Origin of the sequence: Leucothrix arctica (assembly GCF_003172895.1) — a bacterium.
Lineage (GTDB): Bacteria > Pseudomonadota > Gammaproteobacteria > Thiotrichales > Thiotrichaceae > Leucothrix > Leucothrix arctica.
In genome coordinates, this window is the sequence record NZ_QGKL01000016.1 from 57,672 (window position 1) to 113,693 (window position 56,022).

At 44.6% G+C, this 56,022-nt stretch carries 37 protein-coding genes (1 of these 37 cut by a window edge); 16 read left to right on the forward strand and 21 right to left on the reverse strand.

Annotated features, from left to right (window positions below):
* Positions 1–1,071, reverse strand: partial view of a nitrite reductase large subunit NirB gene (gene nirB / locus DKT75_RS05520; RefSeq protein WP_109822431.1) — the 5' portion only. The gene continues 1,374 nt to the left of window position 1, outside the view; 1,071 of the gene's 2,445 nt are visible here — the first part of the coding sequence; its start codon is at positions 1,069–1,071; the stop codon falls past the left edge of the window.
* Between the two features lie 415 nt (positions 1,072–1,486).
* On the opposite strand from nirB, the gene DKT75_RS05525 reads away from it, so the two are divergent.
* Positions 1,487–2,833 carry a DUF1800 domain-containing protein gene (locus DKT75_RS05525; RefSeq protein WP_109822432.1) on the forward strand — a complete coding sequence of 449 codons (1,347 nt, stop codon included), beginning with the start codon at positions 1,487–1,489 and terminating at the stop codon, positions 2,831–2,833.
* 10 nt (positions 2,834–2,843) lie between these two features.
* A complete protein-coding gene (locus DKT75_RS05530; RefSeq protein WP_109822433.1) occupies positions 2,844–3,989 on the forward strand; it encodes a DUF1501 domain-containing protein in 1,146 nt (381 codons plus the stop codon).
* Between the two features lie 73 nt (positions 3,990–4,062).
* Here DKT75_RS05530 and DKT75_RS05535 read toward each other — a convergent pair whose 3' ends face one another.
* Together DKT75_RS05535 and DKT75_RS05540 are read right to left on the reverse strand one after the other, a co-directional pair.
* Positions 4,063–5,217 carry a DesA family fatty acid desaturase gene (locus DKT75_RS05535; RefSeq protein ID WP_109822434.1) on the reverse strand — a complete coding sequence of 385 codons (1,155 nt, stop codon included), beginning with the start codon at positions 5,215–5,217 and terminating at the stop codon, positions 4,063–4,065.
* Positions 5,218–5,405: 188 nt separating this feature from the next.
* Entirely contained in the window at positions 5,406–5,858 is a 453-nt protein-coding gene (locus DKT75_RS05540) for an ankyrin repeat domain-containing protein (RefSeq protein WP_158278798.1), read from the reverse strand.
* Between the two features lie 380 nt (positions 5,859–6,238).
* Here DKT75_RS05540 and DKT75_RS05545 point away from each other — a divergent pair, with 380 nt between their 5' ends.
* Complete coding sequence (locus tag DKT75_RS05545; protein ID WP_109822436.1) at positions 6,239–7,294, forward strand: thioredoxin family protein; 1,056 nt, start codon at positions 6,239–6,241, stop codon at positions 7,292–7,294.
* 2 nt (positions 7,295–7,296) lie between these two features.
* Here DKT75_RS05545 and DKT75_RS05550 read toward each other — a convergent pair whose 3' ends face one another.
* Entirely contained in the window at positions 7,297–9,063 is a 1,767-nt protein-coding gene (locus DKT75_RS05550) for a hypothetical protein (protein WP_109822437.1), read from the reverse strand.
* 188 nt (positions 9,064–9,251) lie between these two features.
* Between DKT75_RS05550 and DKT75_RS05555 the strand changes: the two genes are divergently transcribed.
* Together DKT75_RS05555 and DKT75_RS05560 are read left to right on the forward strand one after the other, a co-directional pair.
* Positions 9,252–10,193 (forward strand): carbohydrate kinase family protein, encoded by a 942-nt coding sequence (locus DKT75_RS05555; protein ID WP_109822438.1) that lies wholly within the window; start codon positions 9,252–9,254, stop codon positions 10,191–10,193.
* 24 nt (positions 10,194–10,217) lie between these two features.
* The gene (locus DKT75_RS05560) at positions 10,218–11,429 is read left to right on the forward strand and encodes an ROK family transcriptional regulator (protein WP_158278799.1); all 1,212 of its coding nucleotides are present in this window, start codon (positions 10,218–10,220) and stop codon (positions 11,427–11,429) included.
* 32 nt (positions 11,430–11,461) lie between these two features.
* Here the strand turns inward: DKT75_RS05560 and DKT75_RS05565 are convergent, their stop codons facing one another.
* Together DKT75_RS05565 and DKT75_RS05570 are read right to left on the reverse strand one after the other, a co-directional pair.
* Positions 11,462–13,570: a molybdopterin-containing oxidoreductase family protein gene (locus DKT75_RS05565; RefSeq protein ID WP_245923099.1), complete on the reverse strand. Its 2,109-nt coding sequence runs from the start codon at positions 13,568–13,570 to the stop codon at positions 11,462–11,464.
* 94 nt (positions 13,571–13,664) lie between these two features.
* Positions 13,665–14,081: a CoA-binding protein gene (locus DKT75_RS05570; protein ID WP_211665192.1), complete on the reverse strand. Its 417-nt coding sequence runs from the start codon at positions 14,079–14,081 to the stop codon at positions 13,665–13,667.
* 258 nt (positions 14,082–14,339) lie between these two features.
* Between DKT75_RS05570 and glk the strand changes: the two genes are divergently transcribed.
* The 5 genes from glk to DKT75_RS05595 are packed head-to-tail and all read left to right on the forward strand — an operon-like array spanning position 14,340 to position 19,333.
* The gene (glk, locus tag DKT75_RS05575; protein ID WP_109822441.1) at positions 14,340–15,326 is read left to right on the forward strand and encodes a glucokinase; all 987 of its coding nucleotides are present in this window, start codon (positions 14,340–14,342) and stop codon (positions 15,324–15,326) included.
* A 51-nt stretch (positions 15,327–15,377) separates the two neighbouring features.
* Positions 15,378–16,010: a paraquat-inducible protein A gene (locus DKT75_RS05580; RefSeq protein ID WP_109822442.1), complete on the forward strand. Its 633-nt coding sequence runs from the start codon at positions 15,378–15,380 to the stop codon at positions 16,008–16,010.
* Entirely contained in the window at positions 16,007–16,654 is a 648-nt protein-coding gene (locus DKT75_RS05585; RefSeq protein WP_109822443.1) for a paraquat-inducible protein A, read from the forward strand. The genes DKT75_RS05580 and DKT75_RS05585 overlap by 4 nt, the downstream gene beginning before the upstream one ends.
* The gene (locus tag DKT75_RS05590; protein WP_109822444.1) at positions 16,647–18,740 is read left to right on the forward strand and encodes a PqiB family protein; all 2,094 of its coding nucleotides are present in this window, start codon (positions 16,647–16,649) and stop codon (positions 18,738–18,740) included. The genes DKT75_RS05585 and DKT75_RS05590 overlap by 8 nt, the downstream gene beginning before the upstream one ends.
* A 2-nt stretch (positions 18,741–18,742) precedes the next feature.
* The gene (locus tag DKT75_RS05595) at positions 18,743–19,333 is read left to right on the forward strand and encodes a PqiC family protein (RefSeq protein ID WP_109822445.1); all 591 of its coding nucleotides are present in this window, start codon (positions 18,743–18,745) and stop codon (positions 19,331–19,333) included.
* 19 nt (positions 19,334–19,352) lie between these two features.
* Here the strand turns inward: DKT75_RS05595 and DKT75_RS05600 are convergent, their stop codons facing one another.
* The 7 genes from DKT75_RS05600 to DKT75_RS05630 all read right to left on the reverse strand — a co-directional run bounded on the left by DKT75_RS05600 (position 19,353) and on the right by DKT75_RS05630 (position 30,325).
* On the reverse strand, positions 19,353–24,344 hold the full coding sequence (locus DKT75_RS05600; RefSeq protein WP_109822446.1) for an isopeptide-forming domain-containing fimbrial protein: 4,992 nt from the start codon (positions 24,342–24,344) through the stop codon (positions 19,353–19,355).
* A gap of 52 nt (positions 24,345–24,396) precedes the next feature.
* Positions 24,397–25,482, reverse strand: coding sequence for a hypothetical protein (locus DKT75_RS05605; protein WP_158278800.1), 1,086 nt, complete (start codon positions 25,480–25,482; stop codon positions 24,397–24,399).
* A 51-nt stretch (positions 25,483–25,533) separates the two neighbouring features.
* Complete coding sequence (locus DKT75_RS05610) at positions 25,534–26,031, reverse strand: DUF11 domain-containing protein (RefSeq protein WP_109822448.1); 498 nt, start codon at positions 26,029–26,031, stop codon at positions 25,534–25,536.
* Between the two features lie 31 nt (positions 26,032–26,062).
* The gene (locus DKT75_RS05615) at positions 26,063–27,064 is read right to left on the reverse strand and encodes a hypothetical protein (RefSeq protein WP_109822449.1); all 1,002 of its coding nucleotides are present in this window, start codon (positions 27,062–27,064) and stop codon (positions 26,063–26,065) included.
* A 216-nt stretch (positions 27,065–27,280) separates the two neighbouring features.
* Positions 27,281–28,765: a PhnE/PtxC family ABC transporter permease gene (locus tag DKT75_RS05620; protein ID WP_109822450.1), complete on the reverse strand. Its 1,485-nt coding sequence runs from the start codon at positions 28,763–28,765 to the stop codon at positions 27,281–27,283.
* On the reverse strand, positions 28,758–29,408 hold the full coding sequence (locus DKT75_RS05625; RefSeq protein WP_158278801.1) for an ATP-binding cassette domain-containing protein: 651 nt from the start codon (positions 29,406–29,408) through the stop codon (positions 28,758–28,760). The genes DKT75_RS05620 and DKT75_RS05625 overlap by 8 nt, the downstream gene beginning before the upstream one ends.
* A 26-nt stretch (positions 29,409–29,434) precedes the next feature.
* Positions 29,435–30,325, reverse strand: coding sequence for a putative selenate ABC transporter substrate-binding protein (locus tag DKT75_RS05630; protein WP_109822452.1), 891 nt, complete (start codon positions 30,323–30,325; stop codon positions 29,435–29,437).
* A 51-nt stretch (positions 30,326–30,376) separates the two neighbouring features.
* Here DKT75_RS05630 and DKT75_RS05635 point away from each other — a divergent pair, with 51 nt between their 5' ends.
* A complete protein-coding gene (locus tag DKT75_RS05635) occupies positions 30,377–30,571 on the forward strand; it encodes a hypothetical protein (RefSeq protein ID WP_109822453.1) in 195 nt (64 codons plus the stop codon).
* Positions 30,572–30,583: 12 nt separating this feature from the next.
* On the opposite strand, the gene DKT75_RS05640 is transcribed toward DKT75_RS05635, so the two are convergent.
* Together DKT75_RS05640 and DKT75_RS05645 are read right to left on the reverse strand one after the other, a co-directional pair.
* A complete protein-coding gene (locus DKT75_RS05640; protein ID WP_158278802.1) occupies positions 30,584–35,764 on the reverse strand; it encodes an SdrD B-like domain-containing protein in 5,181 nt (1,726 codons plus the stop codon).
* 183 nt (positions 35,765–35,947) lie between these two features.
* Positions 35,948–45,667 carry a GEVED domain-containing protein gene (locus tag DKT75_RS05645; protein ID WP_109822455.1) on the reverse strand — a complete coding sequence of 3,240 codons (9,720 nt, stop codon included), beginning with the start codon at positions 45,665–45,667 and terminating at the stop codon, positions 35,948–35,950.
* A gap of 252 nt (positions 45,668–45,919) precedes the next feature.
* On the opposite strand from DKT75_RS05645, the gene alkB reads away from it, so the two are divergent.
* Positions 45,920–46,573, forward strand: a complete 654-nt coding sequence (alkB, locus tag DKT75_RS05650; RefSeq protein WP_109822456.1) for a DNA oxidative demethylase AlkB — start codon at positions 45,920–45,922, stop codon at positions 46,571–46,573.
* A 17-nt stretch (positions 46,574–46,590) separates the two neighbouring features.
* Here alkB and DKT75_RS05655 read toward each other — a convergent pair whose 3' ends face one another.
* The 5 genes from DKT75_RS05655 to DKT75_RS05675 all read right to left on the reverse strand — a co-directional run bounded on the left by DKT75_RS05655 (position 46,591) and on the right by DKT75_RS05675 (position 51,763).
* On the reverse strand, positions 46,591–47,595 hold the full coding sequence (locus DKT75_RS05655) for an alpha/beta hydrolase (RefSeq protein ID WP_109822457.1): 1,005 nt from the start codon (positions 47,593–47,595) through the stop codon (positions 46,591–46,593).
* Between the two features lie 220 nt (positions 47,596–47,815).
* Complete coding sequence (locus DKT75_RS05660) at positions 47,816–48,679, reverse strand: alpha/beta hydrolase (RefSeq protein ID WP_109822458.1); 864 nt, start codon at positions 48,677–48,679, stop codon at positions 47,816–47,818.
* 114 nt (positions 48,680–48,793) lie between these two features.
* The gene (locus DKT75_RS05665; RefSeq protein ID WP_109822459.1) at positions 48,794–50,056 is read right to left on the reverse strand and encodes an ATP-binding protein; all 1,263 of its coding nucleotides are present in this window, start codon (positions 50,054–50,056) and stop codon (positions 48,794–48,796) included.
* A 185-nt stretch (positions 50,057–50,241) separates the two neighbouring features.
* Positions 50,242–50,751, reverse strand: coding sequence for a M48 metallopeptidase family protein (locus DKT75_RS05670; RefSeq protein WP_109822460.1), 510 nt, complete (start codon positions 50,749–50,751; stop codon positions 50,242–50,244).
* Positions 50,744–51,763, reverse strand: coding sequence for an adenosine deaminase (locus DKT75_RS05675; protein ID WP_109822461.1), 1,020 nt, complete (start codon positions 51,761–51,763; stop codon positions 50,744–50,746). The genes DKT75_RS05670 and DKT75_RS05675 overlap by 8 nt, the downstream gene beginning before the upstream one ends.
* 184 nt (positions 51,764–51,947) lie before the next feature.
* Here DKT75_RS05675 and DKT75_RS05680 point away from each other — a divergent pair, with 184 nt between their 5' ends.
* The 4 genes from DKT75_RS05680 to DKT75_RS05695 all read left to right on the forward strand — a co-directional run bounded on the left by DKT75_RS05680 (position 51,948) and on the right by DKT75_RS05695 (position 55,498).
* On the forward strand, positions 51,948–53,168 hold the full coding sequence (locus DKT75_RS05680) for a glycosyltransferase family 4 protein (protein ID WP_109822462.1): 1,221 nt from the start codon (positions 51,948–51,950) through the stop codon (positions 53,166–53,168).
* Positions 53,113–53,643, forward strand: coding sequence for a phosphatase PAP2 family protein (locus DKT75_RS05685; RefSeq protein WP_109822463.1), 531 nt, complete (start codon positions 53,113–53,115; stop codon positions 53,641–53,643). The genes DKT75_RS05680 and DKT75_RS05685 overlap by 56 nt, the downstream gene beginning before the upstream one ends.
* Before the next feature lie 85 nt (positions 53,644–53,728).
* Positions 53,729–54,508, forward strand: coding sequence for a GNAT family N-acetyltransferase (locus DKT75_RS05690; protein WP_109822464.1), 780 nt, complete (start codon positions 53,729–53,731; stop codon positions 54,506–54,508).
* 78 nt (positions 54,509–54,586) lie between these two features.
* Complete coding sequence (locus tag DKT75_RS05695; protein ID WP_109822465.1) at positions 54,587–55,498, forward strand: DMT family transporter; 912 nt, start codon at positions 54,587–54,589, stop codon at positions 55,496–55,498.
* A gap of 238 nt (positions 55,499–55,736) precedes the next feature.
* Here the strand turns inward: DKT75_RS05695 and DKT75_RS05700 are convergent.
* Positions 55,737–56,022: integrase core domain-containing protein (locus DKT75_RS05700; RefSeq protein ID WP_146201323.1), on the reverse strand; the 286-nt coding region annotated here is incomplete at its 5' end.

The following is a 56,022-nucleotide window of genomic DNA, read 5'->3' on the forward strand; positions in this document are numbered from 1 at the left end:
TAGGACTACTTTCTTGTAGACACCCGCTGATACATCTTGGAAAACAATCTCTTCTGAGTTGTCGTTACCAACGAAGTCACCGGCTGAAAATAAGTCGATACCCGTTACTTTCAGTTTTGTTGAAGTAACTGTACCTAGGTAACGCGCAATTCCCATCTCTGCAAGGTGATTAGCACATACTTTAGCCTGGTCCCAAAGAGGTGCTACAAGTCCGTAAGCGATACCACGATGCTGCGCACACTCACCGACTGCATATATTTTAGGGTCATACGTTTGCATGGTGTCATCAACAATAAGACCACGCTCACAATGTAAACCTGCTGATTGGGCGAGTGCGATGCTTGGTTTGATACCAACTGCCATCACTAGTAGGTCTGCTTTTACTTCTGTGTCGTCATTGAAGCGTAAGCCTGTCACACGCTCGCCACCTAATACTTCAGCACTGCTGTGCTCCATTAGGAAGTTCATGCCACGCTCTTCTAGTGACTTACGCAGCATCGTTGCAGCAGGTGTATCTAACTGACGATCCATTAGGCTTGCACCAAGGTGAACAACTGAAACAGTCATTCCCTGCTTCATTAATCCATTTGCTGCTTCAAGTCCAAGCAGACCACCACCGATGACAACTGCATGCTCATACTTTTTAGTCGCCGCCATCATGGTGTTAACGTCTTTGATGTCACGGAAGCCGATGACACCTTCTTTGTTCGCACCCGGAATTGGTAACATGAATGGCGTTGAGCCTGTTGCGATGATCAACCGATCGTAAGGCACGCTCATGCCGCAATCCGTTGTCACTACCTGCTCTTTACGCTGAATTTTGGTAACTTTTTTGTCTGTGTGTAGTGTGATGTTGTTATCTTCATACCACTGAAGATCATTCAACATAATCTCATCGACTGTTTTTTCACTTGCCAGTACTGGCGACAGCATGATTCGGTTGTAGTTACCGTAAGGCTCTTCACCAAAGACTGTTATGTTGTAACGATCTGCGTCGAGCTTTAGTAACTCTTCAAGCGTTCGCACACCAGCCATTCCGTTTCCGATCAAGACCAAATTCTGTTTAAGCATTAACTCATCTCCCTAAAAAGCAAAAAGCCCTGAACTGTCCAAATATTACTCAGACGATTCAGGGCTTCTTTACCCGGATTAATACTGCGCAGCGACACGCAAAATGTAATGTATGTATTGCGATTCCCATCGCCGTTGACGGGAGCAATAACTGTTATATAACAATAAGCAAAAGTTGTGCCATAAACAGTAATGACTTTTTTATCAACAACTTAAGTTTATTCTGGTTGTTTTTTATGATTATTAATTGATATTTTGCTCACCATTGGTGCGGGTAATTGACGTTGGTTAACCATATGTAAGGAGACACGTAATAAGATATGACCAATAATAAGCTTCAATAGCGCGCTGCTGTACACGCTAATAAGTCTATAAATAATGAATAAACAATTACTATTCTGAATGGTATTTACCTATGGCTACACTCACATTCGAGCAAAGCAAACACCTCGTTGAAAGGTCTGGCATTGGGGCAGAGTTGGAGATGATTGAAATATTATCTCAGATGACTAAACCGCAAGCAATCGACTACCTGTTAAATATGCCTACGGATTATTTAGTGCCACTACCTCGATTCTCATCTTTTGATGAGGTGAGAAAAGTACGAAATGAAAAAGGCCCTGACAGTCGCTTTAAAGCTAATAAAATGGTCAGAAAAGAGCGCGGTATCCTGCAAAGGTGGGCGATTAGCCAACTTCTAGAAAACCCAACAGCACTTCAAGAGCGTATGACGTGGTTTTGGCACAACCACTTTACAAGCTCCATTGTCAGATCCTCTAGAACGATTGACTTAATGAAAAATCAAACGCTGCTAATGAGAGAGCAGGCACTAGGAAACTATGCTGATTTACTAAAACGGATTAGCTTTGACCCACTTATGCTGGTCTACCTTGATGGGCAGAGTAATAAAAAAGGCAAACCAAACGAAAATTTTGCACGTGAGCTATTAGAATTATTTACACTTGGTGAAGGTAACTACACCGACCAAGACGTCAAAGAAGTGGCCAGGGCTTTTACTGGTTGGCGCTTGAATAAGAACAACAAAGCGGTACTTGGCAAAAGAAACTACGATAGCGGCCAGAAAGTTATTTTAGGCAAGCAAGGGCGTTTTGATAGTCACGATGTTTTAAATATCTTACTTAAGCATCCTAAAACAGCTGAGTTTGTCGCAACTAAACTGTGGTATGAGTTTGTCAGCACCGATACCCCAGAAACAGCAACAATAAAACGCTGGGCGCATACATTACGTAGTAATAACTATGAGATCAAACCACTGTTGAAAGATATTTTCTCTAGTGATGCTTTCTGGGATGGAAAGTACAAGGGTACGTTGATTAAGTCACCTATGGATATAATCATAGGGACGACCAGAACGCTCGACCTCGAAGATAAAAACCTTCCTGTTCAGTCGCTTCATGCGCAGCTAAAAAGGATGGGGCAAGAACTCTATAATCCACCTAATGTTAAAGGCTGGCCAGGTGGAGCTGCTTGGGTTGATGGAATTACATTGCCGGTAAGACAGCAATTTCTTAGACGCTTGACTCGTGGTAATAATAACAACCAAAAAGCGCCATCCCAAATGATGATGCAGGCTCAAGCTAAAAAAGCAAAAGAAATGCCTCCGACTGCAACGCCAACGCTACCTATTGAAATGTGGGAGGCTTGGTTATTACCCATCCCAGCCATCACACCCATCAAATCTAAACAACCACGTCAACGCCTACAAGCGTTGTTACTTGATCCTGCCTACCAACTGAAGTGAGGACACTATAATGAACAGAAGAGAATTCATTCAACTATCAAGCCTGCTTCCAACACTAGGCTTATCAAGCAATATTTTTGCTAAAGCAAATCAGGCGAAAGCTCCGATATTATTATTAGTCGAGCTGAAAGGCGCAAATGATGCACTCAATACCTTAGTACCTATTGATGATGATAACTACCGAAAACTGCGTCCTAAGCTTGCGTTAAAGACTACTGACACCATCGCTCTCAATGAGGGTTTTGCAATGCATAAAGCGTTACAACCTCTTATGAAGCATTGGAGTGCAGGCGAGATGGCCTGGCTTCATGGGCTTGGTTATAGTAACCCTAACCGCTCTCACTTCCGCTCAATAGAAATTTGGGAGTCAGGCAGTGACTCTGATGACTATGACACTGAAGGTTGGTTATCAAAACTCTATACAACAAGAACAGACCATCTGACTGGGGTTGTTATTGGTAGTGACGCCGGCCCTATGGCAGGAGAGACTCTAGACACACTCGTTATGGAAGATGCCAAAAGCTATGAAGCGCTCGCGAAACGCCTAAAAGCTGTTCGAGCAGAAACGTCTAACAATGCATTATCACGAATTTTGGACGTTCAAAATAACGTACAACAAAATGCCAAGTCAGTTATTCAAACATTAAATGGGGGGCAAAGCAGTAAAACAACGTTCCCTAAAAACAAGTTCGGAAAGCAGCTTGAGCAAGCAGCACACTTAGTGCGAAATGATCTAGGCGCTAGCATCTATAAAGTTGAACTAGGTGGATTTGACACTCACAGGGGACAACTAAAAACTCAAGACCGACTACTAAAACAACTCGCTCAAGGCCTTTCAGCTTTCGCAGAAGAAATGAAACAGCATGGTCAGTGGGATAACGTTGTTGTCATGACCTATTCGGAGTTTGGTCGACGTGCAGCAGAGAATAAAAGTGGCGGAACCGACCATGGTACTGCGGCGGCTCATTTTGTGATGGGTGGGCGTGTACGTGGTGGTTTTCATGGAAAAGCGCCAAGACTAGATCAACTAGATAATAACGGTGATCTAATTTATACGTCAGATTTCCGTTCGCTGTATAACACAGTTGCGACTCAATGGTTAAAGAGGCCATCGCCTTGGTCAAGCTTTGCACCCTTCTCGTTAATACATACCTAAATGGCATAAAAAAAGAGAGCTGAATATTACAGCTCTCTTTCTTCTAACAAACAACTAAAACGATCGGTAACACTTAAACCATCGAGTATCCGCGTAAGCGTTGGGCAAATACTTGCAGCGAGTGAATACCTGTTTCTTCAGCATCATGAACCCAAGCTTGAACTGACTCTAAACGAGCCTGTTGGTTTGAGGTCGTACGGCCCCATAACTCATGCAACTGCTCTTGTGCTTTATACACTGACTGCAGAGAAGGGCTTGTCGCTAACAGCTTTAACACTCGCTCTTTAGCGTCTGTTTCAAGCTCTACCGCACCACTCAATACTCGCTGAATAAGCGTTTGATCTGCTTTATCAAAAGCAACTAACTCAGTTTTAAGCACAGGATTAACCACTTGCTTACCAAAATTAGAAATAACCTGCATGCGGTTACCTAATACGGCGCTCATTGTTTCCAAATCTACACTTAACTTCTTACGGTTCACTCTAAGTCGTGGCGCTACTTTATTTACCTTGGCCATTTTTAGAATTTCCATTAAACGAATGTAAAACCAACCGATGTCGATTTCATACCATTTATTAGATAAGCGTGCAGATGAAGCAAATGCGTGATGATTGTTGTGCAGCTCTTCACCACCCACCAAAATACCAATCGGTGAGATATTGCGAGAAGCGTCACCAGTAGACCAATTACGGTAGCCCACAAAGTGCGCAACACCATTAATGACGCCAGCAGCCCAGAATGGAATCCATGCCATTTGAACAACCCATACCGCTAGACCAAACCAACCGAATAATAACAAATCAAGCACTAGCATAATTGAAATACCCGCTGCAGGGTGCTTTTTGTAAACGTTATTTTCTAGCCAGTCTTTGGGTGTACCACGACCGTATTTTTCTAATGTCTCTATGTTTTGTGCTTCTTTGCGGTACAAAAATAAGCCACCCCACAGCACTTTATTCAAACCGTGAATTTGTGGACTGTGCGGATCGTCTTCTGTTTCACACTTAGAGTGGTGTTTACGATGGATAGCCACCCACTCTAGCGTAACAATACCCGTCGTTAGCCATAGCCAAAAGCGGAAAAAGTGAAATAGAATTGGTCCAAGAGTAACGGAGTTATGTGCCTGTGAACGATGTAAAAAGACGGTCACTGAAACAATTGTTATATGCGTCAGACCTAATGTAATAAGCACAATGTGCCATAAACCAAGATCGGGAAAAAATCCCATGTTTCTCTCCTTAAATATCGGTGATATGTTTTTAGCAAATCAACATATCACTCCAAGCAAGGCTCTGCGATGAATACGAAAAACATTACTGATCTAGGCTGAATATCTACGAAATAAAAAACTATTTCATAGATGACTGAACATATTTGTTATTTTTACTGAAGCTTTTTGGTAGTCACTAAAACTGGCTATCGCTTATATCTACTTAAAAAATTCATCATTCTCACATTACCCATTACTTCAGCAATGTCAAAAACCGTCGCACCATCTGAGGTACGAAAGTTTACCGGCGCACCACTTGCCAACAAGTAATTTACAACGTGTTGATGTCCAAAGCGTACAGCATGATGCAACGGGATCCAGTTTTTGACGGTACGTGCATTCATATTGCCTCCCTTCGCTCTCAAATACTGAATGATGTGCAAGTGACCACGTGACGCTGCTTTATGCATCGCTGTCTCACGATCTGAGTTCATGTGATTAACATTTGCACCGTTGTCTAGCGCCGCTACAACTGATGGCATATGACCATATTCAGCGGAGAAAAGCAGTGCTTCTGATTGTTCTTGTTGATTGGCATGACTTGCAATTGGTGACAGTGCTAATACCATAGCCACCATCATCATTTTAATATAGGTCATTGTTTGCTCCTTGAAAGCATATTTAAAACAGAGCATTACGGGGGATTGAAAACTCTGTATGACACATTAGGCCGATAAGTATGCCAAATATGTCATCATCAAAAACATCTAACCATGACCAAGGGTACTGAATAGCACCTAATATGATGTTACCCCATATACATATCGCCGATCTTTGGTTAATTTTTGTTAGCTTAACACTACCTGAACAAAAATAAAGTAATAACTATTACGCTCATAAAATAAACACTATCGTTGACAGAACCTTACCAACAAAAACGCTGCTTATATATAATGTGTGTCCATATATAGGCAAAAAATAGCAATGCTATAATGTAATTTAGAATCCTTATGCCAGCGTCATAGAATGGAAAAATAATATGAAAACACCGCAATTACCGCTGCACCTATTATTAGGGTTGATCACAAGTCTACTAATGGTGGTCAGCCTTCCTAGTTACTCAGACTCCAAAACTACAGGAAAATTCCTTGGTGCTCAAAGTACTGTATATCCTAGTTGGTTTAAAAGTAGTTTTTTAGAGTTTGCAGACGACGTTGAAGAAGCTGCAGAAGAAGGAAAGCGACTCGCCATCATCTTTCACCAGGATGGCTGCCCTTATTGCAACTTACTGATTGAAAAAAATCTCTCTCAACAAGATATTAAAAAGTTGATGCAGACGAAGTTGGATGTGGTCGAGTTAAATATCTGGGGATCACGTGAGGTCGTTAGTGTCGCAGGCAAAACGTATGCTGAAAATGACTTCGCAAAAGCCTTAAATATTCAATATACACCCACTGTCTTGTTCTTTAACGAAGAGGGAAAAGTTGCCTTAAGGCTCAACGGCTATCGAGAGCCTTCTGAGTTTAAACGCGCCTTAGAGTACGTAACCGGCAAGCATGAAAAGACACAAAGCTACTCTCAATACATTGCCACTAACCGCATAACAAAATCAAACGAGACACTAAATACACAAGCGTTCTTTGATAAAGCACCCTATAACATAGCCCTACCAAAAGCAGGGTTTGATAAACCACTAGCCGTGTTTTTTGAACAAACTAACTGCCCTAATTGCGACAAGTTTCACACCGTGAACTTAGCTAAAAGTGACACACAAAGCATTGTTAAACAGTTTAAAAACGTCCAATTAGATATGTGGTCAGATACCCCCGTCACAACACCTAATGGCGAAACAATAACGGCTAGAAAGTGGGCTGAAAAGCTGAGTGTCACCTACGCTCCTTCCGTGGTCTTTTTTGGTAAAGACGGTCAAGAAGTCATACGACTAGAAGCGATGTTTAAAGCTTTCCACACCGCCTCTAGTTTTGATTACGTACTAAGCGAGGCTTATAAAACACAACCAAGCCTACAAAACTACATTACCGAGCGCGCTGAACACATCAGAGAGCAAGGTAATGACGTTAACCTTTGGGACTAATGTTACTCGCCAGTCTCGGCACTATGAACAGTCAACTGCGGGAATGGAATGCCCCAGTCATTTTCGGCGCATGCCCTGACACAGCTCTGCTGCAGCACTCGCTCTACTTTAAAGTAGGACGATGCTGCACGACTGTGCATGGTCGCGATGATTTGATAATCTAGCGACGAGCTATTCGCTACTTTAAAATCAACAGATACATCGACGATATGCTCACCTAAACCAGCCTGTGTTAGTCCCTCTTTTACAGCCTCCGCAAACTTATCGGGCACCATAGTAAGACATATATCAAGGTGTGAGTAGTCAATACCAAAGACAGTCAGTGCTGCATAACTATCCCCTTTCGTTAAGTTAAGTAGGCCCATTTCAAACACGGCTGCCGTCGGATAAGACAGGCGCATCCCACCTTTACACATGAACTCAACACTATCTGGTGTTTGCCTCATGACTTCGCCTGTTGAACCACTAGGGAGTATTAATAAGTCACCTTTTCTACACGGGAACCAGTTTTCTCCACGACCCGCAGGGCGAGACTTTAAGTTAACTAATTCGGACAAAGGTATGCGTAAAATACCGTGAATGTCAGGATTGATTAAAATGGACTGCACATTGATATGGTGTACTTCCCAAGGTATGCCGTTATAAACCACCAGCTCCTCTTCTCGTACTGTACCCAAATCTAGGAGTGTTTTTGCTTCAGTTATGTAGCCCGGTAAATAAGAGCGTACCGCTAAAACAAATCCAACAAAAATAATGATCATTAAGGCTAATAACAGCAGGTCGCCTCGAATGTATAACACCACCATGATCCCGATCACAATCAACAAAGTGGTTAAAAACTTATATAAATACGCAAAAATACGACGTCGAGTGGACTTACCTGATTGCGCCTTTTTTCGGATGAGCCATAACAAACCTCTCATGACCTGCCAGATAACAACCGACACAATGACCGCGATTAGTAGCGTCTTTCCACGACCATTAAAAAATGACTTAACGGAAGTAACAATCGTTTCATACCAAGCAGTGTTATTACCCAGCAGACTGTCCAACTGAACTTGGGCTAGCTCCATCTCCCTTAAGTTGTCTTTCTTTTTTGACTGCCAATCATCTAACGTTTTACTCAATAGCGGGACGATCAGCGTTGGAGGCTTGGCTGCTAAACGACTCTCAAGGATAGTGATAGCCTTACCAATCTCCTCCAAACGAAGTCGACGGTCTGCAATGATTGTTCTCAAGCGCTCTAGGTTTCGCGGTTTCTCCGTTAGACTTTTAAGACTCTCAATCACAGGCTGAGTGATTAGGACAAGCTCTTCTTTCCAGTCAAATGGCGTTTCCGTTAAACCGTAAGCCTCTAAACGAATACCGCCAATCGCCACCTGTTCAAATGAGGTTCTTAGATTTTTGATATCAAGCGCCACTTTATCAAGCTCCGCTTGAAAAGCCTCTTTCTCAGTCGGGCCAGCCGACTTGTATCGACTCTGCAATGCGGTCTGCTCTTTGAGCTTTTCAGAAAGTGCGAGCTGAGTACTTTCTAAGCTATCTAAAACGCTTTGTAGTTTCTTTTTATCCGCTTCAGCTTTGATCTCCTCTGGCGTTAACTCAGGAACGACCACTTCAGGAACAACTTCTGGCACAACAACTTCCGGAACATCAACTTCTGGAACATCAGACGTTCCAGCAGGTGTGGCGGTAACCGCAGCATCTTCTGCGTAAGTAAATGTCGCTACACAACAAAACAGTAGCAATATCGTTAAATATCTCATCATAAAACAGCTCGTATAATTATCACTTTAGTCTAACCTAATCAGGAAATATTACCCTTACAAATCATTTAACACTACCGATAAGTAATTCCAAATGATTTATTAATTGAAATATACCCTCACTTGCGCTAACTTTATAATCCCCTTGTACTTATTGGCCTTTTGGTCGCGCTCTTTTCGAGATAAATCTTATGTTTTTAGTCTGTGGCGAAGCCCTGTTTGATATTTTTGTTGATGGAAATGCTGAAATTAGCAGCACCCAGCTATCGTTAGATGCTGTCGCTGGTGGCTCTCCATTTAATGTTGCCATCGGTTTGGCACGACTTAAGCAACCTGTTGCCCTACTAAGCGGTGTGTCTGAAGACTTTCTTGGTCAGCGCTTAATGGCAGTACTAGAACGTGAAGGCGTGGCTACTGAACACATTGCCAGTAAAGCACTTCCAACAACTCTCAGCTTTATTCAAAAAGATGACGAAGGTGTTCCTGATTATGCATTTTATGGGAATGGCGCTGCTGATCGTGCAGTACTGCCACAGGATTTACCTGAAGACGCGACGTTCTCTGGTATTCATGTTGGTTCTTACTCAATCGTAACGCCTCCAACGTCAGAGTCACTATTGAGCCTGATTTGGAAACACTCGCGCAAATGCCTGATTTCACTAGATCCAAATGTACGCCTAAATGTAGAACCAAATAAAGACATCTGGCGTGAACGTGTAGCGTTGATTGCTAAGCATGCCGACTTATTAAAAATAAGTGATGAAGATTTTGGACATCTATACCCTGAGATTGCTTTTGAAGATAAAGTAACGGAATGGTTAGGCCTAGGCATCAGCTTAGTAGTACTCACTAAAGGTGGCGATGGCGCACAACTTTGGAGCCAAACAGATACTGCATCGGTTGCTACGCCTAAGATTGTTGTCGCTGACACCGTTGGTGCTGGTGATACCTTCCAAACATCATTAATTGATCAGTTACTGACTATGCGTGAAGCATCAAGCGATTGGTCAGCACAATTGAACGCACAAAAGCTGCAAGAGATTGGTAAATTTGCGGCAACTGCTGCGGCCATTACCTGTTCTCGACAAGGTGCTGACTTACCTAATCGTGAAGAAATACTTGCCGCGCAATAAAAGACTAGATAATAGGCAAGCATGATGAATGATAAACCGTTGAGAAGCCTGAGTCTTGGTGCAAACCAAACAGGCGGTCGTATCTATAATGAGCGATTGGTTTTATCGTTAGTCCGTCATCAAGATGGTTTGCCAAAAGCTGAAATAGCCAATCTAACCGGCCTTTCAGCGCAAACCATCTCAGTCATCATGCAACAGCTTGAGGCCGACCACCTCATTGTTAAAGGGCAACCCAAACGCGGCAAAGTTGGCCAACCACGGGTTCCTTTTTCATTAAACCCTGAAGGTGCTTACTCCATAGGCCTAAAAATTGGTCGCCACCGTAGCGAACTAGTGTTGATGGACTTTGTTGGCAATATAGTCAACAGACAAAACATCACTTATCAATACCCCGCAACGCATGAATTGTCGGCATTTGTGTCTATCACCACTCCAATCCTTATCAAATCACTGGATGAAAACCTACGTGATCGTGTTGTCGGTATTGGCATTGCCACGCCGTTTGAGTTATGGAACTGGGGTGCTGAAATAGGTGCACCTAAAGCCGTCATGGCTGCTTGGAAAGACTTCGACATTAAACAAGAAATGAGCACAGCAGCAGAGCTGCCTGCCTTCATGCTTAACGATGCAACGGCTGCCTGTGCAGCAGAACTCACCTTTGGTAACCCACAAAAATACGACAACTTCTTGTATATCCACATCGGTTATTTTATCGGTGGTGGCGTGGTATTGAACGGTAGTGTTTTTTCAGGGCCTAGCGGTAATGCTGGAGCGCTAGCGGCACTCCCTATTCGAGTGAAGGTGACCGACTCGACAGAGGAAAGCTACCAACTGGTGCGGGATACCTCAAAGATTAGCTTACAACGCATGCTCGAAGCAGCGGGTCAGGACGCGAGTATTATTTGGGATACTGAAGGTGACTGGTCAGTGCTGGGGGAAACTCTCGATATTTGGCTAAACCGTTTAGCAGAGGGCTTAGCCTTTGCTATTACCTCGGCAACTGCGATTATCGACTTCCCTGCTATTGTGATTGATGGTGACTTGCCCATTGATATTCGACAGCGTATTACCGCCTTAGTCACCCAAAAACTTCAATCAATCGACCACCAAGGCTTATCGCCTGTTACTGTGACTGAAGGTAGTCTAGCTAGAAACGCACGCCTTATTGGCGGTGCATCACTACCGTTACTTGCTAATTTCTCACGTGATCGTGACGTTGCATTTGGTGGTTTATAGCTCGACCAAACACAACGCCATTTCATATAACTTTAGCTTGAGTGACCCGCAGCAACTTCACATAACAACGACTTAAACGCAGGGAATCCGCTGATAGGATCAAGACTTGCGTCATCCGTTAGCTCGTTTACATTTGCATCATTCCAACCATGGAAGCAATGAACGACACCCACTTTCATGATATCAGTCACCTCTGCATAAAACTCGACTGCACCACGAGGTGAACTCACCATCACTGCGCAACCCTGTTCGATACCACGCGCGGCGGCATCCTCTGGATGAATCTGTACACGCGGTTTAGGGTCTAACGCCAACAAGCCTTCAATATTGTGCTGCTGTGAATGCGTAAAGGTTTTCTGACGGCCACCTGAGGTCAGCACTAGCGGAAACGCTTTAAATAATTCAGGACTTGAAATAGGACTTTCTTGCGGCTCTTTGTAGGTTGGCAGGCCATCATAGCCTTCGTCACGTAGCTCTAATGAGTCAAACTCAATCTTACCCGTAACTGTTTTAAAGCCGGTCATTCGCCATTGACGGTCTGCATCCATATAGCCTTCATCAACCAAGTCATCAATCACTGGGCTATAGACGATCACACCTTGTGGTTTCTCATAGGCTTCTTCACGAATTTCATCAGGCAGACCTGACGCCATTTCAGCCCATGATGCATCTAAGTCACCATTCCAAAACTCGTCAGCCATGCCGAGTTTTACACCTAACTCTAAGAACATTTGTGCGTCAGGCTTAGCCTCACCACGCGGAGGCAATGCTCGACGACGGTATTTCACTTCACCTTGATACGCACAGCCCGGATAAGCGATTAATGCACTACGCTCCAAACTAGTGGCCGCTGGCAACACGATATCGGCTTGCAAGGTTGCAGGGTTGTGGAAAAAGTCAGAGGCTGCAAAGAAATCTAATTCACCAAGCGCACGCTCCATACGTTTGGAGTTTGCCCACATAGCAGTGTTGATTCCCATCGCGACCAAAGCACGCATTTTTTGCGGTTTGCCTTCCAAGATGCAGTCTGGCATCAACATACTTTGTGCGGCTGGCCAGTACTTTGTCCAGATTGGGAAGGTTTCATCACCAATACGTGGCGGCAACTCATTCAGGCAAATATCAAATTTTTCAATCGGCTTAGGCAGTACTTTGTCGTTAAAGAAGCGATTACCCCCTTCTCTGTCAACCATACCCAAAACTGCGGACAACAAAATCATCGCGCGATGGTTTTGGAAGCCATTACTATGCTGCACGGTTGAGGTTGGTGACATTGCAATCTGTGATGGCAAGGCTGTCGAAAACATTTCCACAGCTGCACAAATATCTGCCGCATCAACGCCACAAATTTCCGCCACCGACTCTGGAGTGAAGTCTTTGACGTACTCTTTAAAGGCTTCTACACCACTACCCCACTCATCCAAAAAGGCCTGATCTTGCCAGTTATTTTTGAAGATCAAATGATGGAAGCAAAGTGCCAACGCGCCATCTGTGCCTGGGCGAATTTGTAAGTGGATATCCGCAAGCTCGGCCGTTTCAGTACGACGTGGGTCAACCACGATCATTTGGCGATTGCGTTTTTTCTTATTAAGGTGGTGATTTTCAAACGGTGGAATCGAACCAGAAGCATTGGTAGACCAAACCAATACGCACTTAGTTTTAGGAGACTCGATGGTAGATGTCGTTTTCATTTTATAACCATACGTCAGCTTTTCAGCGACCATGGTGGATGAGAAACAGCAGCCTGATTCTGTTAGATAATTTGGACTACCAAAGGCATGTGCCAAACGTTGCAATTGCGGACGTGCTTCTTTGGTATAACCTGCAAAAAACGCGGCAGCAGGTGCGCCATGCTTTTCTTTAGTTTCGTTGAGTTTATCAGCAATAGTAATTAACGCTTCGTCCCAACTAATGCGTTCGAACTCGCCAGAACCTCGTGGCCCAACTCGCTTAAGCGGGTAAAGCAAACGGTCTGGATGATACTGACGCTCAAGCTGCAACTGACCACGCGGACAGTTCTTTAGTCCTTTAACGCCTGTCGCAACACCTTCAGGGTTAATAGTTACCGTAAACGCACAGTTGGCGTCACATTCATAACAAGTTGTATGTTTTACCGTATCGGCTGCATGGCTAGTAGTCACGGGCTTGGCATCTCGTTCGATTATAATTAAACGAGATTCTACCCCAAGCATCAACTAACATATATCAAACTTAAACGCGTTGTGGGCTTATCAATTAACGCTCTATTTTCAATATGAAATATTCCATTTTAGGACAGCGATCCATCACCACTTTTAAACCTGCCGCTTCAGCCATTGCCGCTGCTTCTTCATTGATGACACCCAACTGCATCCATAGTGATTTCGCCCCGATTTTTATTGCTGACTCTGCAATAGGTACAATCGTTTCTGAGCGTCGAAAGCAATCCACCATATCTACTGCCACAGGTATATCTTCCAATGTGGCATAACACGTCTCACCTAAAACCTCTTTGTATTTAGGATTGACTGGAATAACCGTATACCCTTTTTCCATAAGAAATTTAGCGACTTGGTGACTCGCACGTTGTGGTTTATGAGAAATACCCACGACTGCGATTGTCTTGGTTTCCTGTAAAATTGATCTAATATTTTCGTCGCTGCTCATATTCATTACTCACTTTAAAAAGATTGGGTCAATATAAAACAATATACCAGCCTAATCACTGGTGACATGACTCATCAAAATTCGCAATGATAGATTTAGATTATTTTTAATGCATTTACATCCTATTATCTATACCTATAACAGCTAAAATAACCTTGCCGATACCTCAATTATTTTTACAACCCACATTAAGTAGTCATTAGGTAGGCGTAGTATTACACTCTGACCATACTTACTGACTTACTTTCTATAAGAACTCACACCATGAACAACACTGCTATCGTCGCTGATTTAGGTGGCACAAATATCCGTTTAGCGTTAGTCGATGACATTGGCGCAATGCCTCAACATATCCAAGAGCTTTCAGTGGGTGACTATGTTGGACTTATAGAATGTATAGAGCGCTACCTCACCTTAGTCCCTGCGAGTAACGTAACCAAGCTATCGATTGCGGTTGCAACACCTGTGTCGGGCGATAAAATCATGCTGACCAATCGTGACTGGGGTTTCAGTATTAGCCAAGTCGCTGATCATTTTAATCTTGAGCAAGTGAAAGTCGTTAATGACTTTACAGGCTTAGCGCTGTCCCTTCCTTTATTAAGCGCTGAAGACCTACAACAAGTCGGTGGAACTGAGCCTAGTGCTAATGGTGCAATAGCACTATTAGGTGCGGGTACAGGTCTGGGCGTTTCTGGTTTAATTCAGTCAGCAGCGGGTGTTTATCCTCTGTCTGGTGAAGGTGGCCATGTGACTCTAGGTGCAACAAACGCGCGCGAGTTAGCCATTTTTGCAGAATTTAATAAGCGTTACGGACACATGTCAGCAGAGCGTTTATTATCAGGAACGGGGATCGGTGAAGCTTACGAAGTCATCTGTCTAATTGATGGCGTAGAGGACTTAAACCTTAGCCCTGCAGAGATCAGCCAGCACGCGATTGCAAGAACTAACGCTCAGTGCGAAGAGTTAATGGCGCTATTTTGCCATTGGCTAGGGGTAGTTGCTGGAAACTTGGCGCTTTCACTCGGCAGTACAGGTGGGGTTTATATCGGTGGCGGTATTATACCCAAATTAGGCGATTATTTTATTCAATCGGGGTTCCGCAAAGCATTTGAGAGTAAGGGGCGATTTACCAACTACCTCAGCGAAATGCCTGTGTACGTTATTCAAGCTAAGCAACCCGCATTATTAGGGGCTAGTAATGCACTTGATCCGCGCTTCTCTAGTATAGGTATAACTCACTACCGAGCATAATCGACTGTACTAGACTACAATAAAATTAAACACTTACGATAACGAGTCACAATGCGAGATGACAATGGTGTTCTAGATTATCGCTCGGCAAGAGCTTGCCATGAGTGCGATCTTTTACAGCAAATACCTGAGTTAAAACACGGCGATGCCGCCCACTGCATACGTTGCGGGGCGACGCTTAAGCGATTCCATAAAAACTCACTGGATACGAGTCTGGCCTTTGCCATCACTGGCTTAATTCTGTTTTTAGTGGCTAACCTCTTTCCACTAGTCTCTTTGGAAGCGCTTGGCGTTTCACAGCACGGTAACCTTATTTCAGCAACATGGGCATTGTTTGATGCCCGCATGCCATTTTTGGGTGTGCTGATGCTGTTCACAACAATACTTTTTCCATTGTTTAGCTTGCTTGGCACCATCTATGTTCTGACCTCTATTCGTATGAGTCACCTGCCTCCTATCATTGCTCCGCTGTTTCGGTTTTTACGCAGCACTGAAGCATGGGGCATGTTAGAAATATTCTTACTGGCGCTGATTGTGGCATCGGTTAAGTTAATGGACATTACTGATGTTCATATTGGTATCTCACTGTATGCCTTTGTCTTGTTGATCGTTACGCTAACGATACTGAGCCTAACGCTCAACCCCGATGATGTTTGGGACCCACTAAAGAAGAAAGAGCCATGACGACTGCACGCGAGGCTGGACTTATCTCATGCCACTTTTGCCACAACTTAAATCGCATGCCAGTGATTGAAGAAACGGTCGAACACGATAAAGAGCAAGAAATGCTCTGCTACGTTTGTAATTCAGTCATTCATTCACGCATACCTAGTAGCCTAAATAAAACATGGGCGCTGGTGATTGCCGCCTTAATTCTCTACATTCCTGCTAATACACAAGCGATTATGACGGTGCAGCTTTGGGGTGATGGTCGCCCAGACACGATTATGTCTGGGGTGCTTAGTCTGCTACATGGTGGTATGTGGCCACTAGCATTGCTGATCTTTTTAGCGAGCGTATTTGTTCCGGTCGCTAAGTTAGCAACGCTTATTTACCTACTACTGAGCATAAAGTTTCGCTCACATTGGCGACCAAAAGAGCGCACGCAGTTGTATCGTATTACTGAGTTTATTGGTCGCTGGTCGATGATCGATATTTTTGTCATCGGCATATTGGTGGCACTCGTACAATTTGGCAATACTGCCACAGTGACGCCGGGTATCGGTGCGCTCTCCTTTGCAGCAGTGGTCATTTGTACCATGGTTGCTGCACATAGTTTTGACCCGCGCCTTATGTGGGACGCGATTGAGGAATCTGCTCATGAATGAGTACACATTACCGAGTGCTAACGTACAAACCAAAGCACGCTTTTCGCTGATTTGGTTAATACCATTAATAGCAGCACTTATCGGGTCATGGTTAGCCTATAAATACTACTCTGAGCGCGGCACAATGATCACCATATCCTTCGATGAAGCATCCGGTATAGTGGCACGTAAAACACCGGTCAAATACAAAGACGTCGAAGTGGGAATGGTACAAAAGGTCACCATATCGCCTGATCTTAAAACGGTTAATGCAGAAGTCGAAATCTATAGTGAAATGGAAGATAACCTTGGCCCTGATACACAGTTCTGGGTTGTTAGTCCACGCGTCACATTGCGCGGCATTAGTGGTCTCCAAACATTACTTTCTGGCGTTAACATCACCATGGCTCCCGGTCCTTTAGGTGAAGCTGAAGACGAATATATCGGGCTTAGCCAAGCGCCGAACATCAGTATTGAGAGCCCAGGACAAGCCTTTGAGTTAAATGCTGATCGTCTAGGCTCTGTCGATGTCGGCTCACCTGTCTACTTCCGTCAAGTGGAAGTCGGTGAAATCACAGGCTTCAGACTAAACTCAGAAAACCAAAAAGTCGACGTGGATATTTTCATCCATGCGCCGTATCATGAACAAATACGCACGAATACTCGATTCTGGAATGCCAGCGGCTTTGAGTTAAACGTGTCTACGAGTGGTGTTAGCGCACGTATGGAATCACTGTCTACTCTACTCATCGGTGGTGTCGCATTTGACACCAATTTCAAAGAGCCGGGCTACCCTATCAATGAAAAGGCGGCCTTTAAGCTTTACGACAACTTTAAGCGGGCGCATGAAGATACCTCTCCAGACAATAAGTTAATCTACACCATGTATTTTAAGGATACGCTTATTGGTTTGTCCGTTGCTTCACCCATTAATTTTCAAGGGGTGAAAATTGGTCAGGTTGAGGATATTACACTGCTTAAATCACCTGAAAACGACAACATAAGAAGCCAAGTGACTGCCGCATTATATGTGGACAAACTATCGACAAATGCTGGCCGCCTAGAAGCAGAGAAGCTTCTACAGTCACTTGTCGAACAAGGCTTACGCGCACAGTTAAGATCATCCAGTATTGTAACTGGGGCACAGTATATTGCGCTAACCATAGAAGAGCATCACTCGTCAAAAGTACAAACACTCGCGAGCTTAAATAAAGACTACGCTATTATTTTTCCAAGCATGCATGCTAAACAGTCGATCATGAGTTTTGACCCTTCTTCGGTAGTTGGCGAGTTAAACCAAACACTGAGAACGGCTAATTCATTATTAGGTTCTGACGACATTAAGCTAATGCTTAAGGGTCTTGCTTCAACCAGCGATAGCATCGGTACGATCACTGAGCAGCTAGCTCAACAAGGTATTTCTGGTGAAGTGATGGTGCTGCTTAAAGAAGCAAGCAAGACAGCGTCTAGTTTACAGCTAGCCTTAGGTGACGCACGTAAAACCATGGGCACGCTAGATATCGCCGCCCTCACCTTACAGAAAGATGCGAGTAAAGCCATGATAGACGCACGCGTCATGATGCAAAGCGCGGGTAAAGCGGCAACGTCACTGAGTGGCTCGGTTGGCATATTGCAAAAAGACACCAGCAAAGCTTTAATTGACGCTCGTACTTTGATGCAAACCGCTAACAAAGCAACTGGCTCAATTACTGGCAACATTGACACACTACAAAAAGACACCAGCAAAGCCATCATTGATGCGCGTACTTTGATGCAAACCGCTAACAAGGCAACTAGCTCAATTACTGGCAACATTGACGCACTCCAAAAAGATAGTAGCAAAGCAATGATTGATGCGCGTGTAATGATGCAGAAGGTTGGAAAGTCTGTAGAGGCATTACAAAAAGATACCTCGCTAACGTTGCGTGGTATAAACAAGGCAACTGGCACGGTTGAGCGCAGTATCAACGCGACACTGAGTGAAGACTCTGCCCTACAGTATCGCTTCCAACAGCTGATTAATGACCTTAGTGAAGCCGCTAGTTCGTTCTCTGTACTTGCTGATACCTTACAACGTAAACCTAACTCGTTATTATTAGGAAAGTAGTCATGACATCGTTAAAACTATTACCTCTACTGCTGGCTTCTACGCTCACACTAAGTGCTTGTAGTAGTTTAATTGGTGGAGATGAGACACGATTTTACTCCCTAAAAGCGGTTGCACTGAGTAGCGCTGAGAAAGCCCCTCAAGCAAACCCAAACTTACGCATTGGTATTGGCCCTGTTTCATTGACGAGGTTATTACGTCGCCCACAAATCGTTACGCGCAAGTCGGGTACTGAGATTGCGATGGCAGAAGAGCACCAATGGGGCGGGATACTCAAAGAAGATTTAACCATCGTTATGGCTGATAACTTTGCGGGGCTATTAGGTACTGAAAATATTGAGCAGTACCCTTGGAAGTTAGACTTCAAACCTAAGTACCATGTACGGATTGATATTGAACAATTGGATGGGCAATTAGGCGGCCAAGTCACGCTAAAAGCACGCTGGCGTTTAATGAGAGGTCGTGAAGAAATACGTGTTGTGAATAGCGTGCTCAGCGCCCCAGTGAAGGGCAAAGATTACAATGCTTATGTCGCCGCACAAAGTGATGTGCTTTACCAACTGAGCAAACTTATTGTTAAAGAGATGCGCTAAGCTCATCTCTTTATTTCTATTACTTCACACCCAATTTATGTAACAACGACTGGTCCAGCATATAGGTGAAACTAATGTATGGACCTTTGTGCGTGTAGTTCGCGTTAGCAAAATCGTCATCGTCAAAGCCATCAAAGTTATAACCCAACTCAAGCCGCGTATTATCAACCGGTGAGAAACCGAGCGAAACACCTGCGTAGTGACTCATCGTATTTGAGTCATGGTGATTCAAATAACCGACCTGTGCACCTGCATCCCAACTTTCACTAATGTCATAACGTATCGCACCTTGTAGCGTGTCTGTGACACCCCAGCTCTTATCTGTTTCAGACTGTGTCAGCTTAATACCGTGGTGGATACTAAACTCAAAGTCTTCCCAAATTAGGCGGTTATAGTGAAGATTGTTAATCAGCTTACGCGTGGTGCTTGTCACACCCGAATCAACCGACTTCTCATCGCTATAGCTAAGCTCATTAAGCAGCGTGAAGTCCCAATCTTTTGAGCGAAGCGCAAAGTTGAAACCAAACTCAATCTCACTGTCTTTATTACCATCAGTCTGTTTGTTGTCAATCCAACGGAACGTCTTAGACACCGCATAATGGTCATCTTGCTTACGCACAGCGTTATATTGCACAGACTTACGATCAGTCGTTTCACTGTCACGATACTCAACACGACCCGCAAAACTCCACTCGTCATTTGTCCAACCTGTGCCTAGCGAGATTGCATAGTAGTCATCTGTTGCGATTGTTAGCTCTGGGTCCACTGATGAGTAGTACTCCAAATCTAACGTTCTAGCTTTGTCAAAACCTACATCAAAGAACAAATTATCATTCACTTTCCAGTGCTGGCTTAAACCCAGTACTGCGTAATGCCTTGTTTTAGCATCCGTATCACCGTCTAACTTTTCTTGAACCACATTAGTACTAACGTTACCGCCATCCCAAGGTGTCATTTTTAAGCCGATACGCGTGTTATTGCCGTCAGAGGTACCGTTTTGAGAGTACTCTTGCTCAGCGAATAAGCTCACTTTTTCGTTTAGCTTATAGTCCGCACCTAATTTGATACGGTCAGGATTACTCTCTGACAACTCATCATCAAGTGACTTTTCTAAGCTTGTGTAAACCGATGCTTTACTGTTTTTAAAGGACTTACTCGCACCTGCTAATAAGCTCTTTGTACGCTCATCAACACCGTTATTGTCTTCTTTAATATGACGGTAACCGAGAGATACATTGCCATTTTCAAGCTTCTTGTTCCACTCAACGGTTGAGCGCAAACGGGTGTCTCTGTCCTCTAAGTCCAATAACTCGCTCACTTCCAATACCAACGATTGATCGTCAGTAATGTTGTAACGAGTACTCGCACCAATCTTACGTTCTCCAGCCGACGTATCCGACTGCTGATCTAGCCCAAACGCTTCATCTTGCTGCTGCGCATACACACTTGTCTGCCATTTATCTTTACGATACTCCGCTTCTGCGCGCCATGCATTAGCGTCCTCTTCCGTCTTTGAACGAGCGACTTCAGCGTTAAAGATTAAGTGCTTAGTTGCTTTAAACTCACCGTCTAATGCGATCAACTTGTCATCACTACCTTCTTGTAGATAGCTTAAACCAAGTTCGATTTTCTTATCTTTGCTGATATAACCAACACGTCCACCAGCCACTAATTCCTTATCACCCGTCTCATCTTCTGACTCGTAGTCAGCAACGATGTACATTGGGTTAAACTCATCGTCTGAGCTTGAAATTGGGAACTTAAAGAACAAGCTTCCATCTTCATAATCAATGTCGTAGTCCGTATAACGCTGCAACGATCGAGTGCTGACAACATCTTCAGGGTTGTCTATATCACGCACCTCTATCGAGATGCTTTCACTGTTAGATACTGGATCACGCGTTAGGTAGTACATACCTGACGTACCATCCCCACGAATGTCATCACGCTGATATTGTAGGCTCGTCTCACTAGCGAAAGCATTGTATTGGTAAGTGTCACCTTCATAAGATGCTTTCAAACCATGTAAAGTACGCTCGTAACGACCCAACTCTGTACGATCTAAATTGGTATCGTAATCACCAAACAAGGCAAAGAACTGCTGTTTCTCAAGTTTAAGGAACAACTTACTGCTACTCGGTGCCTGGTATTGTTGTGTCTGCTCGTCACCATAAAGTGTGTACCAAGCATCAGGATCTACCACACCATTTAACTGATCGCCTACTTCGCCATCTTCTTTATTGCTGTCATAAGCCACCGTTAATAGGTAGTCACCTTTGACGCGGCCTTTAGCAAAGAAACTGACTTCGCCTTCAGTGTAACGACCTTTCTCTTGATCAAGGTCAGACAAGGTCTGCATATTACCAGACAGTGTTTTGTAACCCAGTGTACCTTTGGCAAAACCAACCATTATCCAGTCACGCAACTCAGGTTGTAGCCATGCTCGAACACGACCATCTTCGTCATCACTCAGAGGCATATCAATAATGACTTCACCAGAGCGAGAGCTTGGTTCTAACTCGATTCTCACCAAGCCATCGTCACTGACAACATATTCATAGTTACCGTCTTTTGAGCTGTTTAACTCAGCAACTGCGCGGTCATCTTCAGACGTTTTATCCACTACCGTCCAGTGATCGTTACCCAAGCTAAAGAAACCGTGAGTACCGGGACGCGGTGTAAAGCCATCCTCATCTTCTAAGCGAATAGCGATAACAGGTCTGCTCTTACCATTCGCCACCAAGCTCGACTCTTCACGAACCAGCGTTGCTTTAATGCTCTTCTCAGTGAAGTGGATATGGTGAGAGGTACGCTTTAATTCTTTACCTGAACTATTCAATAAAATAGCCGTTAAAGTATTATTCTTTTGCTTAAGATCAACACCCTTCCAGCTCTTGATAGTGAATGTCTTTTCTTTATTTGTGTCAGTACCCTCCAAGTTAAGCGCACTCACTTCAGTCTCGTTGAGTAAGACTTTTATGCGCTGCTTGCTTGGGTACTTAACCGCAATTTTGATCGATGAAATAGAAGGTACATGACCTTCTGGTGGCCATAGTATTTCTAGCTCTGCTTTACTGTCGTTAGCAAACTTAGACTCAAAAATCGCAGTCGTGTACGTCGGTAACAGCTTTTCGATTTTCGCGATTTTCTTAGTTACAACAACGTTACGACCATTCTCTTTTGATGGTGCAATACGGAAGTCTGCTCGCCAAATATTACCTGACTGCATTTGCATAATACGTGCGTATGGCTTACCCGCATTTTGAGCAATCATTTTGCAAGGTTCAACAACCATGCCCTTAGGCAATGAGGTTTCATCTAGCTGAATAACGTGCGTACCCAAAGTAACGCCTTCCAAGTGCCAACGGCCTCGTGCATCGGTTAACACCGAGCGACCATTATCAAGATACAGCGAGACATTTTTTACAGGCTGTTGCTTAGTCGTATCTTCACAGCTTCCCGTGAATACACGTCCAATCAGAATACTTTTATCACGCATCAACTCATCAACAATCTCTACCGCTGCACGCGCAACATTAGAGGAAGCATCGTTGCTAATACCTTGTACGGTATTGATCGCTTCTCCTGAGACAGCACCTGCACCAATAATGGCTCGGTAGCTAATAGTCACTTCTTCACTAGCAGCAAGGTCACCTAGCGCGATGCTTAGGTTACGTCCATCGACCGTAATGTCGCTCTCTTCAACCGCGTCACCATTACTAAACTCAGCAGAGCCCGTCTGGTAACGGAAACCCACTGGCAATGTATCTTTTAAATAGGCACTGTTTAACTCATAAAGTACGTCATTATTTTGCGCAACCAGTGTGTAAGTCACCTCATCACCAATTGAAACAGTACTTTCGTCGACCGTTTTTTGTACGCTGAAACGTCCCTCAAAAGGATCAAGTGGAATATTTAGTTGTACCGCGCCCAACTCATCAACAATAATAAACGCTTCACCGCGAGAACCTGTCGTTACTTGACCCGATATATCGCCTAGCTGAGTAATTTGTGTCTGACTTTGTTGCGAAGGAAAACGATAGCCAACAGGTGGTGTCACTTCGAATTGATAACTACCGCTGAATACACGTGGGAAGCTGAATTCGCCATGTCCCATTGGAATGCTACGTGCAGACTGCGACAACACAACAGGCGAACCTGACACAACTGTATCTGGCCACTCGTCTGAGTCACCACTGTAAACACGTGCACCTTGGCCGCTTGAAGTATTAACGAGCCTAATGACTGCGCCATTAATTGGCTCACCGGTAATACTGTCGAAGACTAGATTGCTAGGATCAATGATACCTAAAGTATTGACGGTATCGGTACTGTCAGCAACGTCAGTATAGATTGCCCCGATTCGACTAAGCGTCTCGACACTTAGTTCACCGTTAAAGGAAGTAATGTTAGTCGACGCAACCATTGGCACAACACCAATAAAAACGCCACTACCCGGCTCACTTTCTGTCAGCAATAAGGTTTCTGTATCACCCGTGTTATCAATTTGTAGATCAATCGTTATCGTCTCTTGCACAGAACCATCTAAGTTTTGATCAAAATCTTCCACACGAATAATTAAAGACTCTCCAGCACTGAAGCTGAAAGTCTGAATAATATTTGTAGAGCCTTGAACACTCGTCTCAACGTCAGTCCAGTTAGTACCAGAGCTGTCAGTAGGACTGAATGAAGTGTTAGGTATATTGGTGCTATCACCACCCTCAAAAATAGAGAAAAACTCGATTTTTGCAGGCGTTCTTGCACTAGTTGTTAAAGAAACACTCGCTTCTTTTTCAATAGGAGAACCGCTACCAACGGTGTAACTCACCGAAACTGTATTGGTCAATGTTGTTTCAGGCTCAGTTGCCGCGTGAGCAGGCAGAGCTATAGTTCCAGCAAAAGCTAAAACAATCAGCAGGGGGAGCCAAAGGCTAGCCATGGCAGTAATGCTTTGGCTAGCTCGAGAACAAAGACCACCCAGCGCCGCTTGTACTTTTTGTAATAAGCGCATGGTTCGTTACCCGTCAGGTAGGGTTATGTCAGGAAAGTAATTCTGTTATGTATTACAGAATTTCAACTTGGAAAGTCACTTTCACTTCACCTGGAGCAGCAATTGTTCCAGCAGGTACCGTGATACCCGTTACTGTTACCGTGTCAGATGCATAAGTATTGACAGTTCCTGTCGCACCAACGACAGCGATAGATGAAGCAACAAATGCCACTTCACCATCAACAACAGCCGTCAATAAATCCGATGCTGTAACGCCTGTAGCCTCGCTATCAGAAGTATTCTGAATAGTGATTGTATACTCGATGATTGCACCAGGAATACGCTTAGGATTAACCGTTAGATTTAATGGGTCAGAAATAACCGCTGAAGTTTTCAGAACACTCAGCATTGGCGCATCAATCTCAAATGTCTGAATCGCACTATGCATCGCGTTACGGTCAGATGTATCCGTCGTTGTTGCAGCATCATCATCCGCTAGCACAACATCAATCGCATCTTCAGTATCAGCAGCCGCTGTTTCTACCATGATATCTCCAGCCGCATCGACTGCAGTTGCAAGGACATCAATTGTAGATGTGTGACCATCATCAACATCTGGACGGTTAGGCATAGAACATATCACTTCGATCAATGCTGTCTCATCAATACCTAGAGATACAATAGGAGCATCTGCTAAATTATGAGGACCTGTTAACGCTGTTGCAGGCACAGTCGTTGGTGTAATCGTGTATTGGCAAACTTCAGCCGCTTGCGGAGTAGCAGTTGCTGGAGCAGTACCAGCGTCAAACTCATCAGTAGTAAGGTGAGTCACTCCGATTTCGAAATCCTGCGCCAAGTTACCTTCATTCGTCAGTGTATAACTTAGCTTGTTACCCGTTGTTGAACGAGCAGAGCTAGGTCCAACAAGGATGTTAGTTGCGCTGTCGCCAGTCACATTCAAATCAACCTTGTTATCCACTGTGAAGTCAGCAACATCACTAACGATGTCAGACTGAGCCGCACCACCTACTGAGTAGCTAAGCGTTGCAGTATTCTCTACCACTGTTCCCGCTTCTGTACCGCCAGCAAAGCTGACTTGAGAGCCTAGTAAAACCGCTAGGCTAAATGAAATTTTTAAAATGTTATTATTGATGTTCATGGGGTTACCTTTACTCATTATTTTTTTTATATATTTGGGGGAGTTAAAAACTTATAGCAACTGCGCTTGAAAACTCACAGCCTTAGCTTCCGTTGGCTGGAGTGAACGGCGATACTCCCAACGAATATTTGTATAGTCTGACGCTTCTGCTGCACGAACCGTACCGTCTTTAAGTTTAACTTTCAAAGACTGCACACTACCCCAGCTAACGCCGTTATCAACTGAGTAAGTAATAACGCTGTTCTCACCCGTAGCTGTGCCACTTAGAAAACGCGTATTGTTTGGAATAGGATTACTAATAACTATTTTGTCAGAGGCTTTGTCGCCATTATTCTTAAACGTTGTCGTATATAAAATACGGTCGCCTGGAACAATTTCATCAGCAGCAACTGCTTTAAACTGTGACTTCCCATTAGCATCTACAACAGCCACCAACTCTTGAACATCTGAACTTAGTTCAATTGGCGGTGCTGCGGCCTGAGATACACTCATCGTTGATAAAAAGGCTGCTAAAGCACTTACATGGATAATTTTTTTGATTATTTTCATAACATTGTCTTCTATTAAAGTATTATTTTTATTATTCAATAATATACGTCAAGGTATATTCATGTACTGATGGTGCACTTATCGTTTCCGAAGAAAAGAAAGCTGTATTTAACAGATAGTCAAAATTAGCATTGTCACTATCTGAGTCGTCACTTAAATCGTTTCCGTTCATTTTCAATGAATTATTCTTGTAAGTCATTGATTCTGGAACAGCATCCTCAATAACGAAGTCATTTACAACACCACTACCACTGGCAACCACTCTGATCTGGTAAGTAACTTCCGAGCCTGGCATCGACAATTCGCCGCCATAAGGATCTTCAACACTGACTATCGTTTTGGCTACATCTAACTTAACCGTCGACACCGTGTAATGACTCGAATCTTGGTGTGTCGCATTGTCTTGAGCGATCACCGCTTCAATCCCATTATTGCCACCAGACACCAAGCTTTCGCCCACTTTTTTAGTATTCGCACCTACCGTTGCTGCGGTTGAAATCAAAGCAACATCACTTTGAGCCTCATCTTCAACCTCTGCAGGTATGTCACTAACGACATAAATAACTTCAGACTGATCGGGTGATAACGGTAAACCACCGCTACTTGGTAAATACAAAGTATCGTCTGACTGCCAACCTGCAACACCATTACTTTCAACCCAAAGGCCAGTGACCGTGGGTGTGAATTGCTCTTGCAGTCCAGCTTGAGTCGTTAACAAGAACGGCTCATCGCCATTGCCTGTATTTGTTAGCTGATAACTCAGTACCGCATTGGTCGCAGGCGTTGCCGTACCAATACCCTGAGGCTCTAACGCCGTCACATTGGTTTGAATCAACTCAGACACAGTAAACGCATGAGAGGCATTTTCAACATATCGCCCTTCAGGATCACTACCCACTTGGTAGCTCACTTCTACTTGATTCAATACAACTGTTCCTGCAGGTGTACCTGCAGCCCACACATTTGCCGTCATACTCAATAATGAGATGACAAGGACAAACCGTAGTCGTTGTAAAGTGTCGTAAGTCTTCATTGTAAACGTTGTTATTTTTATTAATTTATTACAAACAATATTACAACAGTGAACTGTAGTGCGCTGAACTTATAGACTACTGGCACACATCAAAAAGAATGCGTCCTAAAATAAATGATATGAGTGCTTTTTTCTCGGTTGAGACGACAAACCTGAACACCCGCTTTCTAAAAGCTCCTATTTATTGACACAAAAACATCAAGGTTAAGCAACCCTTCATCGGATACTCAGGTCAGTTTTGACTCTCAACCAAAATCTGACTCGACGAGAGACCATGTCGATAGCTAAATTTAGCAGTGCCGTAATAATAATTAACACCACCGCACGATCAATTCGAATCTCCTGAATCGCACTGTCAATGTAGAAGCCCAGCGTCGCCACACCCAAGATACCTAAGATCGCGGTTTCTCTAACAATCACTTCCCAACGATAGAATAAAAACGCCAAAAACTGCCCGTAAACACGCGGTAACACTTCATAGTTATAGCGGTTTAAACCAAAGCTCGCATCTTGCCGCATCACCAATTCATCGCTATAACGACCGACTAAGTGCCCTATGATCGCACCGTTATGCAAAGCCAGCGCAACAATGGCAGGAAGCATCGATGGCCCCCACATTAACAACAAAATATAAGCCAACAAGTACTCTGGCGTTGAGCGCATGATCACCAAAAAGAAGTGACCTACCGAGCGTGGAAAACGCCCAAAAAACTGCTTAGACACGAGAGGAAATAACAACAACGTACAAATAGCCGAAGCGACCAATGCAATCTGACTCAGCACTAGGGTATTCATAATCCCCGGCAATGCCTGTGTCATCAACAGGTCGCTCAACCATTGCCAGAAGCTAGCCAGAGACTCACCGTTTCGTATCGGCGCTGGGACAATGTCATGAGTGAAGAATCGACTGATATTCGTCATCGACAACTCAGTATCATTATTCACAATAAAGACTGAGGCGATCAAATAAAGGGGTAATAAACTAGGTCGCAACCAATAACGCATCGTCGCGATGAGCACATAAAACAGAATGAGCAACACCCAAACCTGACCGTACAACCCTTCCATAAACGACGTGCTTAAACTAAAACCAAGTGTGGGCAAACCAATGAAACCTAGAATCGCACTTGAGCGTAAACCACACTCCATGCGGTAAGCGGTATATGTTTTAAAGTGCTGATATAAGTCAGGTACTCGCGCATAGAAAAAGCTAGAGATATTACCTGTGCCATGAGCCAAAACATTTAATGCGCTCAGGTCGCCCTCTTCTAATATTTCAGCATAAATCTTAGCAAAGGTGGCGGTATACGGAATCGCTAATGCCAGTAAACCCGTCAACGGGTGCAAGCCAAAGAACTGCAAAAAGATCAACGCCCAAAATATTTCGTGCACCGAGCGCAGCAACGCGCACATGATACGCACCCATCGCCAATGAAATATTAACGCCAATGATAAGCCACAGACACTACCCAACGTGACGCCTAACAAGGCGAACGCAACAGTCTGCAATAAAGTAAAGCCAAGGTCGTCAAGTCCAACGGTGGATAAGTTGAGCAGACCAGAGAATAAGCGCCCCAGTTCAGTCCAAGGGTCGTAGGTCGTAATGCGTATGTCGGCAAACAATAAACACACGGCTGCAATAGCTACAAAACACCAGCTAAGTGTCCAACGCCGAGAGTGCTGAAAGCTAGGCTTAGTCACAGTAAAGCCGTGTTAGGTCGGCTGCAGATAGGTGCTCACTTGGCTCATCTAAAACAATTCGTCCACGGTGTAAACCAATCACTCTCGTACAATGTGACAAGGCTAATTGGGTATCATGTAGGGCAAACAAGGTTGTTGAAAAGTCTGTGGATAACATCTGTAAAAGTCTCCCAGCTTGCAGTTCATCTACCGCTGAAACCGGCTCATCAGCCAGTAACAACTCCCCGCCTTGGTACAGACTACGCGCCACGGCTGTACGTTGACGTTGGCCGCCAGACAGCTGTTTTACGACGTCAAAACACTTATCTTGGAGTTCGACTTTTTCTAGAATGGCATTAACTTCTTCAACACGTGACTTGAAAGGACGTATCAAATTAAGCAGGTTATAAAACCAAGAGTGTGCGCGAAGTCGCCCCATATACACATTATGGTAAACAGACAGACTTTCAACTAAACCTTCGTCTTGAGGAACAAGCGCGGTTATCTTAGGTAAGGTCTCGTAGATAAGCTTTAGCAGTGTCGATTTACCCGAACCACTACGCCCTATCAGAGCAATTTTTTCGCCTTTTTGAATCGTTAAATTAATGTCATGCAGAGCTACGTTACCTTGGTAACGCACCTCCGCATTGACTAACGACAGCAAAGGTTGAGTTTGCGTGTCGATAACGATCAGTCCACTAGACCCAATTCTTTTGCCGTATTTAAGATCGGCGCGAAGTCTTCATTCGTTGCAGCAATGAAGCTCTTACGAGGGAATGATGCTAGTAGCTTAGGATCATCCATTGCTAGTAGTGCTTGCTTTACTTTCTCAGTGAAACCTTCGCCCCACTTAGCATCAACATCACCACGAATAGTCCACTGGTAGTCCGGGTAAGCTGGTGTTTTCCAGATAGCAGATACTTTAGACGTATCAACTTTCTTTTCTTCAACCATCTTGTCCCATACTTTGAAGTTAACCGCGCCCACTTCGTACGCGCCGCTTTCTACTAATGTAACAGTACGAGAGTGGTTACCACTGAAGCCAACTGTCTTGAAGATTTCTTCAGGACCTTTACCCATGTTTTCACGGATGTTGAATTCAGGCATTAGACGACCTGAAGTAGAGCCCTTAGAACCAAACGTAAAAGTCTTACCTTCGATACCTTTTGGGAAGTCTTCTGACACTTTCAGACCAGTGCTGTGATGAGCGATGATGTAGCTGTGGAAGTTTGGATCTTCTTCACCCTGAGCAATCGCTTGAGCACCTGGTACAAGCAAACGAGCTTTAACACCTGACAGTCCACCGAACCACGCTAGTTGTACTTGGTCGTTACGGAAGCTTGTAACAGCAGCTGCGTAAGACTTAACAGGAACATATTTAACTGGCACTTCTAGCGTCTTTGACAAGTAGTCAGCCACTATACCAAAACGTGCTTTTAGAGCAGACTCATCCTGATCAGGAATTGCAGAGAAAACTAATGTCTTAGTTTCTTCAGCTTGTAGAGGGGTAACGATAACCGCTGACGCGATCGCGATGCTTACAACAGTGCGGTTAAATAGCGCACGAATTGATGTATACATAATATTTATCAGTTCCAGATTTGTCGTATGACTTAAAAAAGAGTGCATTCTGTGGCAAAAGAAACTTTTGCACAAGCAACACAACCTTACATAAACATTAAATCAATATCTTTCCCAGCTCTGAAACAAAAGAAAACCTCGTTTCTCTTAGATAAATTTAATTGGCCAGCATTGAGCATCTGTACTGGCCAAGCGATGGAAAATACAGCAACACGGAAGATGCTGCTGCATAATATCCAAATCTAGCTAGATAATTAGTTACTTATCTAAAACTACTTGATAACTGACTTGTCCGCTTGCACCGCCTGACAAACTTCCTGTCATTTTCCAATCGACTGCACTGCCACTAACAGTCGGCAAACACGTCATACCTGCTGGTGTGCTATCACAGTTAGCTGTTCCTACATCATAAGTAGTGTAAGCAGGCACTGAGTCGTTGACGACTAAGTCAGTAATAGGCCCTGTACCCTTATTTCTATAGGTGATTCGATACTTTAAGATATCACCAGGACTAGCATCATTACTCGACTCTGTTGCTGCAGTGTTTTTCGTAATATTTTGTACACTCTTCCTCAGCTCTAACGATGAAGAGACACCACTGGTATCCGTTGTAGGTAACGTCGACTGACCCGCAGTAGTAACATCAATAGCCGTTAACATTTGACTGCCACCACCACTATTATCAGAGAAGTTCGCGGTGATAGTGACACGGTGACGGTCTTGAGCGGCGACATTATTAGGTGCATACACTTTATTGATAATACAAATCTTATCACCCGCATTAACACCTAAATTAAACTCACCTAATACCACGTCGGCCTCTGTACCGTTTAAAGTACCGCTACAGTCAGTGTCTCGATAAAGTAAGTTAGACCAGCCTTGAGTCACATTGAGGTCACTATCGTGACTAAACACAACTGTTCCTGCGGTAGGCGTAGTAAATGTATGCGCATAAAAGATTACATTACCAGGCTGCACAGTCCCCGTATGATTTGGCTCTAAAACCGTACTCTGGATATCCGCAAAGTTAATACCAGTATATGTCGTAGCCGCACTCAAGGTGAAGGTCGTTGTGTCATTCGCTAGCGAGTAAGTTCCTCCTGTTGTACCCACTTCACCACCAATACTGACATAGCCACTTGCATTGCTTTCTGTCACAACCACTGTCGTTGCCGTTGCCGGAACATGCAACGTATAGCTACCATCAGTATTCGTTGTTGTCGTATCGTAAACCGTACCTGCGCCATCACTTGCGGTCATGGTGACACCACCAATACCAGGCTCATCACCTTCTTGTGATTGGTTACCGGACGTACCACCATTTAAACCATTGTCATGGAATACTGTCCCACTTACCGAAATACCCGCGAAGTCACCAAAGTCTTGGCGAGTAAGGTCAGTTTGATAAACAGTTATATTACGAGTGTTAGGTGTCGTTGAAATATGTTCATCTGGATCACCAGCCGCTGGTGGGCATGTTGCACTACCGAATGGTGTATCTGATGCATCGGACTCTATTAACTGATAACTCCCTGGAATCACATCTTCAAACTGATAGAAACCATTAGCATCTGTATCAAGACTTACACATCGTTCATTACCCTCATCATAAGGTGCGCCGTATAAAACGACCGTTACATTAGGAATACCTAATTCACTGTTTTCACGGATACCATTTTTATTACTATCGCTCCACACCGTTCCTGAAACGTTATATGTAGCTGGGTTTATACCCACATCAAGCGTGAAGTTTGAAAAGTCATCAAGAGTACTATCCGTTAAATTGGCCGTATTATCTGCCGTTGGCTCATGACCAGTTGGCACGCCTCCACCCGCAGTAGCAGCATCAGCACTCAGTGTAATCACACCACTTCGAATGCCATTGACAACCGATGTACCTACGGTGTAAGCATGCTGATCAACTGACTCATTTTCTTCTGTGTTAGGGTCAGTACTAGGTGTAGCAGGCGTCCAGTTCGCCATGGTTTTACCCAACTGAAACTCACTTGCAGGTATTTCAACGTAAAAGTCGCCCGTATCAACCTTTTGAAATAAGTAGCGGCCATTTTGCTCTGCACCTAAAGTCGTCGATTGAACAAGAGTCCCATCACTTTTGTACAAATTAACTACCGTGCCATTCGGTGCTGGGTAATCAATGGACGCATCATACTTACCATCGCCATCGACATCCGCAAACACCAAGTCACCCAATGAATAAGACGCCACTTGGACAGAAGCATAGCCTGATTGTAGAAACTGGTCAGCCGGTAAGCTGGCAGAATCAAACGTGAAAAAGTTAGTATATATATCACTGGGATAATTTATCGTCGATGTATCAACGTCTGTAGGGTCACCTGCTTGCAGGGTCACTGTCGCAATAACACCCTGTTTAACATCACCATTTTTAGCTAGGTCATAATTCGATATAAATTTGATGGCTGTCACACCTGCAAAGTCAGCCGGACAACCTGCTGTACCGAAGTCAGATTCTAAACACCAGTTGGATACATTGTTATCTGGATTAACAATAATCCCACTCGGTGTATCACTTGTGTAGTACCAAGTACCTAAAGCCAACTCACCAGAAGCAGGAGTGCTCCCATCAAGCCAAGAAACTGGTGGCTCCCCTATCAAACTATAAGAACCACTAAAGCTAGATGCAGGAACATTGTCATCACCACTATAAGGTAGCCGATCAATAATTACTGGTTTATCAATTTCAACAAGGTCTGAGAAGTTTGACCACTTTAACGTATAAACCTGATCATCATTACGATCATCCAACGCCGCATCGACTGTTTTAGTCACCTTCACATCACCCACCTGTAACAAACTAATGGTGTGAGTGTCATGTCGGAGTGACTGAGTAGTAAAGACGTCATCAGCCTGCACCAAAGACTCCAATATAACCGATGTACCGTCTGCTGCTAAAGCATCTGTATCTGTACAAAACACACGTGGATCAATGCTACTGTTAGCTGTGACCGTACCCAAATTCCAAACTAAACGGGTATAGCCACTTTCAGTATTTCCATCAATATCGGTGTTGTACTGAATCAGGTTGGGCGGTGTTGCACCACTTTGAGATGCTGTACATGTAGAGTTATAGCTAGCTTCTGGCGGCAATACGCTAAATATTTGTAAGTTTTCTGCGTCGACAGATGTTTCCAACTCTGTCAGCAAAGTAGTATTTACTTGCCAAACAACCTCATTCCCAGCAAGTGTACTCGCCGTACTTCCTGAGCTTGCCTCTGGTGATAAACTAAACGAGTCTAGCGCCAAACGCGCACGACTCATACTTATACGGTCACCACGGCTACTCGTATTTTCAGGTGAGGGTTCATAGTTTTGAGTGAGCCAACTGTCCCAAAGCTCATCAGATCGAGCTGTTGCAAAGTTCGCCATAACCGTGCCAGGAGGAATGATATCGCCATCATGAGGCCCCCCATTAAAGTTTTGACGCACCATTAATGGTACAACGAATGTAATATATTGTGTCGGAGTCATTCCTTCATTTGCGGCTATAGATGCATCTGATTGTCGAAGCCTAACTGCATTAATACTATCAATACCACCAGGCACTAAAGAAGCATCCGAATACCAACCGCTACTAGCACTACTATCGTCACAAACTGCTGCTTTCTGATTAGACCAATCACCTTCATAACGACCAGTGTCAGTATTGAAGTCAAAGCTACCATCATTATTATTATCAAGCGGGTCATCACCAGATACATTAATATAGGCGTACTCGACAATCATGTCATCAATAGAGACACTGCCCGTTGTCGTATTACGAGTACCTAGATATGCGTATGTACCCGCAGAGCCATTAGTATTACTTCGATCTGTTAACTGGTAGGTCGTATTATCAAATACATCACACATACCAATATTCGTCAGGGCCAGTGTGCCATTATTACGAAATAAGATCCTAGTCGCCGCTGAAGAGCCATTTTCAAGTTCGGCATCACCCGCACCGGCGCTACTACTCGCCCAAGTAATACCATTAATAGCATTATCGTTAATTGTCTTCGCCATGTACTTCGTAAAACTACCTGAAGCAGTAATCTCAAATAACGTTGAGCCCAACTGATTATTACTTCGCTCACCATCAATCAACTCACCGTTATAACCTGGTTCAAAACCATCACCGAAGTTACTAGTATTAGAGTCACTGGTTGGATCAAAATCAGTTAACAAACTGGTCAACCACAATGCTCCATTGAAGTCATCATCAACGCCATCGGCTGCATCAATTGTCCGCATCGGAATAAATACTCTCATGCGGTGATCTGTCGCATAATAAGGGCCTGCAGATAAGTCATTTCCACGGGTATCCTCAGTTGGCCAATGCGTCCCTGAAAGATCTGCGCCCGTTATCGTAAAGTCATACTGTGGAGAAGTAGCGTCACTCGCGTCTGTACGAGAGAAAGTACAATCTCCTGAGTCTGTCACCGATGCGTTTCCACCACCGCTACCATAAACCAGCCCAGTGAAGCCAGCCGTATTTGGTTCACAGCTGATGACATGAAATTCTGGGGAATAACTTGTCCCCGTCGCACTCTCAATGGTCGCTGAAAAAACACTACTAAATGTTAGTGGTTCAGTAATCGACTCAATACCTGTTGTACGAGTGGCTGCAACACGTATCCATGTACTCGCGTAAAAACCTAGCTCGGTACCCTGCCCAACATCTGCATATCCAGTACCATCATTACGCCATGTGCTCGTTGTCGTTGTCGACTGTAGCAAGTCCCACGCTGGCGCAGCTGAAATAATTACAGGTGTACTATCTTCATAAGTATTTACCGTTGAGGTAGCGCTACCATCGGTGTTTGCCGTGGAATAGATACGTTGAGTGGTTGTGTAACTTGAACCGTTAGCAGACAAACCACTTGGCTGAATAGGAATACTTAAAAACTTAGCCTGCCCTTCACTCAGCCCACCAAGGTTACACGTCATCGTTATACTGCGATCACTATTAATCACAATGGTTGACGCTGGGTCATCCCCACCACCGCCAAGCTCTGAACAAGCAATAGGTAAAGAGTTAAAAGCAATCTCAGCATCAGTTGAAGGATGGGCTGTAAGTTCAAGTACTACATTTTCTATGACGTTTTCACCAACGGGAATACTGGGGTCACCACCGTTTGCAGAGATCGAAAATAAATGAGTCGAAACATCCTGAGTTCGCACCACATAGTTAGCATCGCCACAATCGGCACCAGCAATTTGCGTGTCAGTGTCTGTTGGGCAAGCGACCAAATCACCTGAAGCATCTTCAACCGCCGTTCCAAAAGGGCTGGTGCCATCTAAAAGACCCTGACCAAAGGGACCAAACTCTAGTGAAGGAATGTCGGCATAGCTTGCTGGAACCATAAAAAAACACAGCACAACGGCACGTGTGCTTACACCTATAAATTTTCTTATAAGCATCGAATAGACGCCACTAATAATTAAAGAGTTACATCGCTGCATTATCTATTCTCGCTTATATATATATATCTATGTGTACTAAAATAGCAGTCATTTTCATGCGCTAAAATCACGCATAACTACCTAATAGGTGCCTACCTCTTATTTATACACATAATCCATTTACGTAAACTTAATCGCTCATTAGTTTTCTACCATTACCTCATAACTCACGCTACCAGAAGCACCACCGTTTAAAGAGCCAACGAAGATCCAATTAACCGCAGCTGAACTGGATGCAGGCGTACACGTCAGGCTGGCTGGCGTGTTTTCGCAAGTCGCACTCGCCAATATTAAATCGGTGTATACAGGCACACTATCATTCACTTTCAAGTCAGTAATCGAGCCAATACCCGTGTTTCGGTAGTAAATGCGATATCGTAAAACATCACCCGGTTTGGCTTGGTTTAAAGAGCTTGTTTCCAACGCACCCTCAATCAAACCTTGTGCGATCACTTCGGACATATTTTCTACCGTTTTGGTAAGCTCTAATCGTGATGCGCCTATCGCAGGTATTGTGGGCGTTGGTAACGGCGTCGCAGCTTGTCCTGTAATTGTTAAGTCAGAAACACTCAACGTCGTACTTGGTAACATACCACCCGCATAATTGAAGGTAGCAGTTGTCTCTACCGTATAACGATCTTGTGCAGGAGCATTCGCTGGCGCATAAACTTTATCAATGATGCATAGTTGTCCGCCCGCTCCAACACCTAAGTTCATACCAGTTATTGGCGTATTTCCCTCAGTACCGTTCAATGACCCGTCACAGTTCGTATCTCGATATAACAAGTGTGACCAACCTGTAGCATTATTACCGCTTTCATCTGTACTAAAGACCACAGTACCCTCAGCTTGTGTTGTAAACACATGTGAATAAAAAATAACGTTGCCAGGTAACACTTCACTTTGATGATCAGGTTCAAAAGTAATGCCAACACCAGTATTAACACCGGTAGTGCTGGTTGCGCCTGCTACTTCACCAAAGTCTTGGTCGACAATATTACTACCCGCAACGGTCACGGTAAGTATGTCTGCAGTTGTTGACTGATAACCCACTGGGTTGTTCGCAGATGCTGTTGCGCAGCTTTGTGGTACGGGTGTGGTTTCACCGTGTGCTTGGTAGATTTCGTAACTGCCATTATCCACATCCACAAAGGTGTAATGACCACTACCCCCAGTATTCACACTTCGGCAAACACCTGTGCTGGTATTACGAATCACCACCACTGTTCCGCTAATGCCGGATTCTCCACCATCTTCTGCCGCGTTGCTGTTGGCATCGATGTAGACACGACCGCTAAGGTTTGCACCGGCAGAAACAATCGTCAGCGCGTAATCCTCCACCTCACCGTCTAATTTGCTACCATCTGATTCGCGATTATTCAGTGAATCAGTGGTTAAACGTAGACGTAAGTAACTGTCACCCGCCTGAATATCAATAGGGATGTTCGACCATTTCAGCGTTATGTCAGCATTGTTGCTACCCGCTGGTACACTGCGGATTGCTGCTTCATCAGCATCGAAACTACCGTTACCATCAAAGTCGATCCAAGCGACTAAATTAGCAGCTAGCAGCGTGTCATTATTAGCGCTGACAGTGACTTGATAGATACGATCAGCAGCTGTCAGGGTCGGTAATGCACTAACGCCGTCTTCATCTGTACCGTCGCCATCAGCACTACTAGAAGGCTGTCCATCACTGTCGTTATCAGGTGCTGTTGAACCAAGGTAGACGCCATTAATAGTACCGTGCTGTGGGCCACCACTGGCTAGTAACGTACTATACTGATCTGGAGCATCACCATAGTCCTGAGGAATACAGCTAACAAAGCCGACATTGGCCGCTCCTGCATAAGTTTGGTAGGCCACTGTCAGCGTTTTAAGTCCTGTTACTGGAAAAACATAGGCCTCTTGATCATTATTAGGACCATTTGAAAGTGTACTAATACGCTGTAATGTGCTGTCCCATGAGCCAAATAAGCTTGGACTATTTGCATTTGAATTTAAAGGGTTTGCCGTTTCCCAAAGGCTAGGGATAGGCAATGATCCTAAGTTATTATTGGAAAAAACCATCGACTCATCCGTCGCATCAATGTCTCTAACCACCATATAGGTGTTAGCTGGCAGCGCGTCACTAAAAACGATATTAGCAATGGTGGAGCCGGTTCCACTGAGATCATCAGGGTAGTTTACTCCGATGCCTATTCCCCGTGATCCAAACGCACTGATAAATGTCGTGTCAGTAAACGTTTTAGGGGAACCTACCCATTTGCGATTAGTGCCTGTCATCGTTGTACTGAAATTAACAGTGGCACTAAGCCCTCGTGCTGACCAGTCAATGAGCCAGTTAGGGTCTGGGTAGGCCGCCTGCCCAGTGGTATCCATCCAGCTAGTAACACCCACACAAGCACCTGGCGCAGCACTTGGTGTTTGGATAGTCACAGGGTAGTCTTCTACCTCCCCATCTGACGCGACACCTGTAGCCGTAGAAGCTTCGTCTGAATCTGAGGCAATTCGTAGACGCGCATAGGTATTACCGTCACTTAAGCCTGACAAACCTATCCAGTTTAGCGTCACGTTCCCATTGACGTTACAAGTAGTTGGATAGTCGGTATTTCGCTCACCCGTATCAAACACACCATTTTTGTTAAAGTCCACCCAACCCGCTACAAACGCGCCTTGGTCACTACAATCTACTCGTAAGCGGTAGCTAGATTGTGTTGTCCAGATGGCAGGAACAATGTCGTATGCGTCTTCATCATCTTTACCATCAAGGTCATCACCCGTGCCGTCACTGCCGCTGTTGACCGCATTCTGTGATTGACTATCACTATCAGGTGCAACACTACCTAAGTAGACAGTTGGTGTGTCTGGGACAGCGTGAGAAGCATCTAAATATGAGGCTGGCGCATCACCATAGTCTCTCGCTAATGGTATAGCCGTTGAGCATACAATACCTTCCCAATCACCAGTGATAATACTACGTGTGCCACTAGCGGTTCCCGTGGCAAGGTCAACATTAGACAAAGTACTAGCATTGGTGCCGCCGACATTTGCCGAGACAATAACTAGGTCGCCATTCGTATCAAACGACATACCCTCAATATCATAATAAGCTGAAACAGGTGCACTACCACTTGTGTAAGCAACGCCACTTAAATTGTTGGGAGCTAGCACTGCTTGAGGCGTACTGAGAGACAGATCGACAGCAAATAAGTGACCGGCGTTTGTTGTCGCACTATTCACATGAGTGCTCACCACACCATAAAGCATATTGGGCGCACTCTCATAAAAGGTTAGCGCTTCAATGGTTGCTTTTGTGCCGGCGTTAACCAAAACATCATAAGGCGATAAATCTATCACCATATAATCTTCACCTGCAAAAGCGCCGCTAATAACATTACCCGTGGTGGTGCTCATCTTAAATAAGTAGGCATCACTATCACTGATATTATTACTAGGTTGTGTTGAATAAGCCGCGACCCATACTTCATTCGTACCCGGTCGGTGAGCAATAGCACGCGAGCCTGCTATATCTAAGGTGCCATAGACGCTGTGAGAGAGGCTACCGACAGCGCTTGTTGTGATATCTGAGAAGGAGCCTATACTAAAGTCGATGTTACCCAATACCAAAGTATCGTTTCTATCGCCATTCAATGCATAAAACACACCGTTAGCGACATCTGCGGTTAGCCCCTCAACAGTACCGTCTGATACACCCCAAGGGCCAACCTTAAACAGAGTACTTGGATTCATATGATCTGAGATTGTATAGAACGAATCTGGATCAGCATTCACACCCGTATTCTGGTGATGAGTCAGTAAGCATCGCCCACCGTCGCCTGGGCCTGTGACTGGCGGTATTGGCCAACTAGGGCCAGCAGCAATCGTCAATGCATAGTCCTCTACCTCACCATTAAGAGAAGGCGTTGTACTGTCCAGCCCGATCTCAGTTGACCAGCGGAAGCGTGCAACCGTTTGCGATGACACCGCGGTGACTGGCGGTGTTACGCTGATAGTAATGATGCCATCACCTGCGTTTGCACCTGTACCTATATCTTGTAAATCGATGGCTATCTGCTCACTTGCATCAAATACGTTATTACCATCAAAGTCGATCCAGGCTTGTAAGTAGGCATCCCCAGTACTCTCTTCAGAAATCGCCACATCTATAGTGGTGGTCAGGCCTTGAGTAAGTGTTGGGAGTACCACGCCATCATCGGCATCGCCATCAGCATCGGCTGTTGCCAAAGCAGCGGCCTCGGCAGTAATTCCGGCACCCATCCGTAATGTGGAGAAGGCGTTGTGATAGGTATCCAAGTAACCTGCCGCATCTGAATAATCATAACGGTCACAGCCAACATTGCTGAAAGAAGAAACATTTACCCTGAAACCAGCGCGTCCAGACCCACCGGTGCCACGAAGCTCCATTCCTTGGGTCCATTTCAAGCTTGTTCTATTGACTAATTTGAGCAGGATAGCTTGGCTTGGCAAATTATCTGCATCAATGGTGCCATCAAAGCGATCAACAGTACCGTCACTAGAAACAGAAACTGTACTGTCAGAGGTGAGCGTGTAACCGTCATAGTCCGCTCTATTAACAAGGATACTTTCTAATCGCTGAGTGCTAGCTAAGTCAATATCAAGAAATTCAACTTCTGTGCTAATAGCAATAGGTGTCCCATCACTTGATCGTGTGAAGGTCCACTGAATTTCGGCAAATGATTCATTAGGCGTTGGCTGACTTATAGACGTCAAAATAGTTCGAGCAATCTTTGGCGTAGTTAAATCAACGGTATCGAAATCAGTCCCACCGGCGAGAGATAGAACTTCAACATTGATATCAACGTCTTCACCTAAGTAATTGATGGCTGCTGGATAGGTCCATGTACGACCGGTGCCAGCACCTATATCATTGATAATAGAAGTGAAGTTTATATCCACATACCCTAGTGGGTTTGCATCGCAGGATGCAATAACCGGCGGCTCACTAGAAATAGTAACCGCGTAATCCTCAACCTCACCATCACTTGCGCTACCATCTGGCGTAGTAGCCGTCACATTTGAATCAGTAGTCAGACGGAAACGCGCAAAACTTGTACCTGCCGCCATTGTGCTTTGGCCTGTCCAGATAAGGTCGGTTGCTAGTGCCCCGCTATTAACTAACGCACTGGTATATTCCGTACTTGAAAAGACACCATCACCATCAAAATCAATCCAAGCATGTAACGTACCCGTTCCCGAGCTCGTTACATTCGCAGCCGGTATCGTGTAGTTAGTATCACCCGCACTCAGTACTGGAAAGAGTGATATACCGTCGTCATCACTGCCATCACCATCTGCATTGGTACTCGCGATAGATACATATTCTTGGTCAACGTTAGCGCCTAAATACAAACTTGGACTCTCACCATGCTTTGCTATGCCGTAACTCGTACCCACTACTGGCGCATCAGAATAGTCGCCTTTTTCTACCAAACATTGCTCTTCAGAAAAACTGCTTAGGCCTGCGCCGTCAAAGTTAAAACCACTATTATTGGACGTTGCGTCATAAGTAATGACCACTGAGCTTTTATTGATGAATACAAACTCGACAATGTCACCAACATCTCCACTGTTGTTTATAGGCTGAGATGACACCGTAATATTGGAACCATCGTTACTCGCACTTAAGTTCGTCGGGTTATTGGTTACAACCGCTGCTATCTCCGTAGTTGCTGAAATCAGTCTTTCGTTTTGATCGATATCAGTAGTGCGCATTCTCACATTCAAACTAATCGGTGTGGTGGTTCCCGCTTCCATAAAGCGGTAAGTCACGGTTTTATCGTTAGTCGTATTAAATGCAAACTTCCGCCCGCTAATGCGAGGGAAAGTCAGGTTAGTATTGACTGGCGCACTGTCAAAAGAGGCATGAACGTCAATATAGGTATTATTCAAAATACCCGCATTAGGCAACACATAGTCAGTCTGTAACGTATCTGCAGGACTGACTGAGTTAAATTCTAGTGCTGTAAATGTAAGACCCGCAGTAGCCAGACATTGTGGTCCTGACATGGTTGTATCGATAAGTAACGGAATGGCTGCAATGGTTAATGCATAATCTTCGATCTCACCATCACTGGCGTTAGTATTTGCATCCGTTGCTGACAATGGGTCGGTAGTCACACGGAATCGTGCATAGGTATCACCCGCTGTCACGGTGCTTAAACCGGTCCAATTTAGATCGCTTGCAAGCACACCTGAGGTGATTGAGGTCGTTGCGTACTCTGTATTACCAAACGCACCATCGCCATTAAAGTCGATCCACGCATGTAGCGTTCCAGTACCTGCTGCCGTTATGTCTGAGGCAAGTACGGTATAGCTCGTATCACCTGCTGTTATCGTGGCAAACGCTGCGACGCCCTCTTCATCATCTGGCGTTGCACCGCTGGTGTCATCGCCGTCTGCGCCAACACCTGCATCGCCACCATCACGACTACCTGACTCAGCATCTGCCTTTGCAGTACCTAAGAAAAGTGTTTCGTCTCTAGGGATGTCATGGCTAGTTTCGCCGTAGCTTGAAGTCGGTGCGTCAGAATAATCTTGGCAAACACTCATGCTGACATGGAAGTCATCCCAATAAACCGCGCTGGCATTATTTGCATCGTAAAACAGCACTCGGAATTTATAACTAGTGTTTGGTTTTAGATAGATGGGTTTGTCGGTTGCTTCGTCTATCCATTCATATCCACCTGAAGCGGGAACAACGGAGTAATCAGACAGTAGCGTTGTTGCGGTGGCAAAGTTATCTTCTGACAACAGCAACGAGATTTTGTAGTTTTCTACATAGTTGTGTGAGGCAAACGCGAAGCCATTAAATAGCTGTGCTAGATTCATTATTGACTGAGTAACGAACTCATATTCAATGTAATCACCATTACTAAATGCACCATCAGCGTCTGCTTGATCAACACCTGACAAATGAATAACCGTTTGTTTGTCACTGTCAAATCCGTAAGTCATACCATAACCAACTGTTTGAATATTGGCGGCAGACATTACGGAGCTATCGAACTGATTATTGGGCCAGTTGCCGCTGGTGTGGTCGGCTAACAAAGTATTTGTTGGTGTGTTGTATGTCCATGCAACACGATAGTCCGTAAAGTTGGTATCTGTGGTTACTGCTGAACAGTACTTCACTGATGTATCTAGTGATGGGAAGCCCGGCCCAGCCACTGATACGCTGTAGTCTTCTACTTCACCATCAGTCGCCAACCCACTTGGGTTAAGCGCGACTACACTCACATCAGTCGTTAATCGGAAACGTGCGAAGGTTGTCCCCGCATCTCCCATAGTGCTTTGCCCTGACCAGCTCAGGTCGCTAGCAAGCGCTCCACTCGCCACACTGACGCTGGCATGTTCAGTGCTTTCAAAACTACCATCACCATTAAAATCAATCCATGCGTGAAGCGTACCAGTGCCTGATGCTGTTACATTAGCTGCTGGAATGCTGTAGCTAGCATCGCCAGCTGTTAAAGCAGAGAATGCTGAAACACCATCGTCATCATTAGTACCGTCAGTGTCATCACCATCAGCCATTGCGGTAGGCTGATTTGCAGCTTCCACATCGGGCGCACTTGCACCTAGAAACAAGCTGTTACCAACAGTATGACTAGCAGCACCATAATTGTTAGTGCCACTACCGTTAGGTGAGGTACCACTAATAGGTGCATCACCATAATCAGTCGTTGGTGCTACAACGGCAACTTCACAGATTTGGCTATATTCGACACCATCAACATACATCTCGCTATTGCCATTACGACTAAAGCGAATGTATTGCGCACCACCCGTTGGGATTGTGATGGAAATATGTTCAAGTGATTGGTCACTTACTGTAGGCGTGATAGTGCCACTATCGCCATAGGTATCAATGAGTGTATAGGTACTATCATCTAATGAAGTATAGATTTCCAGTACGCTTTGATTGCCATTACGTCCAATAGAGACTGTAATCGTAGCGTTTTGTGGTACTAATTCAGCTAAACCTAAGTCAATTGAGCCACCACTGTTATAAATTTTTACAGCGGGATTATCAGTCCAAACATTTGAACCATTACTCGCAAGCTCACCTATTGCTCTTTCTGGGCCATCCGAATTATTAGAGCGAATTACACTTGAGGCATTGCCTGTTTGGCTCAAAAGACTGTATCCAGCAGGGCACGATAACACTGGTGCTACATAAACAGCATTGGTAAAGGTACAGATTACATTCTCATCTTTAGCAATGGTGATTCCATCACTAGGGTCTGTATCAACAGCACCCGTACAAGCAAGACCCGTTTGGACATAACCCGAAGGGCCATTAGATTCAACCAAATTGTAAGTGCCAGTAAAGACAGTGGCATTAGTAACGCTGGTACTACCTTCAGCACCTGAAATGCCTGTCGTCGGACCATCAACCGCAGAAAGAGTCCATTCAGTATCCGCCGCTGAACCATCAGTAACGTCTTTCAACAGCGTTAGTGTGCCCGTTTCGCAAGCAGATTCGACCAGTTTAACGTTATCTAGTTTTGCTTCACCTGATCCAGTAAAGCTAGTACTGGAGTATCCACCGATTGTGCACCATGATCTCTGTGTTTGTGGATTACAGTCGTTATTTACATCTTGCCCAAAGTGACCATAATTAACAAAACTAATCGTTGATAATGTACTAGTAGCTTTAAACTCGATCGCATAATCTATCGCATAGTCAGCTTCATTCCCATTTTGTGGAATAGCAGGAATCTTAAAGTGAGCACTACCTGCGGGTGTATCCACACGCATAATTCCCTCAAGATACTCCTGTGAAGAGCTAGCTTCTGGAATTGAGGTGAAGTATAGACGATAGGTTTTTCCTACTTCACTTGGGAAGCTTCGAGATAAAACGAGCGGATCTGGACCCCAATCCGCTTCATACTCTGTTGTGCCTAAGTTTATATCATCCGGGTCAGAACGTAGCTCTATTGCATTAATGGTTGTGGTCAGCCGATTATTTGCATCGAAACTAAACCCTGAACCAAGGTTTGATGGCGTGTCGATACGACGCACCATGCCATTACCGAGGTAAATGACTGAGCCATACCCCGAAAGATTGTTTACTATAGCGTAGGTATCTTCACCACCACCGGTTAGTGTCCAGTTTCTTATGGATTGAAAACCTGTGCGATTAGGCGCAATACTTGTCCATTCAGGAATATCATTAAAATCATCTTCGAAGACAGTCGCCTGACATTCAAGCGGTGATACGTCAGGGATAACGGTGACACTGGGGCTTTCAGAAGGAATAGGGAAGGCAATACCAATGACATGGTCTTCAACTTCACCTGCACCCGTGGCATCTGTCAAACGTAAACGAATGTACGTTGACCCATTTTCAATACCAGGTAGGCTCGACCATGTTACATCGACTGTTCCAGAAGTCCCATTAGGCACATTAACCGTTGTCAGCTCGTCATTATCAAACGTGCCACTGTGGTCAAAGTCAATCCAAGCTTCTAGTGTTGCGGCGCTACCTGACGTGTTATTGACGGTTACAGGTACTATGTAACTACTGGCTGTTTCGACTAGTAATGGGAATCTTGCAAAATAATTCGTACCCGTAAAATCAGAGGGTCTAGCATCTTCTTCAACACCGTCGTTTGTTGCTAGGTTTCCAGGTTGCCCAGCTGCTTCAGAGTCAGGTTGGGTAGTACCAAGGTAAATATTTGCATTAATAACGGTTGGAGCATCGCCGTAGCTAGCAGGTGCGTCACCAAAGTCGTCAGCAAGTGCTTGTGCCGAAAATACAACGCACAATAGAAGAGAAATAAGTACATGCCAGATACGTTTGAAGGATCCCTTCATTGTTTTTAACCTTATTTTTATAGATTATTGGAACAAAGCCTGACCACTGACTATATAGACTAAGCAATGAATAAATTATGAACCAACAATATATATAACCACTTAGTGTTTAATTATAAAACACCAAAGAGTTGTTCTAACAACAAATTACCTATAATCCACTATGCTTATTCAACACACTACAATGGCTAGAAAGCCTAGTAACACAGTGATTACTTTCCAATAGCATAAATAAACATCTAAAATGGATTTATGAATTACGACTTATTTGACAACGACAATAGTGGAGAATATTGGACAGAAGGTATCTGCGATGGCGCAGTCGTCCTACGCCAGTTTGCAACGAACACTGCACCTGAGCTGATAAGTGTTATTAATTTAATCACTCAACAATCGCCATTTCGCCACATGAAAACAACGGGCGGCTATACTATGTCGGCAGCACTATCGGGCTGTGGGAGCTTGGGCTGGATAAGTGATCACGCGGGGTATCGTTACTCTGCTATTGACCCTACAACAGGCTTGTCATGGCCAGAAATGCCTGCAGTATTATTTGAATTAGCGCAGAAGGCCGCAGCAGAAGCAGGCTATGACAACTTCACGCCTGATGCCTGTTTGATTAACCGGTATAAAGTAGGCGCAAAGATGTCGCTCCACCAAGACAAAGACGAACAGGACTTTTCAGCACCGATCGTGTCGGTGTCACTAGGACTGCCTGCGACGTTTTTGTTTGGCGGAAAACAGCGCTCTGATAAAACCATCAAAGTGCCGTTAACTCATGGTGATGTGGTGGTTTGGGGTGGTGAAGTGCGTAAAAACTTTCATGGCATATTGCCGATTAAAGCAGATAGCCATCTCTTACTCGGTGAAGAACGTATCAATATTACGTTTCGGGTCGCGGGTTAGCTGGAGACAGGGGGTTATTATTTATCCGCTAAGATTTCCAGCAACCACTCAGTCATTTCCGCATATACAGGCATAGACGTCGCCAACACGCTTCGGTGACCACCGTTAGGTACGATTAACCATTTTTTTTGCGCACTTCCAAGTGCTGAGTAAAGTCGCTCGCCCTGCTCTTGTGCTACGTAATAATCGCGTCCGCCATGCACCACTAAGCTTGGCGTCGTTACCTTTATCGCGTTTTCAGCTGGTCGAATGGCACTGGGTACTGGTCGTCGTCTAAGCCACTGCTCTACATCTAAAAGCGGCAATAAATAATCAAATACTGGCTTCCAACGCATAGGGAGCTGCGCCTCTAGCACTTCATCGAGTTGCGCAAAACTGCTGACAACCACCAATGCATCCCAGTCTTCAGCGGCATCACTTGCAGCATTGACAGCATACGCGCCACCCATTGACATGCCCCAAAGCACTGCGGGTTCGTCAGGTAAGCCAAAGTGACTACGCACTTCTTGTAACACACGCTTGGGGAGCTGTTTTTCAAAGTCACTTTGACCAAATGACATAGCACGAAGTGGGCTACTTCCATGACCAGGAAGATCAACAATGATGCTACGAAATCCTGCTGCAACAAACCGTTCTGCCACTGCTAATAGGCTTTCTTTTCGTCCATTACGGCCGTGCAACAACACAATCGTCCCTTGCACGCGGCCATAGGCTGGTAACTTGACTCCCCTTTCTGCTAACTGCTCTCGCAGCAGCTTACCTCGATAATTGGGTCCGGCTAAGGCGTCTGGCTCAACCAGTAAGCACGGCGCTTTTCCATCTAAACAATCATGTTGCCTGACGGTAAGACCATATTCGGTGGGGTCATTAACACGCTGCATGTGATACTCCTGCAAGACTCGACGCGGTGGCGAGAAAATAACGTTATTAATGTAATGCGCAACCACCAGCAGTACTGCAGATACAAGCACTAAAGCGATGGTGAATTGGCGTAAGGTGCGCCAGATTACGGTTTGCAACATAGGTAAACGCTATTTTATGGTTTGTTAGGAGGTACAGTTTAGAGCGGGGGTTTGCAGATTTTGTGCAGGTTATTAGGAGATTTAGCTAGGTCAAATAAAGTAGCCAACCTGAGAATTAATTTAAATATATCACGCCTAATCACAATGGAACTTATTTATGAACCCAAGATATCTTGCTCCGCGAAGTATTTGCGGCTTGCGACACAGAGCAAGGGTTAACTCATACCCGAAAACCTGATTTTCGCAAAAACGCCACTAACTCCGAACCATGCTCCTCAATCTTATCTACAGAGTCATGCCCTGCATCTTCAATTTCTAATAGGCTTAGATCTGGCTTCGGGCAATTTGCCATAATTGCACGTGCATCCTCAACAGGTACAGTGGTGTCACACTTCCCATGCACTAACAACACGGGGCATTGGATTTTACAAACTGTGTCCAGTGGCGCAAAGCTAGCAAAGCGATACCCAATCACCCACTCAACGTAGCGCATTACCAGCATGCGAACTGGAGCGTGAATTCGAAAGTGCTTTAAGTACCGTTGCATCACCCAGGCAGGGTGAGCAAATGACGATAGGCTGATAACAGCCTGAATATCATTGCGCTTAGAGCACTCAAACAATACAGCACCCGCCCCCACAGAGTGTCCAAGTAGCGCTATTTTTTCAGACTTTTCTGGATAGTTTAACTTCAACCAGTCAATCACTTCTCCAAGATCCTCAGCAAAACGGGGCAAGGAAGAAAAGGTATCTGAACTACTCTGACCATGACTCCTCGCATCGAACAACAAAACATTCATGCCTGCATGGTGAAACGGAACGGCAATTGGCAACATCAGCTCTGCATTAGCTCCCCAGCCATGCAAAATAATCAGCGTTTCACTGGCATTATTATTGGGGAGTAACCATCCAAATAGCTGCTTACCTGCATGAGTAGGAATATGAAGCTGACGGTACTCAATGCCAATATCTTTCGGTGTACCTTGTTCTCTATTTCTTGGCGCACGAAAGCCTAAGTGGATAGTTATTAAAGCAGTACTTAACAGTACGACTATGGCAATGATTAAAAAGAGTAAGACATTCACTGGTGTTTATTCCTGAGGGTTTTATATTAATGTGTTTCTATTACCTCAGTGTTTGCTTTTCATTTGTTCAAGTCATTGATTTAAATCAAATGCAGTGATCTACTCAAGCTAATATTAGGTCCAAAGCACAGATAACGGTAACGCATAAAAAGTTCTCTCACCCATTCGAAATGGTAGTACCGAAGCACCGGTGTACAACACAAAGCCGGACTTAAATGCAGGTCCGACAAAATCAGCAAACTTCGCAATGCCTTTAAAGTCACTCTCTGATACCGTCGCAGAAGCTTTTATTTCTAAAGCATTTAATCGTCCATCAGCTTGCTCCAAAACGATATCTACTTCATTTTTTTGCTTATCCCGATAGTGGTAGATATTCATCGTTTGCTGTGACCACCCCATGTGCTTGAAACACTCCATCACCACAAAACTCTCAAGCAACCCACCGTAAAAATTAGATTGCAACAATTGCTCTGGTGAGGTTAATCCCAACAAATGACAAGCCAACCCTGTATCGACCATTTGTAACTTAGGCATCCCAATCGTTTGCCGCTTGGCACGGTTTTTCACAAATGGATGTAGACGCTTAACAATAAACATCCATTCTAGAGCCTCGATATAAGACTTCACCACTTTGTCATTTTGCGATAAATCATTAGCAATACTCGCGTACTTCAACAAGTTACCACTCAAGCCTGCCAAGTAAGGAATTAGCGATTCTAGCTTCGTATGATAATCACCTTTCGCTTCGTAAATGCTTTCAAAATCTTTATACAAACGTCCCTTTAAATAAGAGTTTAACCAGATAGGTTTTGCACGTGCACTCTTCGTTTGTAACTCTGGATAACCACCACTTATCAACGCTTGAGCAAAGTCTTCACGCACCATCTCAGGTAAGTTTTCAGGAACAGAAAACTCTTCAGCTTGGAGAAAATCAATAAGGTTGAATTGCCCACCAGATAACTCTGTTACCGATAAAGGATATAGCTCAACACGTGCCATATGCCCCGGTAATGCTTCCTGCGTTTTCGCGGAGCTAAACACATCAGCCGAACCTGTTAAAAAAAACTTACCTCGCTCGCTAGGAGATAACTGGTCAGAAGCAAGCTTAATCGCACTCACCAACTCTGGTGCATATTGAAATTCGTCTAAAACAATCGATTGTTCGCGTTTTAACAAGCTTTGGATAAAACCGACAGGGTCACTTTTTGCCGAGGACAGCATCGTATGGTCATCCAAAGAAACATAGTGCATACCCCGTTGACCTGCCATTTTACGAGCGAGTGTGGTCTTCCCTGCTTGTCTCGGGCCAGTGAGGTAAAGAATGCGGAATTCTTGGAGTAATTCTTTTAAAAGACCTTCGGTATAACGTGGGTACATGGATATTTAGCTCATGATAATACGAGTTACATCATCCCATAATGCGAGTTATATCGCACCATAATACGAGTTATAACCATCAATAATACGAATAAACATGATTAAAGCACTCTTAAATATATTTTCTTAAAGCAAAACGGGGCACACTGCATCCCAAATTTAAATGCTCTTTTATACCGAAAACATCACTCATACAAATCACCAAAAAATGCCTGATGCGTCAAATACAACCGCGTATCAAACTCAAACTGGTGATACTCAGGCTCCATGTACTGACACAACTTATAAAACGCTTTGTTGTGATCTTTCACCTTTAAATGCGCTAATTCATGCACGCAAATCATCCGTAAAAATGGCAACGGCATTTTCTTAAACACCGAGCCAATACGAATTTCATTTTTAGACTTAAGCTTACCGCCCTGCACCCGTGATATTTGCGTATGCAGACCCAGCGCATGATTTATGACATGAATCTTCTCGTCATAAACCACTTTGCTTAACGATCCCGACTGCTTCATATAGCTCTGCTTTAAGTCCAGCACATAGTCATACAGTGCTTTATTCGACCCTAACTGATGTGGTTCAGGGTAACGTTTGCGCAGTGCTTCACCCAAACGCTCCTCGTTGATGAGCGTTTCTATCTGCTCAATCAACTGAGGTTGGTAGCCGTTTAAATACTGGCGAACATCAGGCATTAGTCACGCCATGAGCGGCAGCATAAGCATCTAGCTTATCAAGTAACACTTGCTTGTCAGCGTCTGGTAAAAACGTCGATTCAAAACCGTTACGCGCCAAGGTAATGACATCTGCTTTGCTTAGGTCAACCGCCTCTGCCAATTGCAGGAAGTTCGCGTTCATATAACCACCAAAGTAGGCTGGGTCATCTGAATTAATCGTCGCTTTCAAACCGGCATGCAGCATCTCTTTAATAGGGTGAGCGGCCAAGTCCTCCACCACACATAGCTTCAAGTTAGACAACGGACATACCGTCAACGCCATCCCTTCATCAGCAATGCGTTGTGTCAGCGCGTCATCTTCCAAGGCACGATTTCCATGGTCAATACGGTCAACTTTCAACAAGTCCAACGCCTGATAAACATACTCTGGAGGACCTTCCTCGCCCGCATGCGCAACGATCACAAAGCCTTCTGCTTTTGCGCGAACAAACACGTCGGTAAACTTCTCTGGCGGATGCCCTAGCTCAGATGAATCTAATCCTAACCCAATGATTTTATCTTTATGAAGAAAACCTTGTTCCAGCGTCGCCATTGCATCATCTGCATCTAAATGACGCAAAATACACATGATCAAACCGAAGCTAATCCCTAACTTCTCTTTACCGTCCACCAACGCACGATGAATACCATTAACCGCTGTTTCAAACGGAACATCACGCGCCGTGTGGCCTTGTGGGTCAAAGAAAATCTCAGTGTGTAGCACATTTTCTGAGTGAATTTTAGTGATGTAAGCCCACGTTAGATCATAATAATCCTGCTCTTCACGCAATACATTCATGCCTTGATAATAGATATCGAGAAAGTCTTGGAGACGTCTAAAGTCATACGCCTTACGAAGCGCTTCAACGTCAGCAAAAGGTAATTCGATACCGTTACGCTGCGCGATTTCAAACATCAACTCAGGCTCAAAAGTACCCTCAATGTGCAGGTGTAGCTCTGCCTTAGGCATATTTTCAATAAACGTTTGCATAGTAGCTCCAGATAATCTGTTTTAGTTGGTACATAGCCGTACCTTTCTTTGGTATCCATCATAAAGGCTATTCCTAACGGGTCAAGCACAACAGTTCACACACTTTTCGCCTGACAATAGGACGACATAAAACTTAAACATTAGTGTCATAAACATGTAGCAAAAGCTAAATAACATATGCTCTATGTTAAAAGCACACTTACCCAGACAGATATCACTCGCCATTGTTACCGAAACATGGCCGCCTGAAGTTAATGGCGTCTCGCATACCATCAAACACCTAGTTGATGGATTACGTCAGTGTGACCAGTACACCATTCAGTTAGTTCGCCCTCGGCAACAAACGGATGGTGACCCTGCCTCAGAAGATAACTTCCAAGAGCTGTTCACTCGCGGTGCAACACTCCCGTTTTATAAAGAAGTGCGCATAGGTTTGCCGCACTTCTTCAAACTGCGTAACGCGTGGAAAAAGAACCGCCCTGACGTAGTACAGCTAGTCACGGAAGGCCCGCTGGGTTACTCGGCAATGTGGGTGGCTAAGTCGCTAAACATTCCGCTTATTAGTGACTTTCACACCAACTTTGACCAATACAGTCAGTACTACAACCTACGTTTTGCTTTCAAAGTCGCCAGTGTTTACTTGCGCCACTTCCACAATGCTACGCGTCAAACCTTAGTACCAACCACCGAACTCGCTGCACAACTAGCAAATACTGGCTACAAAAACCTAGCGATCATTGAGCGTGGTATCGAAGCAGACTTGTTTCACCCTGCTAAACGCAGCGAAGCGCTACGAGAAAAACTAGGCGTTAAACCCAAGCAATTATTGGTCACGCTAGTCACTCGCCTCGCTCAAGAAAAAAACATCGACCTCGCTTTCAAAGCCTTTCGAGAAATTCAAAAAGAAGTCCCTGACGCTCACTTTATGTTGGTCGGTGACGGCCCAGAGCGCGAACGCCTTGAAGCGGCAAACCCGGACTGTAGTTTTGCAGGGATGCAACGCGGTGAAGACTTAGCGGCACATTACGCCAGTGGCGACTTATTTTTATACCCAAGCACCAGCGAAACCTTTGGCAACGTGATTATCGAAGCGATGGCGAGCGGCTTGCCGGTGGTGACTTATGACTACGCAGCGGCTCACAAGTACATCCAGTCGGCCCACAACGGTTTGACCGTTCCATTACATGATGAAGCTGCGTTTATCAGCCTCAGCGCTTCCGCGGCTTGTGAAACTAACTTACGCAACACTCTGGGCAAAGAAGCCCGTAAAACAGCCCAAACACTCAGCTGGAATAACGTCGTTGACCGTTTGGACATCATCATCAAACAACTGATTACTGAGGTTCGTCATGAAACACCTACATCAGCTAAACGACCGCGAAATACCCGTCTGCCTACTGTTTAATCGCATCAATCACTGGAAACCTATCAGTGTATTTTTTGCGGGCGTCAGTCGTTTAGGCGACGGTGTTTTCTGGTACACACTCATGTTGGCACTGCCGGTTATCTATGGCCTCGGTGCTATCCAAGCTTCAATCCACATGGGCGTCGTTGCGCTCATCGGCTTAGCGATTTACAAGTGGCTCAAGACCTCAACCCTTCGCGTTAGACCCTACAGCCATAGCGATAATATCTTTCAAAATGTCGCGGCCCTCGATCAGTTTAGCTTCCCTTCTGGTCACACCTTACACGCCGTTAGTTTCGCTACTCTCATCGTTCATTACTACCCAGAGTGGGGCCTGCTGGTGATTCCATTCGCTAGTTTAGTGGCACTGTCTCGCGTGGTGCTTGGGCTTCACTACCCTAGCGATGTATTGATCGGCGCAACGCTTGGTTATGGTTTGGCTGTCAGCAGTATCGAGCTGCTGAGCTATTTATAAACCATTGATACAACTTGATTGAACACACATTGATTTAAAAAAACTCACTTTAATAGACTGCGATATTCGAACTTAAAGGAAAATCATGAGTAACCCAAACGTAAAACACACACCCCTGATCGTTGAGCTGGCAAAGACTCACGAAGATGTTCTAGCTTCTCTACGCTTGCGTTATCGAGTCTTTGCAGAGGAGCAAGGCGCAATTTTGCCAACGGCTCATGAGGGTTTAGATCGTGACTATTACGACACCTTTAGCCATCATTTATTGGTACGCAATGCTGACACAGGTGAAGTTGTCGGTTCAACCCGCATTCTTACCGAAGAAAGCGCGGCCCGTGCTGGAAGTTTTTATTCGGAAAGCGAGTTTGACCTAAGCACTATGCTGCCAAGCTTGAAAGGCAATTACATTGAGATTGGTCGTACCTGCATTCATCCTGACTTTCGTAATGGCGCAGGTATTGGCATGTTGTGGTCAGGTTTAGCGCAGTTCATGGAACTGCACAAAGTTGATTACATGTTTGGTTGTGCCAGTGTGGGTATGCGTGACGGTGGCAGCCAAGTGACTGCGATTATGAATGAAGCACGCGCCAAACACCTTGCACCAAGCACTATGTGGGTCACACCACGACAGCAACTCACACCAACCTCTCCTGCTGAACGTGTGAAAATGCCACCATTGCTTAAAGCATATTTGAAACTGGGTGCGTGGGTGGCAGGAGAGCCGTGTTTAGACCCTGACTTTAACGTCGCAGATGTGTTTATTTTGCTAGATGTTAATAACCTAAATACGCGTTATCACCGTCACTTTATGCAAGCGAGTGTAAAGCGTTTAAAGCCTATGGAAATGACACGTCAGCTCGCTTAATTTAACCTTGCTTAATGAACTCTGCATAACTTCGGTATACCATATGCCGCTTACCTAGATACGAGTTATGCACTCCTGATGAAGTCGAATATTTTATTGCTGATCACTGCCGCGATTTGGGGCTCAGCGTTTGTAGCACAGCGTGTAGGAATGGACTATATCGGTCCGTTTACTTATAGCGGTATTCGCTTTCTCATCGGTGGATTGGCGCTTATCCCTTTCGCAATTTGGTTGCGACACTGGCAAGCTAAAAAAGCGACGGGTATTAGTGAGAGCAACAGTAAAACAGAAGAGAAAGGCTTATTAAAAGCTAGTCTTATCTGCGGACTGGTATTGTTCGGTGGTGTGACACTGCAACAGGTTGCCATGGTCTATACCACTGCTGGTAAAGGTGGTTTTATCACCAGTCTCTATATCGTGCTCGTGCCTATTATGGGCTTAGCCTTTAAACAAAAGGCCGGTGCAGGTATTTGGTTAGGGGCTGCACTAGCGCTTGTCGGTCTGTACTTACTGAGTATCAAGTCTGACTTCACCTTGTCCTACGGTGACCTACTGATGCTTATCGGGGCGTTTTTCTGGGCGGCGCATGTCTTAGTTATTGGCTGGGTTGCGCCAAAGTACGACCCTATTGCCTTGTCTATTTTACAGTTTTTGATCTGCGGCGTTCTGAGCATGGTTTGCGCGTTAATCTATGAAACGATTATCTGGGCAGACGTCATGCTGGCAATGGATTCGATTTTATATGCAGCACTCATGTCGACCAGTATCGCCTATACGCTCCAAGTGGTTGCTCAGCAAAATGCTAAACCGTCGCATGCCGCCATTATTTTTAGTAGTGAAGCGATGTTTGCAGTATTAGCAGGCTGGTTAGTGCTAAGTGAAGTGCTCACAACGAGAGGATTGTGGGGCTGCACGTTTATTATGATTGGTATGCTGCTGTCACAGTTACTACCAGACCTGAAGCTAAAGCGCTTAACTAGCGCTAGCTAAAACAGACCAATATACGCCAAACCTATAGCTGTTGCGCTTCGCGTGACAGCTAGACTCATCAAGTAAGTTGCTCTTTAGCCGCTTACCAGAAATGCTATGTAGCGTATTTTTTAAAGAACTATTTCCTTCTGACAGTCCAATAACTCAACATCTAAAAACTCACTCAGCAGCTTCGCATCCAACTGCATTTGTACCAAGTCATTGTGGTTCAATATATTCAAACGTCGGCCAAACTTGGTTAACTGTCGAGAACCGCGTGGTTGTAAACTTTCTTTTTGAATAAATCAGGTTTGTCTAATTGCCACTGCTTCATACTTTGAATAGGGGTCAAATGTCCAAGGTTTCTTTGAATAACGTGGTGATTATACGTGATTAAGTAACGTTTTAGCGTTGTTTCCATTTCTTCGGCAGAAGCAAAGTAGGTGGACTTAATCACCTGTGATATTCGACCATTAAAGCGTTCCACCATGCCATTAGTTTGTGGGTGTTTTGCTGGAATTAAACGGTGCTCTATTGTCAATGAG

Excerpts from the sequence above, each read along its gene's own strand:
- DKT75_RS05525 (WP_109822432.1), top strand. The coding sequence starts at position 1,487 with ATGGCTACACTCACATTCGAGCAAAGCAAACACCTCGTTGAAAGGTCT.
- DKT75_RS05530 (WP_109822433.1), top strand. The coding sequence starts at position 2,844 with ATGAACAGAAGAGAATTCATTCAACTATCAAGCCTGCTTCCAACACTA.
- DKT75_RS05535 (WP_109822434.1), bottom strand. The coding sequence starts at position 5,217 with ATGGGATTTTTTCCCGATCTTGGTTTATGGCACATTGTGCTTATTACA.
- DKT75_RS05540 (WP_158278798.1), bottom strand. The coding sequence starts at position 5,858 with ATGACCTATATTAAAATGATGATGGTGGCTATGGTATTAGCACTGTCA.
- DKT75_RS05545 (WP_109822436.1), top strand. The coding sequence starts at position 6,239 with ATGAAAACACCGCAATTACCGCTGCACCTATTATTAGGGTTGATCACA.
- DKT75_RS05550 (WP_109822437.1), bottom strand. The coding sequence starts at position 9,063 with ATGATGAGATATTTAACGATATTGCTACTGTTTTGTTGTGTAGCGACA.
- DKT75_RS05555 (WP_109822438.1), top strand. The coding sequence starts at position 9,252 with ATGTTTTTAGTCTGTGGCGAAGCCCTGTTTGATATTTTTGTTGATGGA.
- DKT75_RS05560 (WP_158278799.1), top strand. The coding sequence starts at position 10,218 with ATGAATGATAAACCGTTGAGAAGCCTGAGTCTTGGTGCAAACCAAACA.
- DKT75_RS05570 (WP_211665192.1), bottom strand. The coding sequence starts at position 14,081 with ATGAATATGAGCAGCGACGAAAATATTAGATCAATTTTACAGGAAACC.
- glk (WP_109822441.1), top strand. The coding sequence starts at position 14,340 with ATGAACAACACTGCTATCGTCGCTGATTTAGGTGGCACAAATATCCGT.
- DKT75_RS05580 (WP_109822442.1), top strand. The coding sequence starts at position 15,378 with ATGCGAGATGACAATGGTGTTCTAGATTATCGCTCGGCAAGAGCTTGC.
- DKT75_RS05585 (WP_109822443.1), top strand. The coding sequence starts at position 16,007 with ATGACGACTGCACGCGAGGCTGGACTTATCTCATGCCACTTTTGCCAC.
- DKT75_RS05590 (WP_109822444.1), top strand. The coding sequence starts at position 16,647 with ATGAATGAGTACACATTACCGAGTGCTAACGTACAAACCAAAGCACGC.
- DKT75_RS05595 (WP_109822445.1), top strand. The coding sequence starts at position 18,743 with ATGACATCGTTAAAACTATTACCTCTACTGCTGGCTTCTACGCTCACA.
- DKT75_RS05600 (WP_109822446.1), bottom strand. The coding sequence starts at position 24,344 with ATGCGCTTATTACAAAAAGTACAAGCGGCGCTGGGTGGTCTTTGTTCT.
- DKT75_RS05605 (WP_158278800.1), bottom strand. The coding sequence starts at position 25,482 with ATGAACATCAATAATAACATTTTAAAAATTTCATTTAGCCTAGCGGTT.
- DKT75_RS05610 (WP_109822448.1), bottom strand. The coding sequence starts at position 26,031 with ATGAAAATAATCAAAAAAATTATCCATGTAAGTGCTTTAGCAGCCTTT.
- DKT75_RS05615 (WP_109822449.1), bottom strand. The coding sequence starts at position 27,064 with ATGAAGACTTACGACACTTTACAACGACTACGGTTTGTCCTTGTCATC.
- DKT75_RS05630 (WP_109822452.1), bottom strand. The coding sequence starts at position 30,325 with ATGTATACATCAATTCGTGCGCTATTTAACCGCACTGTTGTAAGCATC.
- DKT75_RS05640 (WP_158278802.1), bottom strand. The coding sequence starts at position 35,764 with ATGCTTATAAGAAAATTTATAGGTGTAAGCACACGTGCCGTTGTGCTG.
- DKT75_RS05645 (WP_109822455.1), bottom strand. The coding sequence starts at position 45,667 with ATGAAGGGATCCTTCAAACGTATCTGGCATGTACTTATTTCTCTTCTA.
- alkB (WP_109822456.1), top strand. The coding sequence starts at position 45,920 with ATGAATTACGACTTATTTGACAACGACAATAGTGGAGAATATTGGACA.
- DKT75_RS05655 (WP_109822457.1), bottom strand. The coding sequence starts at position 47,595 with ATGTTGCAAACCGTAATCTGGCGCACCTTACGCCAATTCACCATCGCT.
- DKT75_RS05665 (WP_109822459.1), bottom strand. The coding sequence starts at position 50,056 with ATGTACCCACGTTATACCGAAGGTCTTTTAAAAGAATTACTCCAAGAA.
- DKT75_RS05670 (WP_109822460.1), bottom strand. The coding sequence starts at position 50,751 with ATGCCTGATGTTCGCCAGTATTTAAACGGCTACCAACCTCAGTTGATT.
- DKT75_RS05675 (WP_109822461.1), bottom strand. The coding sequence starts at position 51,763 with ATGCAAACGTTTATTGAAAATATGCCTAAGGCAGAGCTACACCTGCAC.
- DKT75_RS05680 (WP_109822462.1), top strand. The coding sequence starts at position 51,948 with ATGTTAAAAGCACACTTACCCAGACAGATATCACTCGCCATTGTTACC.
- DKT75_RS05685 (WP_109822463.1), top strand. The coding sequence starts at position 53,113 with ATGAAACACCTACATCAGCTAAACGACCGCGAAATACCCGTCTGCCTA.
- DKT75_RS05690 (WP_109822464.1), top strand. The coding sequence starts at position 53,729 with ATGAGTAACCCAAACGTAAAACACACACCCCTGATCGTTGAGCTGGCA.
- DKT75_RS05695 (WP_109822465.1), top strand. The coding sequence starts at position 54,587 with ATGAAGTCGAATATTTTATTGCTGATCACTGCCGCGATTTGGGGCTCA.